54 protein-coding genes and 1 other annotated feature (1 of these 55 running past the window's edge) are annotated in these 57,671 nt (G+C 38.3%); of the genes, 47 read left to right on the forward strand and 7 right to left on the reverse strand.

What is annotated here, in order from left to right; genetic code table 11:
• Window positions 1–168 precede the first annotated feature (168 nt).
• Both AC6UDG_RS06415 and AC6UDG_RS06420 read left to right on the forward strand, forming a co-directional pair.
• Window positions 169–1,191, forward strand: a complete 1,023-nt coding sequence (locus AC6UDG_RS06415; RefSeq protein ID WP_500706828.1) for a linear amide C-N hydrolase — start codon at window positions 169–171, stop codon at window positions 1,189–1,191.
• Window positions 1,192–1,265: 74 nt separating this feature from the next.
• A complete protein-coding gene (locus AC6UDG_RS06420; RefSeq protein ID WP_500706829.1) occupies window positions 1,266–2,270 on the forward strand; it encodes a serine hydrolase domain-containing protein in 1,005 nt (334 codons plus the stop codon).
• Between the two features lie 43 nt (window positions 2,271–2,313).
• Here the strand turns inward: AC6UDG_RS06420 and AC6UDG_RS06425 are convergent, their stop codons facing one another.
• The gene (locus AC6UDG_RS06425) at window positions 2,314–4,704 is read right to left on the reverse strand and encodes a Xaa-Pro dipeptidyl-peptidase (protein WP_500706830.1); all 2,391 of its coding nucleotides are present in this window, start codon (window positions 4,702–4,704) and stop codon (window positions 2,314–2,316) included.
• Between the two features lie 123 nt (window positions 4,705–4,827).
• Between AC6UDG_RS06425 and AC6UDG_RS06430 the strand changes: the two genes are divergently transcribed.
• A complete protein-coding gene (locus tag AC6UDG_RS06430) occupies window positions 4,828–5,184 on the forward strand; it encodes a DUF1516 family protein (RefSeq protein WP_500694343.1) in 357 nt (118 codons plus the stop codon).
• Between the two features lie 39 nt (window positions 5,185–5,223).
• On the opposite strand, the gene AC6UDG_RS06435 is transcribed toward AC6UDG_RS06430, so the two are convergent.
• The gene (locus AC6UDG_RS06435) at window positions 5,224–5,928 is read right to left on the reverse strand and encodes a type 1 glutamine amidotransferase (RefSeq protein WP_500694344.1); all 705 of its coding nucleotides are present in this window, start codon (window positions 5,926–5,928) and stop codon (window positions 5,224–5,226) included.
• Complete coding sequence (locus AC6UDG_RS06440) at window positions 5,928–7,280, reverse strand: MurT ligase domain-containing protein (RefSeq protein WP_500706831.1); 1,353 nt, start codon at window positions 7,278–7,280, stop codon at window positions 5,928–5,930. The genes AC6UDG_RS06435 and AC6UDG_RS06440 overlap by 1 nt, the downstream gene beginning before the upstream one ends.
• A gap of 230 nt (window positions 7,281–7,510) precedes the next feature.
• Here AC6UDG_RS06440 and AC6UDG_RS06445 point away from each other — a divergent pair, with 230 nt between their 5' ends.
• The 23 genes from AC6UDG_RS06445 to AC6UDG_RS06555 all read left to right on the forward strand — a co-directional run bounded on the left by AC6UDG_RS06445 (window position 7,511) and on the right by AC6UDG_RS06555 (window position 27,152).
• Window positions 7,511–8,083 carry a thymidine kinase gene (locus tag AC6UDG_RS06445; protein ID WP_500701383.1) on the forward strand — a complete coding sequence of 191 codons (573 nt, stop codon included), beginning with the start codon at window positions 7,511–7,513 and terminating at the stop codon, window positions 8,081–8,083.
• Window positions 8,084–8,103: 20 nt separating this feature from the next.
• Window positions 8,104–9,192 (forward strand): peptide chain release factor 1, encoded by a 1,089-nt coding sequence (gene prfA, locus AC6UDG_RS06450; RefSeq protein ID WP_500694425.1) that lies wholly within the window; start codon window positions 8,104–8,106, stop codon window positions 9,190–9,192.
• Complete coding sequence (gene prmC / locus AC6UDG_RS06455; RefSeq protein ID WP_500706832.1) at window positions 9,176–10,027, forward strand: peptide chain release factor N(5)-glutamine methyltransferase; 852 nt, start codon at window positions 9,176–9,178, stop codon at window positions 10,025–10,027. Before prfA ends, prmC begins: the two co-directional genes overlap by 17 nt.
• A 15-nt stretch (window positions 10,028–10,042) precedes the next feature.
• Complete coding sequence (locus tag AC6UDG_RS06460; protein ID WP_500706833.1) at window positions 10,043–11,056, forward strand: L-threonylcarbamoyladenylate synthase; 1,014 nt, start codon at window positions 10,043–10,045, stop codon at window positions 11,054–11,056.
• A 36-nt stretch (window positions 11,057–11,092) separates the two neighbouring features.
• Window positions 11,093–12,337, forward strand: a complete 1,245-nt coding sequence (gene glyA / locus AC6UDG_RS06465) for a serine hydroxymethyltransferase (protein ID WP_500699807.1) — start codon at window positions 11,093–11,095, stop codon at window positions 12,335–12,337.
• 71 nt (window positions 12,338–12,408) lie between these two features.
• Entirely contained in the window at window positions 12,409–13,041 is a 633-nt protein-coding gene (gene upp, locus AC6UDG_RS06470; RefSeq protein ID WP_500694349.1) for a uracil phosphoribosyltransferase, read from the forward strand.
• 298 nt (window positions 13,042–13,339) lie between these two features.
• Window positions 13,340–14,050: a F0F1 ATP synthase subunit A gene (atpB, locus tag AC6UDG_RS06475; RefSeq protein WP_500694350.1), complete on the forward strand. Its 711-nt coding sequence runs from the start codon at window positions 13,340–13,342 to the stop codon at window positions 14,048–14,050.
• 20 nt (window positions 14,051–14,070) lie between these two features.
• Window positions 14,071–14,283, forward strand: coding sequence for a F0F1 ATP synthase subunit C (gene atpE, locus AC6UDG_RS06480; protein WP_010021947.1), 213 nt, complete (start codon window positions 14,071–14,073; stop codon window positions 14,281–14,283).
• 41 nt (window positions 14,284–14,324) lie between these two features.
• Window positions 14,325–14,843, forward strand: coding sequence for a F0F1 ATP synthase subunit B (atpF, locus tag AC6UDG_RS06485; protein ID WP_500694351.1), 519 nt, complete (start codon window positions 14,325–14,327; stop codon window positions 14,841–14,843).
• The gene (atpH, locus tag AC6UDG_RS06490; protein WP_500694352.1) at window positions 14,830–15,372 is read left to right on the forward strand and encodes an ATP synthase F1 subunit delta; all 543 of its coding nucleotides are present in this window, start codon (window positions 14,830–14,832) and stop codon (window positions 15,370–15,372) included. The genes atpF and atpH overlap by 14 nt, the downstream gene beginning before the upstream one ends.
• A gap of 36 nt (window positions 15,373–15,408) precedes the next feature.
• Window positions 15,409–16,944, forward strand: coding sequence for a F0F1 ATP synthase subunit alpha (gene atpA, locus AC6UDG_RS06495; RefSeq protein ID WP_500706834.1), 1,536 nt, complete (start codon window positions 15,409–15,411; stop codon window positions 16,942–16,944).
• Between the two features lie 22 nt (window positions 16,945–16,966).
• Window positions 16,967–17,893 carry a F0F1 ATP synthase subunit gamma gene (locus tag AC6UDG_RS06500; protein WP_500694354.1) on the forward strand — a complete coding sequence of 309 codons (927 nt, stop codon included), beginning with the start codon at window positions 16,967–16,969 and terminating at the stop codon, window positions 17,891–17,893.
• A gap of 23 nt (window positions 17,894–17,916) precedes the next feature.
• The gene (gene atpD, locus AC6UDG_RS06505) at window positions 17,917–19,341 is read left to right on the forward strand and encodes a F0F1 ATP synthase subunit beta (RefSeq protein ID WP_500694355.1); all 1,425 of its coding nucleotides are present in this window, start codon (window positions 17,917–17,919) and stop codon (window positions 19,339–19,341) included.
• Window positions 19,342–19,354: 13 nt separating this feature from the next.
• Window positions 19,355–19,783, forward strand: a complete 429-nt coding sequence (locus AC6UDG_RS06510) for a F0F1 ATP synthase subunit epsilon (RefSeq protein ID WP_500694356.1) — start codon at window positions 19,355–19,357, stop codon at window positions 19,781–19,783.
• Between the two features lie 125 nt (window positions 19,784–19,908).
• Window positions 19,909–20,139, forward strand: coding sequence for a DUF1146 family protein (locus AC6UDG_RS06515; RefSeq protein ID WP_500694357.1), 231 nt, complete (start codon window positions 19,909–19,911; stop codon window positions 20,137–20,139).
• A gap of 21 nt (window positions 20,140–20,160) precedes the next feature.
• Window positions 20,161–21,453 carry a UDP-N-acetylglucosamine 1-carboxyvinyltransferase gene (gene murA / locus AC6UDG_RS06520; RefSeq protein WP_500696060.1) on the forward strand — a complete coding sequence of 431 codons (1,293 nt, stop codon included), beginning with the start codon at window positions 20,161–20,163 and terminating at the stop codon, window positions 21,451–21,453.
• 106 nt (window positions 21,454–21,559) lie between these two features.
• Window positions 21,560–22,573 carry a rod shape-determining protein gene (locus AC6UDG_RS06525; protein WP_500694359.1) on the forward strand — a complete coding sequence of 338 codons (1,014 nt, stop codon included), beginning with the start codon at window positions 21,560–21,562 and terminating at the stop codon, window positions 22,571–22,573.
• A 13-nt stretch (window positions 22,574–22,586) separates the two neighbouring features.
• On the forward strand, window positions 22,587–22,862 hold the full coding sequence (gene yidD / locus AC6UDG_RS06530; RefSeq protein WP_500694360.1) for a membrane protein insertion efficiency factor YidD: 276 nt from the start codon (window positions 22,587–22,589) through the stop codon (window positions 22,860–22,862).
• A gap of 42 nt (window positions 22,863–22,904) precedes the next feature.
• Window positions 22,905–23,120, forward strand: a complete 216-nt coding sequence (locus AC6UDG_RS06535; RefSeq protein ID WP_500694361.1) for a DUF2969 family protein — start codon at window positions 22,905–22,907, stop codon at window positions 23,118–23,120.
• A gap of 9 nt (window positions 23,121–23,129) precedes the next feature.
• Window positions 23,130–24,347, forward strand: coding sequence for an FtsW/RodA/SpoVE family cell cycle protein (locus AC6UDG_RS06540; RefSeq protein WP_500706835.1), 1,218 nt, complete (start codon window positions 23,130–23,132; stop codon window positions 24,345–24,347).
• A gap of 102 nt (window positions 24,348–24,449) precedes the next feature.
• Window positions 24,450–25,586, forward strand: a complete 1,137-nt coding sequence (locus AC6UDG_RS06545) for a D-alanine--D-alanine ligase family protein (protein ID WP_500694363.1) — start codon at window positions 24,450–24,452, stop codon at window positions 25,584–25,586.
• Between the two features lie 80 nt (window positions 25,587–25,666).
• Window positions 25,667–26,245 (forward strand): DNA-3-methyladenine glycosylase I, encoded by a 579-nt coding sequence (locus AC6UDG_RS06550; protein WP_500706836.1) that lies wholly within the window; start codon window positions 25,667–25,669, stop codon window positions 26,243–26,245.
• Between the two features lie 19 nt (window positions 26,246–26,264).
• On the forward strand, window positions 26,265–27,152 hold the full coding sequence (locus AC6UDG_RS06555) for a helix-turn-helix domain-containing protein (RefSeq protein ID WP_500706837.1): 888 nt from the start codon (window positions 26,265–26,267) through the stop codon (window positions 27,150–27,152).
• Window positions 27,153–27,172: 20 nt separating this feature from the next.
• Here the strand turns inward: AC6UDG_RS06555 and AC6UDG_RS06560 are convergent, their stop codons facing one another.
• The 4 genes from AC6UDG_RS06560 to rpsD form a co-directional block, all read right to left on the reverse strand.
• Window positions 27,173–27,664 (reverse strand): universal stress protein, encoded by a 492-nt coding sequence (locus tag AC6UDG_RS06560; RefSeq protein WP_500694366.1) that lies wholly within the window; start codon window positions 27,662–27,664, stop codon window positions 27,173–27,175.
• Between the two features lie 359 nt (window positions 27,665–28,023).
• Window positions 28,024–29,307, reverse strand: a complete 1,284-nt coding sequence (locus tag AC6UDG_RS06565) for a replication-associated recombination protein A (protein WP_500706838.1) — start codon at window positions 29,305–29,307, stop codon at window positions 28,024–28,026.
• 14 nt (window positions 29,308–29,321) lie between these two features.
• The gene (locus tag AC6UDG_RS06570; RefSeq protein WP_500706839.1) at window positions 29,322–29,780 is read right to left on the reverse strand and encodes a YueI family protein; all 459 of its coding nucleotides are present in this window, start codon (window positions 29,778–29,780) and stop codon (window positions 29,322–29,324) included.
• A gap of 108 nt (window positions 29,781–29,888) precedes the next feature.
• A complete protein-coding gene (rpsD, locus tag AC6UDG_RS06575; RefSeq protein WP_039144319.1) occupies window positions 29,889–30,494 on the reverse strand; it encodes a 30S ribosomal protein S4 in 606 nt (201 codons plus the stop codon).
• 330 nt (window positions 30,495–30,824) lie between these two features.
• Between rpsD and ezrA the strand changes: the two genes are divergently transcribed.
• The 21 genes from ezrA to ruvB form a co-directional block, all read left to right on the forward strand.
• Entirely contained in the window at window positions 30,825–32,543 is a 1,719-nt protein-coding gene (gene ezrA / locus AC6UDG_RS06580; RefSeq protein WP_500706840.1) for a septation ring formation regulator EzrA, read from the forward strand.
• A gap of 113 nt (window positions 32,544–32,656) precedes the next feature.
• Complete coding sequence (locus AC6UDG_RS06585) at window positions 32,657–33,802, forward strand: cysteine desulfurase family protein (protein ID WP_500706841.1); 1,146 nt, start codon at window positions 32,657–32,659, stop codon at window positions 33,800–33,802.
• Window positions 33,803–33,835: 33 nt separating this feature from the next.
• Window positions 33,836–35,059, forward strand: coding sequence for a tRNA uracil 4-sulfurtransferase ThiI (gene thiI, locus AC6UDG_RS06590; RefSeq protein ID WP_500706842.1), 1,224 nt, complete (start codon window positions 33,836–33,838; stop codon window positions 35,057–35,059).
• Window positions 35,060–35,101: 42 nt separating this feature from the next.
• Window positions 35,102–35,305: a binding site (T-box leader), on the forward strand.
• A gap of 36 nt (window positions 35,306–35,341) precedes the next feature.
• Window positions 35,342–38,008, forward strand: coding sequence for a valine--tRNA ligase (locus AC6UDG_RS06595; RefSeq protein WP_500706843.1), 2,667 nt, complete (start codon window positions 35,342–35,344; stop codon window positions 38,006–38,008).
• Window positions 38,009–38,057: 49 nt separating this feature from the next.
• A complete protein-coding gene (locus AC6UDG_RS06600) occupies window positions 38,058–39,401 on the forward strand; it encodes a bifunctional folylpolyglutamate synthase/dihydrofolate synthase (RefSeq protein ID WP_500706844.1) in 1,344 nt (447 codons plus the stop codon).
• Window positions 39,402–39,508: 107 nt separating this feature from the next.
• Window positions 39,509–40,513 (forward strand): rod shape-determining protein, encoded by a 1,005-nt coding sequence (locus AC6UDG_RS06605; protein WP_500694426.1) that lies wholly within the window; start codon window positions 39,509–39,511, stop codon window positions 40,511–40,513.
• 59 nt (window positions 40,514–40,572) lie between these two features.
• Complete coding sequence (gene mreC / locus AC6UDG_RS06610; RefSeq protein WP_500694374.1) at window positions 40,573–41,421, forward strand: rod shape-determining protein MreC; 849 nt, start codon at window positions 40,573–40,575, stop codon at window positions 41,419–41,421.
• Window positions 41,405–41,953, forward strand: a complete 549-nt coding sequence (gene mreD, locus AC6UDG_RS06615; protein WP_500694375.1) for a rod shape-determining protein MreD — start codon at window positions 41,405–41,407, stop codon at window positions 41,951–41,953. Before mreC ends, mreD begins: the two co-directional genes overlap by 17 nt.
• 18 nt (window positions 41,954–41,971) lie before the next feature.
• Window positions 41,972–42,652, forward strand: a complete 681-nt coding sequence (locus AC6UDG_RS06620; protein WP_500694376.1) for a septum site-determining protein MinC — start codon at window positions 41,972–41,974, stop codon at window positions 42,650–42,652.
• Window positions 42,652–43,455, forward strand: coding sequence for a septum site-determining protein MinD (minD, locus tag AC6UDG_RS06625; protein WP_500694377.1), 804 nt, complete (start codon window positions 42,652–42,654; stop codon window positions 43,453–43,455). Before AC6UDG_RS06620 ends, minD begins: the two co-directional genes overlap by 1 nt.
• Before the next feature lie 67 nt (window positions 43,456–43,522).
• A complete protein-coding gene (gene yfmF / locus AC6UDG_RS06630) occupies window positions 43,523–44,785 on the forward strand; it encodes an EF-P 5-aminopentanol modification-associated protein YfmF (RefSeq protein ID WP_500706845.1) in 1,263 nt (420 codons plus the stop codon).
• Window positions 44,778–46,064 (forward strand): EF-P 5-aminopentanol modification-associated protein YfmH, encoded by a 1,287-nt coding sequence (gene yfmH / locus AC6UDG_RS06635; protein ID WP_500706846.1) that lies wholly within the window; start codon window positions 44,778–44,780, stop codon window positions 46,062–46,064. The genes yfmF and yfmH overlap by 8 nt, the downstream gene beginning before the upstream one ends.
• A gap of 71 nt (window positions 46,065–46,135) precedes the next feature.
• On the forward strand, window positions 46,136–47,101 hold the full coding sequence (locus AC6UDG_RS06640; protein WP_500694380.1) for a helix-turn-helix domain-containing protein: 966 nt from the start codon (window positions 46,136–46,138) through the stop codon (window positions 47,099–47,101).
• A gap of 73 nt (window positions 47,102–47,174) precedes the next feature.
• On the forward strand, window positions 47,175–47,756 hold the full coding sequence (gene pgsA, locus AC6UDG_RS06645) for a CDP-diacylglycerol--glycerol-3-phosphate 3-phosphatidyltransferase (protein ID WP_500694381.1): 582 nt from the start codon (window positions 47,175–47,177) through the stop codon (window positions 47,754–47,756).
• A 23-nt stretch (window positions 47,757–47,779) separates the two neighbouring features.
• Complete coding sequence (locus tag AC6UDG_RS06650) at window positions 47,780–49,018, forward strand: competence/damage-inducible protein A (protein ID WP_500696878.1); 1,239 nt, start codon at window positions 47,780–47,782, stop codon at window positions 49,016–49,018.
• Between the two features lie 139 nt (window positions 49,019–49,157).
• The gene (rny, locus tag AC6UDG_RS06655) at window positions 49,158–50,714 is read left to right on the forward strand and encodes a ribonuclease Y (RefSeq protein WP_500696083.1); all 1,557 of its coding nucleotides are present in this window, start codon (window positions 49,158–49,160) and stop codon (window positions 50,712–50,714) included.
• Between the two features lie 83 nt (window positions 50,715–50,797).
• Window positions 50,798–51,607: a TIGR00282 family metallophosphoesterase gene (locus tag AC6UDG_RS06660; protein ID WP_500696084.1), complete on the forward strand. Its 810-nt coding sequence runs from the start codon at window positions 50,798–50,800 to the stop codon at window positions 51,605–51,607.
• 15 nt (window positions 51,608–51,622) lie between these two features.
• The gene (gene mutS / locus AC6UDG_RS06665) at window positions 51,623–54,271 is read left to right on the forward strand and encodes a DNA mismatch repair protein MutS (protein WP_500706847.1); all 2,649 of its coding nucleotides are present in this window, start codon (window positions 51,623–51,625) and stop codon (window positions 54,269–54,271) included.
• Between the two features lie 12 nt (window positions 54,272–54,283).
• Window positions 54,284–56,200, forward strand: coding sequence for a DNA mismatch repair endonuclease MutL (gene mutL, locus AC6UDG_RS06670; RefSeq protein WP_500706848.1), 1,917 nt, complete (start codon window positions 54,284–54,286; stop codon window positions 56,198–56,200).
• Between the two features lie 24 nt (window positions 56,201–56,224).
• Window positions 56,225–56,821 (forward strand): Holliday junction branch migration protein RuvA, encoded by a 597-nt coding sequence (gene ruvA / locus AC6UDG_RS06675; RefSeq protein WP_500694387.1) that lies wholly within the window; start codon window positions 56,225–56,227, stop codon window positions 56,819–56,821.
• Window positions 56,822–56,836: 15 nt separating this feature from the next.
• A protein-coding gene (gene ruvB, locus AC6UDG_RS06680) for a Holliday junction branch migration DNA helicase RuvB (protein WP_500706849.1) crosses the window boundary here: on the forward strand, window positions 56,837–57,671 show its 5' portion. The gene runs 179 nt beyond the window's last position; the window shows 835 of its 1,014 coding nt (coding positions 1–835); the start codon lies at window positions 56,837–56,839; its stop codon lies off the right edge, out of view.

Here is a 57,671-nt window from a genome sequence, read left to right on the forward strand (position 1 = left end):
ACTTTTATTTAGATAATTAGCGTTTGAATAGTTATAAACAGTGAATAAATATGGTATTTATGCCCATACGGGTAATTCAAATATGATAATGCCCTCAAACATAATTATGTTTGAGGGCATTTTTTATAAATAAAATTTTTTATAAATAAATATGAGGAGGATTTGGATATGTGTACTTCAATTATTATTAAATCTACGGATGGTCATCCGTTTTGGGGCCGTACGATGGACTTTATGGTTCCACTTTTTGATTCTCATAACGAAAAAGCGGCTGTCTCAACTAAAATCGTAAATATTCCCGCAAATCAGATAATTCAGTCAGAATTAAAAAACTGGCGTAGCAAGTATGCAGTTATGGGGATTGGCCCTGACGAAGGAAGTCTTCTGTTTGATGGTATCAATGAAAAGGGAATCACCGGAGATCTTCAGGTTCTTCTGGAAACCACTCATGGAAGTGAAACAGATTTAAAAGCTCGTAATCTAACACCAGTTTTTGGTGAGGAATTTGGGACATATGTTTTAACTCAGTGTGCGACGCTTGATGACATCAGAAGACTCGCTAAGACCACAGGATTGATTGATAAAGCTTATGTTTTTCATGGAAAAGCTGGTAAGCTCCATCTTCATTACACCTTTTCTGATGAAAACGGGAATTCCATTGTGCTTGAAGCAACGGACAATGGTGGATTTAAAATATACGATAGTATTGGGGTGATGACCAATAGTCCACGATATTCATTTCATACTACTAACCTCAGAAATTATGTTTCGTTAAATGCTTATAATCAGAAGCCGACTAAGATTGGTGGAAAATTACCGGTTAATCCAATCGAAGGTGGTACTGGATATGGAATGTTTGGGATTCCAGGAGATTATTCTTCACCATCGCGGTTTATTCGCGCAACTTTTATCTCTAAAAACATTGATGAATTTTCAGATGCTGAAGGAATAAGCACTTTATACAATTGCTTTAAGCCATTCATCGTTCCAAAGGGTATCAGTCGAAATCCTGATTTGCCGCAACAGTGCGATTTTACTCAGTATTGGGTTGGTTATGACGTTAAAAACAGGACCTTGTATTTACAAACACCAAGTTGTCCGACGATGACTCGTGCTACTCTTGATCCTAACCGCACTGAAATTGAGAAATTTGACGTTGATCAGACATGGAAGGTTAATGAGCCTAAGTAAATTTAATCTGGAAGTAATTTACTCTCTTAATTTTTAGAGAAATTGGTATAATTGAGGTTATTAGGAGAATAAAAATGAATTTTTCAAAGACAAAAGCTAAGATTAAACAAATGATTGAAAACCAGAGTATCCCAGGTGCGGCATTTTCGTTTATCACTGGGATGAACGTTGAAAGCGATGAGATGGGATTAAAGCAAGTGGAGCCAACGAAAGAAGCCGTTGGACCAAACGACGTTTACGACATTGCTTCTTTGACCAAAGTGGTCGGGACCCTGCCAGTTATCATGCGATTACTTCAAGATGGACGGATTCACCTAGATGATTCTGTTTCTGACTATTTACCAGAATGGAAGTATCCGGAGGTTACAATTCGTCATTTGTTGACCCATACTTCTGGAATTGAAGGGTACATTCCCAATCGAAATCAGATGAATATCAATCAGCTTCGTGAGGCACTCTTAGGCCTTCATGTAGGTGATGATTTTAACAAGCAAATGAAATACGAAGACGTTAACTATATTTTCTTAGGATGGATTGCTGGGTTGGTAATGGGAATTCCCATTCAACCACTGATCACACAAATGGTTCTAAAACCACTTGGTTTAAATGACACGACTTTTCATCCTGAAGCGCAACGTTCTGTCCCAACCACATACAATGAAGAAACCCGTACTAATTTGCAGGGTGAAGTTCATGACCCGAAGGCGCAAATCTTGGGCGATGATTGTGGTTCAGCTGGGATGTTTAGTACTTTAAATGACTTGTCTCGTTTTGCCCAGTGGATGCTTCAGGTTAATAGTCGTAGTAGCATCTTTAATAATGAGACGTTTGATGAATTGTATACCGATCAGACGCCAATGGAAGATGGCACCCGGTCATTTGGATGGGCTTTAGCTGATTACGAAGGTCATCCGTACATTTGGCAGTCCGGTTACACAGGGGTGGTAATCGTACTCAATCGGGACCAAAAGAGTGGCTTTGTCTTTTTGTCTAATCGGGTTCACCCTCACTTAAGTGATCATTTCATGGAAGATCGAAATGACTTAATTAACACCTATCTTGATGAATTATTTAATTAGATTAAAAACACGTTTGCTTTAATTTAAGACAAACGTGTTTTTCTTATTTATAAGGAACTTTAAGATAACTGTTTTCCAAATCAATCGTGTACTCAATCTCTTGATTCCCGCGCTGAGTCATCTGAAAGTCAGTTCCGTATAGTACTAGTCCAAGCTTTCTGCCAGCTGGAAGGTGATAGAAGGTTGGTTGTAAAGTTAAGTCAACATCATAAAATTGGTTTGGGATCAATTGATCGTTTTGATAAGCGGAATGGCGATTCTGAAGGTTCATATGTCCAAACGAGATCATTTTGTTTGGTGTTGAATGCTTATTTAAGGTGAATTCCCGTAGATCATCCGTGTACCATCTGTGTCCTAGTAGAATTCCCTTGGGCTCAAGAATAGTAGGGGTAACATTCAATCTTTTAGCGTCCCCGTAATCGACCAATTGGGCTGACAAGAGTCCGACGTTCTTAGACGTGGCGATGCGTAGATGAAGAGTACTAAATCCCGAAATGATTTGCTCTTCACTAAGAGGTAAAGTCTTAAAGATCAAACGGTGTCCCTTTAATGAACTGTTTGAATCAAGTAAATCTTTTTCCCACCGTGTTGGATGAGAACAGTATGCCTTAAATTGCGACGAATCCAACTGATCTTGGTATTTAAGTTGGCTTTTGTTTGAAGTTTTGCTTAGTTTTTCATCATTTAAATAGTATTTTTTACTATGATTATCAAGCCAGTTATTCTTTTTGTTCCACGTTTCCGGCTTGACGTTGTCTTGCACAATCACATTGGGGATTTGGTTCATTACGTTATTCTCAATCCCATATAACTCATGTGAAATCCACATGTTGACGATATCGTTGAAATCAAACGAACGAAAGGCGTTGATGTAAATGTGTTGACCTTGGTGAAGGATAATCTTTTGATTAATTGGAAGAGACTTGATTCCCTGCCATAGTTTGGCTGCGTTGACTGGTTTAACGTTCCAATCGTTCAGGCCTTGCACGATTAAGACATCAGCTTTAATGTTTTTAACGTTGTTTCGATAGTTTCTTTCGTCCCAAAATTCGTTGTAATTTCCGGTAGTACGGTCCATCTGTTTTTGCATAATTGATAAGTAGCGATCAAAGAAGGGCCGGATCTGGAAATTATCACCAGGATTGAGACTTCTACTGAATGTCTCAGCCGCTAAAACGTCAGCGTCTTCTCCCTGAAATCCGCCGGGAGCCATTACCAGACCATTTTCACGATAATAATCGTACCAAGAAGAGATGGCAGCTTCTGAAATAATGGTTTTAAGGCCATCCACTCCAGTGGTTGCTGCAGCATTGGCAAGGGTTCCTAGGTAGGATCGTCCGGTCATTGCTACGTTACCATTGGACCAGTCAGCTTTGATCTCGATATTGTCCGTTCGGTTGGTGAATGCTCGCCGTTTATGATTAAGCCATTCAATTACTGCAACTGTTGAATCGGTTTGTTCGGGAGAACCGCACGTCTGAATTCCGTCAGAATCTTTGGTTCCAATACCAGCTGAATAAACCACTGCATATCCCCGCATTAAGAAGTAGTCATTTAAGGTATAACCCGGCTTTGCAACGTGTCCCTCAATGGCTTCATCGGAAAAACCTTTTGGCGTTCTAGTACTAAACTTTTGGGGTTGTTCTTCATACATAATGTCAGAATAAATGGTATCATCTGGTTCTTTTCGAATAATTGGTTTGTTTACATCATGAGTGATTTGGTCTCCAAACGCATCGTTTGTCCCTTGGTCGTACGGACTAGCCGTATAAAGAGTTCCTAGCTTGAAACTAGTTTTGGGACGGGTGATCTCAGCTTTGATTAGATCAGCTTTTCCGTCCTTATCAGAATCAGTGTCGGTTTCAACGTAGACTGTCTCATAAATGAGGTCTTCTGGTTCAAAAATAGCCTGCGCTTTGCCATTAAAGAAGAGGGGCTTATCTTTTGGAAATCCCTTAAAGAATCCCTGGTTTGCTAAGTGATCAAGGTAGGTTTGACCAGTCTTGTTATGGGTGGTTAGTAGAAGGTACCAAGCTTGAAGTAAGTTGTCTATGTCCCACTGACCAGGTTTATTAAAGTACTTCAAATGAATTTTTTTCATCGCTTTTAGTGGTTCATCAACCTGAAAGTCGACGTCTGCTTGAAATTCAAGCAGTTGGAGGGCAACTAGGTAGAAAACCCGTTGGTTGACTTCACCATTATTTTGCAAATAATCGCCAAGTCGTTTATCTGGAATCGCTAGTCGATTATTCAATTGCTCCATTTGACCACTTTTATTGTTTACGTTAATAAGCGTTTTACTAAGTAATTTCAAAAATGCTTCTGAAACGGTTTTAGAATTTTCGATTTCGGTTGGATTAAAGCCAACTTGGGCTAACTCCCGTTTAGCGGTGTTAAGGTTAACTGGTATTTGTGCGAACTGATTATTTTTCATGTCATCCACCACTCCCTCTTTTCAGTAATTATGCCATAACCAAAGAACGGTGTTAACGAATTATGACTAAAAGTCCTTATGGATTGTGTATAATGGAGTTAATCTAAATGGGGAAGTGTTATTATGCTAATTTGGATTCATTTATTAACGTGGTTGGTTCTTTTTATTGTGGTTTGTATTGCTCTTTTTTCGAACTGGCATTTTAAAGTCATGACGATGATTGCCAGACTCTGTTATGTGATTTTAATTATTTCAGGAATTTTTCTGATCCCATTTGCATGGGGACGTGATCCAGTCTTGACGATTATCAAGGTTGTTTGCGCGTTACTATTGATTGGTCTGATTGAGATGGCGTTTGCCTTTAAATCACAACAGAAACTTTCAGGATGGTTTTTGTGGATGACCGTGATTGCAATTATAGTGGTGGCGATTCTTGGATTGCTTCTAGCAGGCGGTCGACCGTTTATTCATTTTATGTAAAAAAAGAAGCACTACCAATTAATCGGTAGTGCTTTAATTTTAGAATGATTCAACTTTTACTTTTTTCGTATCACCCGAAAAATCAGTATCGGGATACTTCTTTTCAAGGGCATTAAACATCATACGCTTAGCCAAGTTACCGTTTCGGGCTAAAATAGGGCCATGAAAGTAGGTACAGACGGTATTTTTGTAAATGGCACCCTCAGTTCCATCTTTTCCGTTGTTCCCATGTCCCTTAATGACTTTTCCCAGTGCTCGTTCACTTGGTCCTAAGTAGGTCACTCCAGCGTGGTTTTCAAAACCATGGTATTTTTCCTTGGTTTGTTCGTTTTGAATTTCAATGTTTCCAATGAAACGATTGTCTTTCATTGCATCCGTGTAGTGATCAAGAGCACCAATGCCAGGAAGCTTTTCGCCATTAGCTGCAACGTAGTAGTTTCCAAGTAACTGGAAGCCACCACAGATTGCGATGACTGGTTTACCTTGTTCAATGAAACGTTTAATTTCATCTTTCTTGGTTTGAATGTCTTTTGAAACAATGGTTTGTTCAAAGTCTTGTCCACCACCGAAAACCATGAAATCATAATCGTCAGCGTTGAACCCTTCTTCTAAACTAACAACGTTTGAGGTGACCTCAACGCCAATCTGTTTAGCGTAATATCGTAACGACAAAATGTTCCCAATATCACCGTAAGTATTCATTAAGTCACCGTATAAGTGAGCCACTCGAATGGTTTTTGTCATTAGTCCATTCCTCCTTTAATGAATCCCTTTTGTGCTAGTAAGTGTCTGAATTGAAGCATAGCCGTGTAAGTGGCCAGAACGTAAACCTTTTTAGTGGGGAGCTGTTTAATTTGTTCTAAGACTTTTTCAATGTTTGGTTCAATGATGTGATTGTCGTCATGAACCCCAGCAACCTTAAGGCGGAAGGTAATGTCTTTGTATCGTTCACCACCGGAAATGAATTTTTTAATGTTCATCTTTGGCAGACGTTCAAAGTCGCCATCCCAGATCCAACTCGTGTCAATGCCGTCAGCATAGTTAGCATTTTCAAGAAAGACAAACGAAAATGGTTCTTTTTCATGAGAAATCATATCAATGACTTGGTTAAGTCCAACTGGATTTTTAACTAGCACAATGGTTACTTCCTTGTCACCAACTTTGATTTCTTCCTGTCTTCCAAAGAGTCGCTTGTTGGTTTCAAAAGCGTGTTTAATTTGATCAGGACGAACTCCCATTTGCCGACCGGCCGCGTAAGCAGCGAGGGCGTTGTAAATATTGTATGTTCCACCAACATCAATTGAATACTGGTTTCCATCAATGTCAAAGGTTGAACTAGTTGGGGTTTCGTCCACCACTTTAGTGACTTTGTAATCTAGTTCTGGACGATGGAAACCACAGTTAGGACAGAAGTAGTCACCTAAATTTCCGTAAGTGATGTAATGGTAGTGCATAATGTGCGAACAAACGGGACAAAGGACCCCATCCGTGTTGGGAGCTGCCTTGATATCTTTATCAGCTGGTTGATCTTGAAAGCCATAGAACACTTGTTGATTTGGCATTTTTTTAGAGTTAAAAATGGCGGAATCACCGTTTGCAACCACTAGGGCATTTGGAGCTAGTAAGATCCCATTTAAGATTTTTTGGTAGGTAGTGTAAATCTCACCATAACGATCCAGTTGGTCACGGAAAATATTGGTCAAAACAAACATCTTTGGTTTGATAGCCTGAACAATCGGTTTTACGTTGGCTTCGTCAACTTCTAAGACTGCAATTGGATTTTCACCATATTTGGGATGCTTTGCTTGTAAAAAGGTTGAGACAATTCCCTGAGTCATGTTAGATCCAGTTGGATTAGTCAGAATTTGATCATATTCTTCCTTTAAGACTTGAACGATCAGTGCGGTAGTCAAAGTTTTACCGTTCGTTCCTGACACAATAATCACATCGTAATTTTTACCCAGCGTCTTTAAAATATTGGGATCAATTGCAGTGGTTATTTTTCCTGGTAATGAGCTACCACGGTGCAAAAAATTATGCAGGAACCAGTAAGATGACTTACCAGCCATGGTGGCAATTCTACTCTGAAATGACATAATGAGTTCTCCCTTAGAAATGATTAGTTTTGCACAATTAAAATAATTCTATCATAAAACTACGCTTATAAGTAAGAATAGTAACTAATTTAAGAAAAAGCAATTATTCAAATGGTAGAACAAATTTTGAATTTGGATGCGAAAAAGTGGTAAATTCGATATAATGAAAAAGTTAGTGAAAATAGAGAAAAGGTGATAACTTGGCACAATTATTCTTTCGTTACGGAGCCATGAATAGCGGAAAATCAATCGAAATTATCAAAGTCGCTCATAACTATGAGGAACAGGGTAAATCAGTTATTTTGATGACAAGTGGCCTTGATACCAGGGAAAAGAAGGGAACCATCGCTTCTCGGATTGGGTTGACTCGTAAAGCCCTTTCAATTAATTCCGATTCAAACGCATTTAAAATGGTAAAAGATGAAATTGAAAAACGCGATGAACCCATTAGTTGTGTGTTAGTTGATGAAGCCCAGTTTTTAAATAAGCATCACATCTTCGAATTAACCGAAGTGGTTGATCAATTACATATTCCGGTCATGGCATTTGGACTTAAAAATGATTTTCAAAATAAATTGTTTGAGGGATCGAAGTATTTACTATTGTATGCGGATAAGATTGAAGAAATGAAAACGATTTGTTGGTTTTGTGAAAAGAAAGCAATTATGAACTTAAGAGTCCATGATGGAAAGCCCGTTTACGAGGGCGAGCAGATCTTTATGGGTGGTAACGAGTCATATTATCCTGTTTGTCGTTATCATTATTTCAATCCTCCGATTGAAGCACAAAAGAATAAGGAGTAATAAGAATGGCTGAAGCCGATATGGATAAAATTTTTGATAAATTACAATCCGTTTCTGACAGATATGATGAATTAAACGAACTAATCAGTGATCCAGAAGTGATTGCTGACACCCAAAAATTCATGAAACTCTCAAAAGAAGAGGGCAGTCTCAGAGAAACGGTTGAAACTTACAATAAGTATAAAAAGATTAGTAAACAATTAGATGATGATGAGACCATGTTAAGAGAAAAACTTGATAGCGAAATGGAAGACATGGTCAAATCCGAGATTAGTGATTTAAAGGATCAGAAAACGCAACTTGAAGATCAAATGAAGTTGTTGTTGATTCCAAAGGATCCTAATGACGAGAAAAATATTATCATGGAAATTCGTGGAGCAGCTGGTGGAGATGAAGCCAGTTTGTTTGCGGCTGACTTATATAACATGTACACCAAGTATGCCGAACGTCAGGGATGGAAGATTGAAGTGATCGATGAAACTGATACTGAAGTTGGTGGTTTTAAAGAGATTGTTTTAATGATCACTGGTGATAAAGTCTATTCCAAGTTAAAGTACGAAAATGGTGCTCACCGAGTACAACGAATTCCTTCGACAGAATCGGCTGGACGAGTTCACACTTCAACAGCTACCGTTGGTGTAATGCCTGAGGAAGAAGATGTGGACATTGACATTGATCCAGGCGATATTCGAACGGATGTCTATCGCTCCTCTGGTGCTGGTGGTCAACATATTAACAAAACTTCATCAGCCGTCCGAATGACCCACCTTCCAACTGGGATTGTGGTTGCAATGCAAGATGAACGTTCTCAACAACAGAACCGTGCTAAGGCAATGCGGGTTTTAAAAGCTCGTGTTTATGACTACTACAAACAAAAAGAACAGAATGAGTACGATGAGAAACGGAAAGATGCCATTGGAACGGGTGACCGTTCTGAACGAATCCGGACTTATAACTATCCTCAAAATCGAGTTACTGACCATCGAATTGGATTAACCTTGAACAAGTTAGACAAAATCATGGATGGTGACTTAGATGACATCATTGATGCATTAATTGTTTCTGATCAAGCTAAAAAGTTGGAGAAATTGAATGACTCAGAAGCTTAGAAATAATGCAACTGTTTTTGAAGCCCTTAAATGGGCTTCTTTGCGTCTGGAGCAAGAAAATTTGGATCCTGATCAAGGACGCCAGGTGATGAGGTCTTTGATGGGATGGAATTTGACGGATTTGCTGATGAATTATCGGTTTAATTTGTCTGATGATCAGGAAGCTAAGTTTATTGAAATGATAGAACGGGTTCTAAATCATGAGCCACTGCAATATGTAATTGGAACTGCCAATTTTTATGGATACACTTTTCAAGTTAATCCCAGTGTTTTGATTCCAAGACCTGAAACGGAAGAATTAGTGGAGTGGATCTTAAATGATTACGATGATCATCCTATTAACGTATTGGATGTTGGAACTGGTAGTGGTGCCATTGCGGTTTCATTAAAAAAGCAACGCTCAAGTTGGAAAATAACTGGTTCTGATATTTCACTTAATGCATTAAAAATTGCTCAAAAAAATGCAACGTCAAATCACACCGAAATTAATTTTGTTCAGAGTGACCTATTTGGCGCTTTTAGTGAACAAAAATTTGACCTGATTGTCTCTAATCCACCATATGTGGGTCAAAATGAGATTAAGTATATGGATGAAAGTGTCTTAAAATATGAACCACGTCAGGCTTTATTTGCTGATAATGATGGGCTTTCAATCTATCAGAGAATTTCGCGTGATGTTGATGCTCATTTAGAGAGGGATGGCTCTCTTTATTTAGAAATTGGCTTTAGACAGGGAGATCCGGTTCAAAAGATTTTGATGAATGATAATAAAAGGCGGTCGGTTCGTCTCCGAAAGGACATGGCAATGCGTGATCGAATGATTAAAATGAAATAAAGGAGAATTTTTAAAATGGATACAAAGATATTTACGCCGGATCAGATTGATGCGGCCGCAGAAGAACTTAAGAAGGGGAACCTCGTTTCTTTTCCCACCGAAACAGTTTACGGACTAGGGGCCGATGCTACTAATGTCTCAGCGGTTAAAAAGGTTTATAAAGCTAAGGGACGTCCAAGTGATAACCCATTAATCGTTCACGTTGCTGATGTTGAGACGGTTGAGAAGTATGCTCAACCGTTAGACGAAGAAGTAAAAAGATTAATGAAAACGTTTTGGCCAGGTCCATTGACAATCATCTTAAAGTTAAAAAGGGGTGCACTTGCTAAAGAAGTTACTGGTGGACTTGATACCGCTGCTTTTCGAAATCCTGATAAACAGTCAACTCTAAATTTGATTAAGGCTGCTGGTGTTCCATTAGTAGGTCCATCAGCAAATACGTCTGGCAAACCCAGTCCTACCCTTGCAAAGCACGTTTATCATGATTTAAATGGTAAAATTGCGGGGATTTTAGACGACGGTGCTACTGACTTTGGGGTTGAATCGACAGTTATTGATATGTCAACTGGGAAGCCAGCAATCTTGCGTCCTGGTGCAGTTACCGTTGACCAGATTGAAAAAGTCGTAGGCCCAGTTGACGATGCCGTTCATCATGTTAGTGCGGATCAGGTTCCAAAGGCTCCTGGAATGAAGTACCGTCATTATGCCCCAGATGCTCAGGTTCAAATTGTTGACCATAAAGATGACTGGAAGCGAGCGGCTGATTGGATTAAAAAACAAGATGGGACTGTGGGAGTTATGGCAACTGACGATGTAATTGATGCAGTTGACTGGCCAAACAATGCAGAAATTTACAGTCTTGGAAGTGATATTAATACGGCCAGTCATTTACTATTTGCCGGACTTCGTCAATTTGATTTAGAAGATGGCGTTGACAATATTTTGACACAGGGATTTACCCCAACTGAATTAGGGGAGGCTTACATGAACCGCTTAAACAAATCCGCAGGACAAAAGCACTTTGAATAGTATACTTAATTCAAATAGTGAAATGAGGTAGATATCATGTCAGACAAAGAGTATGAAAAGATGGATCCTGAACTTTGGGATGCCATTCACGGTGAAAAAAAGCGTCAAGAGGACACAATTGAGTTGATTGCATCCGAGAACATTGCCTCAAAGGGTGTCCGAGCCGCCCAGGGCTCCGTTTTAACCAATAAATATGCGGAAGGCTATCCTGGTCATCGTTATTACGGTGGCTGTGAGTATGTTGATAAAGTGGAGACGCTGGCCATTGAACGAGCAAAAAAGTTATTTGGTGCTGAGTATGTAAACGTGCAACCTCATTCCGGCTCTCAAGCTAATCAGGCTTCATATGCCGCTTTCTTAAAGCCGGGAGATAAGATCCTTGGAATGGACCTAAATGCCGGTGGACACTTGTCACATGGTGCTAAGGTCAACTTTTCTGGTAAGATTTATCAGTCGTTCACTTATGGCGTTAATCCAGAGACTGAGCAACTTGATTACGATCATATTCAAACAATTGCAGAGGAAGTAAAACCGCAAATTATCGTAGCTGGTGCATCTGCCTATAGTCGAATCATTGATTGGCAGAAATTTAGAGAGATTGCTGATAGTGTGGGAGCCTACTTAATGGTAGATATGGCTCACATTGCTGGTCTGGTTGCAACCGGATTACATCCTAGTCCAGTAGGAATTGCCGATGTAGTGACAACTACGACTCATAAAACCTTGCGTGGTCCTCGTGGTGGAATGATTTTAAGCCAAAATAAGTACGCCAAAAAGATTAAATCAGCCGTTTTTCCTGGTACCCAAGGTGGTCCTTTAGAACAAGTAATTGCTGCTAAAGCGGTTGCCTTTCATGAAGATTTACAACCCGATTTTGTTACTTATTCCAAGCAAATTCTTAAAAATGCGAATGCCATGGCTGACGAGTTCAATAATTCCGAACATTTACGAGTAGTTTCTGGTGGAACTGATAATCATTTAATGACCGTTGATCTGACCGATACCGGTTTAAATGGTAAACAAGCTCAAGACATGTTGGATTCATTAATGATTACCACTAACAAGGAAGCAATTCCAAATGAAAAGTTGAAACCAACTTTAACTAGTGGACTACGAATTGGGACTCCCGCGATCACTTCAAGAGGGTTTGATGAGAATGATTCAAAGAAAGTTGCTGATTTAATTATTAAAGCCATTGACAATTACGATCAACCCGATGTTTTGGCTCAAATCAAGAGTGACGTATCCAAATTGTGTAAAGAAAACCCAATTACACGATAAGGAGCTAGAAATTTTTTGGTATTCCTTGTGTTATAATAGGTATAAATATAATACGAAGAGGAGAGTGCGTTATGGGCGAGTTTCACGTAATGGATCATCCGTTGATCCAACATAAATTAAGCATTATTAGAGATAAGAATTGTGGGACACGTGAGTTTAGAGAAGTCGTTAATGAAATTGCTAGTTTGATGGTTTTTGAAGTTGCTCGTGATATGCCACTTAAAGACGTTGAAGTTGAGACACCTGAAGGAACTGCGCACGCTAAGAAATTAGCTGGTAAAAAAGTTGCTGTTGTGCCAATTCTGAGGGCTGGAATTGGAATGGTAGATGGGGTACTTGATCTAATTCCGACAGCCAAAGTTGGTCATATCGGGATGTATCGTGATGAAAAAACCTTTCAGCCCCACGAATACTTTTTAAAGTTGCCAAGTGATATTGGTGAGAGGCAGATCTTCGTTGTTGATCCAATGCTTGCTACGGGTGGATCGGCAATTATGGCGCTTGATGCATTAAAGAAGCACGGCGCTAATCCCAAAAACATTAAGTTTGTTTGTCTAGTTGCTGCTCCTGAAGGAGTTAAAGCGGTTCAAAAAGCTGAACCAGAAGTTGACATTTATGCCGCTGCACTTGACGATCATCTTGATCATGGTTACATCGTTCCTGGGTTGGGAGATGCTGGTGACCGTTTGTTTGGAACAAAATAAAAATAATAATTTTAAGTGAGAGTTAATGTACTCCCACTTTTTTGTTAGATTGCTTTACGTAAAGGCCGGGTTTAAGTTTTGTCAATTTCGGTTGTGAAGTAATTGTTATAAAGACTATAAAATTAGAATTTTTGGTGCTTTATAGCTTTGAAATTTGCCTGAAATGGTGGTATTATTTCATCAGATTTGAATAAGTGAGCTTTTGACTTGTTTGAATATAGAATCGCAATTATTCAACTACTTTTTATGGCACGTTTTTTATTGCGAGTGATAATAGTTGCGAAAAGAGGTGATATCTGTGGAGCCAACTCGTACTTTTCAATTTTTAGGTCTTACTTTCAACGTCAGCAATATGATTTCTGGTGTGATTGTGGCTGTTGTTTTGTTCGCTTTTATATTCGTCTGCTCGAGAAACCTGCAGTTGAAACCAAAGGGGAAACAGAATTTATTGGAGTACATGATTGATTTTACAAATGGAATTATAAAGTCAACGATTGGTAATGATGCGCCTAAGAATTATGGACTATGGGCATTTACGCTATTCTATTTCATCTTAATAGCTAACTTACTTGGTTTGTTCTTGCATATTCAGGTAGGTAATATTGTCTACGTCAAGAGTCCTACGGCCGATCCAATCGTCGCTTTGACGTTCTCATTAATGTCTCTGACATTTGCTATGTATTGTGGTGTTGAGAAACTAGGTTATAAGGGACACTTTAAGGGATTCTTACAACCTGTCTTCTTGTTCCTACCAATCAACCTACTTGAGGAGCTTACGAACTTCTTAACACTTGGAATTCGTGTTTATGGGAATATCTTTGCTGGTGAATTGTTGGCCGGGATAATTGCTAATTTAGCATTTTCAAATGGATTGTGGCTGATTCCAGTCGCTGCCCCACTTGAGTTAGCATGGCAAGGATTCTCAGTGTTTATTGGCTGTATTCAAGCCTATGTATTTGTAACATTATCATCTGTATATGTTTCTCAAAAATTATCAATTGAGGAATAAGAAAATAGGAGGATTATATTATGGGAGCTATTGCTGCTGGAATCGCAATGTGTGGTGCCGCTATTGGTGCCGGAATTGGTGACGGTTTAATTATTTCCAAGATGCTTGAAGGTATGGCACGCCAACCAGAATTATCAGGAACACTTAGAACTAATATGTTCATTGGTGTTGCCTTAGTTGAAGTTATGCCCATCTTGGCCTTTGTTGTTGCCTTCTTGGTTATGAACAAATAGAGAAAACATTTTCTTAGTTTAGAAAAAGGAGGTGTCAATAGATGTATACACATTTAGTTATTGCGGCTGGATTCAATGTTGGTGATATGCTGTTTTATGCCATCTTGTTCTTACTCTTGATGTGGATTGTTAAGATTTTCGCATGGAAACCCGTCACAAAGATGATGCAAGATCGTGCAACTAAAATTGCCAACGATATTGATTCTGCTGAACAATCACGTAACGATGCTGCTAAGTTAGCCAAAGAACGTGCCGATGCATTACAAAACTCGCATGACGAAGCAACTAAAATCGTTAGTGATGCTGAACAAGCTGGTCAAAAACGTCGCGACACAATTATTTCCGATGCTCAAGATGATGCTAAAACCTTAAAGGATAAAGCTCATAAAGATATCGAACAAGAACGTGAAGACGCTTTAGCAAGTACTAAAGATGATGTGGCAGATTTATCTATTGAGATTGCTTCCAAAATCATTAAAAAGAACTTAAATGCTGATGATCAAAAAGCATTAATCGATTCTTATATTGAAGGGCTAGGTAATCCAAATGAGTCTAGATAAGGTTACGCTTGCCAAAAGATATTCTAATGCGCTCTTTCAAGTACTAGAAGAACATGATGAGTTAGAAACTGGGAATGCTGATTTAATGGCGATTAAAGACATTTTTCAAAGTGACCCTGGTTTATCTATCGCATTAGCAGGGCCAGTGCTTGATCTTAAGCAAAAAGATTCGATCATTAATTCTTTGATTGATGGCGCAACTTCTCAGTACGTCAAGAATTTTGTAAAGATGGTCTATGACTATGGGCGTATTAATGATATGGTCGCGATTATTGATGAATTTGGCAAATTATATGATAAGAAGCAAGGAATCGTGCGTGCTAGCGTAGTTACAGCAGTTCCAATGAATGACGAAGAGAAAGACAAGTTAACCAAGACATTTGCCAAAAGGGTTGGTGCTAAAACAGTTGACTTATCTGCGAAAGTAGACAGTAGTATTATTGGCGGTGCGATTTTGTCGTCAGATAACGTTGTTTACGACGGAAGTGTTCGTACTAAAATTAAAGAAGTACGTAATTTGCTCTCTTAGTCGATAAGATATCTATATTGAAGAGGTGAAACTTTTATGAGCATTAAGGCTGAAGAAATTAGTGCCCTAATTAAAAAACAATTAGATGGCTACAAAGACGAACTTAACGTCGACGAGACTGGTGTCGTTACCTATGTTGGTGACGGTGTTGCTCGTGCATATGGTCTAGATAATGCTTTATCCGGTGAATTACTGGAGTTCCAAAATGGTGTTTATGGAATGGTGCAAAACCTCGAAAGCAACGAAGTTGGTATCGTTGTTTTAGGTGACTTTACAGGTATTCGTGAAGGTGACAGTGTTAAAAGAACCGGAAGAATCATGGAAGTTCCTGTTGGAGACAATATGGTTGGACGAGTTGTGAACTCATTAGGCCAACCAATTGATGGTAAAGGTGAGGTCAAGACCGATCAAACTGCTCCAATTGAGAAAAAAGCACCTGGAATCATGCAACGTCAAAGTGTTAAACAACCACTACAAACTGGTATCAAATCAATTGATGCTTTGGTTCCAATTGGTAGAGGTCAACGTGAGTTGATCATTGGTGATCGAAAGACTGGTAAGACTTCAATTGCGATTGATACAATCTTGAACCAAAAAGATCAAGATATGATTTGTATCTACGTTTCAATTGGACAAAAAGATTCAACTGTTAGACAACAAGTAAACACCCTCCAAAAGTACGGTGCGATGGATTACACAATCGTCATGTCAGCTGGTCCATCTGAACCTGCTCCCTTGCTTTACATTGCACCATATGCTGGTGCAACCATGGGTGAGTATTTCATGGACAAGGGTAAAGATGTTTTGATTGTTTTCGATGACTTAACGAAACAAGCTAATGCTTATCGTGAACTTTCCTTAATTTTGAGACGTCCACCTGGTCGTGAAGCTTATCCTGGTGATATTTTCTACACCCACTCACGTTTACTTGAACGTGCTGCTAAGTTGAGTGACAAGATGGGTGGCGGTTCGATGACCGCTCTTCCAATTGTTGAGACGCAAGCAGGGGATGTTTCCGCTTATATTCCAACCAACGTAATTTCAATTACTGATGGTCAGATCTTCTTAAACTCTGACATGTTCTATTCTGGAGACCGTCCAGCCGTTGATGCTGGTACTTCAGTTTCTCGTGTTGGTGGAGATGCCCAAATTAAGGCAATGAAAAAGGTTGCTGGTACATTACGTTTGGATCTTGCTTCATATCATGAACTTGAATCGTTTGCTCAATTCGGTTCTGATCTTGATGAAGCTACTAAAGCTAAGCTGGATCGTGGATCTAGAACGGTGGAAGTCTTAAAGCAACCACTTCATTCACCACTACCAGTTGAAAAACAAGTTTTGATCTTGTATTGCTTAACTCATGGCTACCTAGATAAAATTGCCGTTGATGATGTTTTAAGATTCCAGGATGAGATCTTCAAATTCTTTGATACAAATTATCCTGACCTACTTGAAAGCATTAAGAAAACTGGTGATCTTCCAGATGAAAAGAAGCTAAACAGTGCAATCCAAGAGTTTGCAAGCACCTTTAAGCCTTCAGCTAAAGGTGACAGTATAGTTAATAGTAATTAACTTGAAGGGAGGATAACAACTAATGGCTGAATCGATGAATGATGTAAAGCACAGAATCGCATCGACCAAGAGTACACGTCAGATTACCGAGGCGATGCAGATGGTTTCAACGGTTAAGTTGAACAGAATTCAGGCACATACAGAGAACTATAATCAGTATGTATCTAAGGTTAAGTCTGTAATCGCTCATCTGGCTCAGTCCGATTTGTTAGAGGATAATAAACCTTCAAGTCAAGATTCAAAAAATGCTAAGAAAAAGACCGCCTATATTGTAATTTCATCTGATCGTGGAATGGTTGGAAGCTACAATAGTAATGTAATCAGAGGTGCCAATGAGTTTATTGAAAAGCACACTCCAAATACTGATGATTATATGATTTTAGCAATTGGTGGTAATGGTGCAGACTTCTATAAGAAGCGTGGAGCAAACGTTGCATACGAAAATCGCACCGTTTCAGATGTTCCTACTTATACCGAAGTTCAAGGGATCGTTAAGACCATTACCTCCATGTATAATGATGGAATTTATACTGATTTGTACATTTGTTATAATCACTTCGTTAACCGAATTTCCTCTGATTTTAGGGCTGAAAAGCTTCTTCCCATGGATAAAGAGTCAATTCAATCATCTATGGATGATAAGAATAGTGGTCAAGCTGGATCTGATGTCAAAGTTAAAAACTTGATTGAAGATTATGATATTGAGCCATCCGCTAAGGCTGTGCTTGGTGTTGTAATTCCTCAATATGCTGAAAGTTTAATGTATGGAGCAATCTTGGATGCCAAGACAGCTGAACATGCTTCCAGTTCAACTGCAATGAAATCAGCCACTGATAATGCCGATGATTTGATTTCATCACTTGAACTCAAGTATAACCGGGCACGACAGGCAGCTATCACTACTGAAATTACAGAAATTACTGGTGGTCAAGAAGCATTGAACCATTAATAGATGGGAGGAATTAAAGCATAATGAATACTACTGGTAAAGTACAACAAGTTATCGGGCCAGTTGTTGATGTTAAATTTCCCCTAGACGGTGATTTACCAGAAATTAATACTGCTTTGAACGTTAAAAAGGGTGACAACAAGCAATTAGTTGTTGAAGTTGCTCTTGAGTTAGGTGACGGAGTGGTACGTACCATCGCTATGGACGGAACCGATGGTTTACGTCGTGGGATGGATGTTGAAAATACTGGTGCTCCAATTGAAGTGCCAGTAGGTAATGATACTCTAGGTCGAGTATTTAATGTTTTAGGTCAGCCAATTGATGGTGGACCAGAATTTGGTCCTGATCAAACGAGATGGGCCATTCACAGACAACCACCTAAGTACGATGAGTTAAACCCATCGACTGAAGTTCTTGAAACTGGAATTAAAGTTATTGATTTATTAGCTCCATATATTCGTGGAGGTAAAGTTGGATTATTCGGTGGTGCCGGTGTTGGTAAGACCGTTTTGATTCAAGAATTAATTCATAACATTGCTCAGGGTCATAACGGTATTTCCGTTTTCACTGGTGTTGGTGAAAGAACCCGTGAAGGTAATGATATGTACTTTGAAATGAAAGGATCGGGTGTGTTAAAGCATACTGCCATGGTGTATGGTCAGATGAATGAGCCACCTGGTGCTCGTATGCGTGTGGCATTGACGGGTCTTACACTTGCTGAGTACTTTAGAGATGCTGAAGGTGATGATGTTCTTTTATTCATTGATAACATCTTTAGATTTACCCAAGCTGGTACGGAAGTTTCAGCTCTGTTAGGACGTATTCCATCAGCCGTAGGTTATCAGCCTACTCTAGCTACTGAAATGGGACAACTTCAAGAACGAATCACATCAACTAAAAAGGGTGCGATCACTTCAATTCAAGCTGTTTACGTTCCAGCCGATGATTATACCGATCCTGCTCCTGCAACAACGTTTGCCCATTTGGATGCTACCACTAACCTTGAGCGTTCATTAACGCAACAAGGTATTTATCCTGCCGTTGATCCATTGGCATCAACATCATCTGCCCTTTCTCCAGAAATCGTTGGACAAGAACACTTTGACGTTGCAAGTCAAGTTCAACACGTTCTTCAGCGATATCGTGAATTACAAGATATCATTTCAATTCTAGGAATGGATGAATTATCCGACGAAGAAAAGACGATTGTTGGTCGTGCTCGTCGTATTCAATTCTTCTTATCACAAAGTTTCACCGTTGCCGAACAGTTTACGGGTCTTCCAGGTAAGTATGTATCCGTTAAGGATACTATCGCCGGCTTCAAGGGAATTCTCGAAGGTAAGTACGATGATATTCCTGAAGACTGTTTCAGAAACTGTGGTGGAATTGATGATGTCGTTGCAAACTACAACAAACTGAAAGAACAAAAAGCAAGTCAAAGCAAATAGGAGGCTGATCTAATTGGCTGATAATAAATCGTCAGTATTAACCGTTAGTATCGTTACTCCTGATGGCGAGGTTTATTCCAATGATCAAGTCACCATGGCTATCATTGAAACAATGATGGGTGACCTTGGAATTTTAGCTAACCATGTTCCAGTGATTGCTTCTTTAAAAATTGGTGAAACGAGGTTTAAGTTTAATGGAAATGACATGGATACCGTTGCGGTCAATGGTGGATTTGCCGAATTTTCCAATAATACTTTAACCATCGTTGCTGATAGTGCTGAACGTAAAGGTGACATTGATGTATCGAGAGCTACTCATGCCCGAGAGCGTGCAGAACAGAAGATTAAAGATGCTCAATCTAAGAACGATACGGATGCATTGAAACGTGCACAAGTTGCTTTACAAAGAGCTGTTAATAGAATTAATGTTGCACAACATTAATTAAAAAAGAGGAATTTTTTAGTTCCTCTTTTTTGTTACAATTTTTTACATGGACCTCCGATTTACGACAATTGAATGATTTTATGATAGTATATAGTAAGAATGAATATTAGGAGTATCGCGTAATGAATCCATTTGGAGTTGAATCTTTAATAACAATAATTAGTCAGCTATTCTTTATTGCATTAGCTTTTTGGTCTATACAAGGAATTCACTTTGAACGGTTTTTACCAATTCAAGAACGACAGGGGAAGGTCTTGATTGTCCTCCTTTCGATCGTAATTGGTTTTATATGCAGTTCGTTCTTTATGTCATTCATTGATAACTTAAAAAATTTAACAGTACTATTTAAATAATACGTAATAGGAGAGAGTACCATGGAAAAAATTGTTGTGCATGGCGGAAACAAACTTAATGGTCGAGTTCACATTGAGGGTGCAAAAAATGCCGTTTTACCGATTCTAGCTGCTACTATTCTTGCAAGTGATGGCGAGACTGTTTTAACCAACTGTCCCATGTTGTCCGATGTGTTTACTATGAATGAAGTTTTAAAACATTTGGGCATTCGAGTTGATTTTGATAAAAGTAAAAATAAAATTACAGTGGATGCTTCTGGGCAAATTTCACCAGAAGCTCCGTACGAATATGTTTCAAAAATGAGAGCCTCAATTGTTGTGATGGGTCCACTTTTAGCTCGCTTAGGTCAAGCAAAAGTTGCTTTACCAGGAGGATGTGCAATTGGAAGTCGTCCCATTGACTTACATTTGCGTGGCTTTGAAGCCTTAGGTGCTCACATTGAACAACATGATGGTTACGTAGAAGCATCTGCTCCTAACGGACTTACTGGAACCGATATTTATTTCGATTTTCCAAGTGTTGGTGCTACTCAAAATGTAATGATGGCCGCTACCCTTGCAAAGGGAACTACCAAGATTCAAAACGTTGCCCGTGAACCTGAGATTGTTGACTTACAAAAAGTATTGAACAAAATGGGAGCAAAAGTTTCTGGAGCAGGCACTGATACGATTACAATTACCGGAGTATCAAGTGTTCATGGTGCTAGTCATGAAGTGGTTCAAGATCGAATTGAAGCTGGGACTTTTATGGTTGCCGCAGCGCTTACTGAAGGAAATCTTTTAATTGAAAACGGGATTACCGAACATAACTTACCATTAATTTCCAAAATGAAACAGATGGGGGTTAAAGTTGAACAAGAACGCGATGGTGTTCGTGTCATTGGACCCGCAAAATTAAAACCAGTTAACGTTAAGACTGCCCCATATCCAGGCTTTCCTACTGACATGCAGCCTCAAATGACAGTACTTCAGTTAAGGGCCGATGGTGTCAGCAAGCTAACGGAAACTGTTTTTGAAAATCGGTTTATGCACATGGAAGAATTACGCAGAATGGGTGCTAAGTTCGACATTAATGGCGAAACGGTCACCATGTATGGACCAACCCATTTTGAGGGTGCTAAAGTTGCTGCGACTGATCTTAGAGCTGCAGCTGCCTTGATTTTAGCTGGTCTAGTTGCTGATGGTTATACGGAAGTTACTAATCTGAAGTATCTTGATCGTGGCTACTACGAATTTCACAAGAAACTGCAAAAACTTGGCGCAGAAGTTGAGCGAATCCCAATTAAAGAAAGCGACGCAATTGCTAATGACTAACTTGATCGTTAGAAAAATTTAGATAATTTCGTATGTGATAATTCTCTTTTGCTATTCTGGATATGCTATAATTTAGTTAAACGATGTTACGGAAGGAAGTATTTTTATGGCACAAGATATTGGGATTGACTTAGGAACTGCTAACGTTCTTATATACGTTACGGGGAAGGGTATTGTTCTTAATGAACCATCTGTAGTTGCCGTTGATACTAAAACAAATAAGGTATTGGCGGTCGGTTCTGAAGCTTACCAAATGGTAGGTAGAACTCCTGGAAACATTAAAGCCATTAGACCTTTAAAAGACGGAGTTATTTCTGATTTTGATATTACTCAAGAAATGCTTTCGTATTTTATCAGTAAATTAAGCGTTAAGGGCGTTGTTTCTAAACCACAGACGATGATCTGTGCTCCTACAAACATCACTAACATTGAACGAAAAGCAATTATCCAAGCAGCGGAACGCGCAGCTGGTGGCGAAGTTTTCATTGAAGAAGAGCCTAAAGTAGCTGCCGTAGGTGCTGGTATGGATATCTACCAGCCTCATGGTAGCATGGTAATCGATATGGGTGGTGGAACCTCAGACATTGCGGTTCTTTCACTCGGTGATATCGTAGCCAGTAAATCACTTAAAATTGCTGGAGATGTGATGAACGTTGATATCGTTAACTTCTTGAAACAAGAACATAACCTTATTATCGGTGAACACACCGCTGAACGAATTAAAATGCAGATTGGAACGGCAGACGTTTCCACCCAAGATGTTAAAGAGATGGAGGTTAGAGGTCGTGACTCAGTTAGTGGGATGCCTAAATCGGTAACCATTACTAGTCAGGAAGTTGCGAGAGCTATTAGTGGTTCAATTAACTCCATTGTGTCAGGTGCAAAGGCAGTCTTAGAGACAATTCCACCAGAAATTTCAGCTGATATTATTGATCGAGGAGTAATGTTAACCGGTGGTGGTGCACTTCTTAAAGACATTGATACTGTAATTTCAAATGCATTAACGGTTCCGGTTTATATTTCTGAAGATCCTTTAGATAACGTTGCAAAGGGTGCTGGTGAAATGCTTGAGCACATGAGTAGCAATAAAAAGAGTCGTGGATTTTTCAGTAGAAAATAATTGAGAGAAAAAATTGAAACGAGTATTTATATCTTTAATTAAGTTTTACCAGCGCTTTATTTCACCATTGTTTCCGCCTAGTTGTCGGTACTCACCAACCTGTTCGCATTATACGCTCGAAGCGATCAATCGCTTTGGAGCATTGAAAGGGACACTGATGGGGTTTACACGAATTTTGAGGTGTAATCCACTGGTTAAGGGTGGATACGATCCAGTTCCCAAGAAGTTTTCATTGGGAAGAAATAAAAAAGCTGAGGAAGATTATCGTCGCTCGATGAAGCTAAAATAGTTGATTTTATCAACTATTTTTTATTCTAGGAGGTTTTTAAGCGTGAATCGAAAGGAAAAACGAATCGGTGTTAATATTATTGATGATCCAGAAGAAAACGCGTTGAAATTGGTGCAAATTGGCGGTCATACCGTGGGCACCATTGAAGAAAAGAACGGGAAGTCAATTTGTGTGGTTGGTGACAAAACTTTCCATGAAAACAGCGAAGAAGATGCTGTTGCTGAGGTAATAAGAGAGTATAATTTGCACCAAAGATAAGTATGATTTATGAAAAAAGGAGTTCTAATCGTGTTTAATAGGTCGGAAAGTACAGACGAGAATCGAATCGATTGGGGAATCATCTTTTGTGTACTGATGCTTGCTTTGGTGGGCATAGGGTCGATCTTTGTAGCTGCCAGTCATGATACAAGTCAAACAAGTGTCGTAAAGGCGGTTGTTTCGCAATTAGTGTGGTACGCAATTGGTGCAATTGCCATCGTTGTGATTATGCAATTTGATTCCGAACAGTTATGGAAATTAGCACCTTATGCGTATTGGTTTGGGATCTTTCTTTTAGTTGCTGTTTTGTTCTTGTATAGTCGTTCCTATGCGGCACAAACTGGTGCTAAAAGTTGGTTTCAGTTAGGGCCACTGACATTTCAACCATCTGAAATCATGAAACCTGCGTATATTTTGATGTTGGCTAAAGTCATTGCTTCTCACAATAATGAACATCCAATTCATGAAACTCGAAGTGATTGGGCGTTACTTGGTAAAATGATTCTATGGACGATTCCAATTGTGATTTTACTAAAGTTGCAAAATGACTTTGGAACTACCATTGTGTTCATTGCCATCCTGGCCGGGATGATGATTGTATCCGGGGTTACGTGGAAAATACTGGCGCCAATCTTTGGTGTTACAGGTGGTCTTGGTGCCATTGCACTGACACTTGCCATTACTAAAGAGGGTCGAATGTTACTTGGTCATTTTGGCTTTAAGTCTTATCAATTCGCTCGAATTGATACTTGGTTGCATCCTGAGTCAGATACGAGTAACCAAGGATTTCAACTATGGCAAAGTATGAAAGCAGTTGGATCAGGAGGTCTTACTGGAACGGGATTCAATGTTTCAAAAGTTTACGTTCCTGTTCGTGAGTCTGATATGATCTTTTCCGTGATGGGAGAGAACTTTGGATTCATTGGTGGGGTATTATTGATTCTTCTTTATTTCTTATTGATTTATGAAATGATCAAGGTTACTTTTGAGACTAAAAATGTTTTCTATGCCTATATTTCTAGTGGAGTTATTATGATGATTTTATTCCATGTTTTTGAAAACATTGGAATGAGCATTGGGTTGCTGCCAATGACTGGAATTCCGCTCCCATTTGTGAGCCAGGGAGGTTCTGCCTTAATTGGTAACATGATAGGGATTGGGTTGATAATGTCAATGCAATACCATAACAAGAGTTCAATGTTTAGTACAGATAAGAATTTCTCATAAAGCATGAAAGCATGTTCATTCATGCTTTTTTATTTGGGATTATTTACCGGTTAATTTTTGTGTTATAATTAAGGTTCTATTATGAACGACAGAGGTGCGAATATGACTAAAAATAAGAAGCACGTCGCGTTATTATTTGGTGGTAATTCATCAGAACACGACGTCTCAAAAAGATCCGCGCATAATATTTATGATGCGATGGACAAGGATAAGTATGAAGTCAGCTTATTCCTAATTACTAAGGATGGAATCGTCTTGAGCGATGATGCTTCACATCGTGTATTTGATGGTGAAGATGAAACGGATGTGGAAAAAGATGAGATTTTAAATCTCGATATGAATAATCCGCTAGCTCCCATTATTAATTTCGATAGCGCTAAAGATATTGACGTTTTCTTTCCCATTATTCACGGAAACTTAGGGGAAGATGGAACCATTCAAGGGCTATTACGTCTAATGAATAAGCCCTACGTTGGAAGTGGAATCTTAGCTTCTGCAATGTCTTATGATAAGGATATTACTAAGAAAATCCTAGATGAAGCAGGCATTAACAATACCAAATACGTCTTATTGACTCCAGATAATCGTAAAGATTGGAATTATGCTAAATTATCTAAAAAGCTCGGTTCATTAATGTTTATCAAACCAGCCAATCAAGGTTCTTCCATCGGTATTCATCAGGTGCATAATCAAGAGGAATTGGATAGCGGACTAGAAGATGCTTTTCGTTATGACAACAAAATTTTGATTGAGGAAGCAATTGAGGGACCAGAAGAAGTCGAAATTTCTATTTTAGGAAATGAAAATCCCAAAGCATCAAAACTAGGGGCAATTAAAGTTCCAGCAGATGACAAATTCTATACCTATGACAACAAGTTCGTGGATGCCAGTCAGGTCCAATTTACCATTCCAGTTGAATTGCCAGATGGTGTCGATGATCAAATCACGAACATGGCATTAGACGCTTATAAGGCCCTTGGATTAAAGGGAATGGCACGAATTGATTTTCTTGTTTCAAAAGATTTTAAGCCATATTTGAGTGAAGTTAACACATTACCGGGCTTTACAAATATTTCTTTGTATCCGCAACTTTGGGAAGCTTCTGGAATTAGTTATACCGAATTAATCGATAAATTGATTGAACTAGCTTATGCTGAATTTGACCGTCAATCCAAAATTTTGCATGACTTTAAGCCGCTTCAAAAGGGCGATCAGAAAAAAGTATATAAGGATAAATAATAAAAAAAGATTATGACATAGTCATAATCTTTTTTTATTTGAAGATTGTTCTTCGTATATACTTATAAGAGGTGATAATAATGGAAAGATGTAACTGGGCAACTAAGAGTCCACGATTAATGAATTACCATGATACGGTGTGGGGTGTTCCAGATTATGACGAAAAAGCATTATTTAGAGAACTGTCACTAGAAATAATGCAGGCAGGACTTCAGTGGAATTTAATTTTGAAGAAGTTAGATGGACTGGATAGCATTTATCATAATTTTGATTTTAACTATTTGTCTACTCACGCAGAAACCATCAAAGACACTGCAATGAGTGACAAACGTGGAATTAGAAATCGATCGAAACTTGATGCCATTTTAACCAATGCCAAGATTGTTTTTGAGTTAGAAGGAAAGGGGATTCATTTTTTTGACCAATTATGGCAGCAGGTGAATTATACTCCCGTTGATCATTTAATTATTGATGATCAAATCGATATTTCGGAAATGAGACCAATGATTAAAAAATTTAATCAGGTTTTTCAAATGTATCATTTTAAAAGAGTTGGGCCCACAACACTCTATTCGTTTTTACAAGCTTCGGGGATCATTAATGATCATAACGTTAATTGTTTTAGACACGATGAAATTTTGAATCGTCAAGGGAGATGACGTGCAATTGGAAGTCATAATGCCCTCAAAAGCGCTATTGAAAAAGATTGGAGCGAGAATTAAAAAACGCCGAATTGATATTCATATGACGCAGTCGGAGCTTGCCAAAGGACTATGTACTCAGTCAACCATCAGTGCGCTTGAAAATGATGGGTGTTTTAATCAATGGGTGATTATTCCAGAAATTGTGTCCCGATTGGGATTGAACTTAGACGAAGTTTGTTCTGATGAAAAGTATTGCTATGCTAAAAAAATACTGAAGAAAGTTGAATGCATTCTACTTCATTATCATTTCAAGAAAGCTAATACGATTATTGAAACAATTAAAGTTGAGAATATTGATTCAAGAGAAATCAAAGGAAGATATTATTGTGAACGTGGTTTTGCGGAACTATTTTGTGGTTTTTCTTTAGATGAAATAATCCTATGCTTTCATACTATGATTGACTCGTGTTCCGTCAAAACAAATTTTATTTGTACTGCATGGAGTTATTTGGGCATTGCAATCTCATATCGGAGATTGGGATGTCAAAAATTGGCTCGTAAGTATTTGGATGATGCTTTGGTGAGGATGGGGCAATTGCTACATCGAAGAGAAATGAATACAATTGATCGATATGTTGTCATTAAGTTAGGACTTGCCATTGTCACTTTCGCATTTGTAGCTAACGATAATCAACTAGTCATTTCTGAATCCAATGTTATGATATCTTACCTAAAACGCAAGTATTCCTTCTATTGTTTGAAATCATTTTATAATTTGAAATATTTGAGTTATAAACGAGAAAAACTGTTTGAAAAGGCAGAAAGCACCCAAATTAAAATCAATCTTTTGAAAGGAGTAAGAGATAGCGGGCGGATTGATAAATTATTAAAAATTGCCAAAACAAAAAATCATTCGAAATAATCATCGAATGATTTTTTGTTTTACTTAGAAACTTTTTGTTTTCCTTTTTTAGGATCAACTTTTTGATTATTTAGATTTGTTCTTACAACTAATACATCACAGACCGCCATCCTAGTGACATATTCAGTTACTGAACCAATTAGTAACCGTTCAACACCATTTAACCCGGTTGCACCGATCATGATTAAATCAATATCGAGTTTGTCGGGAATTTCCTTTGAGATGATTGTTTTCGGTGCGCCATATTCGATTGAATAATCGACTTTGTTAACGCCATCATCCTTAGCCTCTCTGGCGTACTGTTCGAGTGTTTTTTTAGCGTTTTGAGTTACTTCTTCAACTACTGATGTATCAAAACTAGAGATATTTTGAAATGCTCGTGTGTCTACAACGTGGACAATGTGTAAATGAGCATCATTACGTTTGGCAACGGCAACGGCCTTTTTAAAAGCCAACTCGGATTCGTATGAACCATCAACGGGAACTAAAATATTATTGTATTCTTGTAGCATAAAAACCACCTCGATGTTTTATTTAACTTAATTCTAGTATTTTTTAATTGAAAAGTCAGATATAAAGGCTATTTATCCATGTATTGAATGATGAATAGTTCTGGAATCACAGCACACAAACACCCCGCACATAAGACTAGCAGAGTAAAAACAGTGTTATTGAAGAATATTGAAATAATTCCAAAAATTGCTACCACAATTAGAATGACACCACTAATGAGTAAGATGATGCTTAATGAGGTAAACTTTTCGGGATGAAACAGTAGGAAACTTTTATGAGCATGGGTTAAAAAATAAATTCCGTTAATAATTAAAATTACGGAGAAAAATAACATTAAAACTTTGATGAGCATCGACAATTATTCCTTTCCGACATGCCTTTCAGCCTCGTTGATTTTTTCATATTGATCAGCTAGAGCTCTTTCGTATTTACCGTTCAGCTTTGGTTGGTAGTACTTGGCATTCTTAATTTTGTCAGGAAGATACTGCTGTTTAACCCAATCATTGGGATAATTATGTGGGTATTTATAACCGACGTGTCCTAGTTTTTTGGCACCCTTGAAATGGGCATCTTTTAAGTGATCAGGAATGTCTCCGTAATTGCCAGTTTTTACGTCAGATAAAGCCTTATCAATCGCTGTAATTCCTGAATTTGATTTTGGTGAAAGACAAAGATCAATGATGGCATCAGATAGCGGAATCCGTCCTTCAGGGAGACCGAGTTTATCAGCAGCTTGCACTGCCGATACTGTTCTGGAAGCAGCAGCCGGATTAGCTAACCCAATGTCTTCATACGCAATTACCATTAATCTTCTGGTTAGGGAGTTTAAATCCCCTGATTCAATTAACCTCGAGGCATAGTGTAGGGCTGCGTTAACATCGGAGCCACGAATTGATTTTTGAAGTGCTGACATCACGTTGTAGTGAGCGTCGCCATTTTTATCTTGACTCAATGCTTTCTTTTGTAAACAAGCTTCAATATCAGCCAGAGTAATGTGAATGACGCCATCTTGGTCAGGTGTGGTGGACTTGGCAGATAATTCTAGAGCGTTTAAAGCGCTTCTTAAATCGCCATTGGTGCTGTGAACTAAAAAGCTCATGGCGTTATGGTCAAGTTTGATCTTTAGATTACCTAAGCCATTTTGCTTGTCCGCTAGTGCCCGCTTAACGGCTTTGGTTATGTCATCACTGGTTAATGGATGAACTTGAAAAATTTCTGTTCTAGAACGAATGGCCGGACTGATATTGATGTAAGGATTTTCTGTCGTTGCCCCAATTAAGATAATTTGCCCACTTTCTAGTAGTGGTAACAAAAAATCCTGCTTGGTCTTATCTAACCGATGGATTTCATCTAGTAATAACACTACCGTTCCACTCATTTTAGCTTCTTCAGCTACCGCCTGGAGGTCCTTTTTGGTATCAGTTGCTGCATTTAACATCCGAAAAGCATATTTAGTCGAACCCGCAATTGCACTTGCAATGCTGGTTTTTCCGGTGCCGGGCGGTCCATATAAAATCATTGACGAAAGCATTTTAGCTTTTACCATGCGATCAATAATCTTGCCCTTGCCAACCAAATCCTGTTGGCCAACAATATCTTCAATTTTAGTGGGCCTCATTCTGTAGGCGAGGGGCTTTTGCATTCTATAGCTTCTTTCTACTTAAATAACCGTGAAAACCATGATTGGTGTTTTTTAGGTTGATCGTCGTCATGTTTGGCGTTAACCTTACTAGGATCAAAATCAATATGGTCTTTATTAATTGCATCAGGGGCAACTAAGACTACCGCATATTGATCGGGCCTCGTACCGTAAGCGCTGTTATTTTTTAAAGTGAACTTAGTGTTATTTTGGCTAGCCAACTTCATGTACGGTTGTTGCTGTTCTTCAGCTATATTGCCGTTAATGAAGAGTTGATAAGTGGGATGTTGTTTCATTTCTTTACTTAACTGATCGATTGCATCCTGGTTTTTATCTTCAGAAACCGTAATGGCGAAGTCGACCCGTTCTCGAAAAGTTCCCAAGTATTTTCGTTGCTCATCTGGGTTAATTTGAGGGGAGTTTCCACTCATTGCTTGATCAAGTCGATTTTGAACTGATCCTTTGTCATCTGTCATAATATTTGCTCCTTATTGAGTATTTACTACATTTTAACATTAAAGAAATTGGAGATACAAAAAGGCGGTCTCAATCGAGATCGCCTTTTCTTTAACAGACACAATATTTTAACGGTTGTAGTATTCAACAACTAATGAAGTATCGATGTCTGCATTTAATTCATCTGGTTGTGGATATCTAGTCAATGAACCCTCAAGCTTATCAGCATCAAATGATACATAAGCAGGGCGGCTCACAACTGATTCGACAGCTTCTTTGATGATGCCCATGTCCTTATCCTTTTCACGAACACCGATCACTTGACCGGGCTTTACTTCGTAAGAAGGGATATCAACCCGCTTGCCATCAACGGTAATATGACCGTGGTTAACTAATTGTCTAGCTTGTCGTCTAGTGGTAGCTAAGCCTAAACGGTAAACCATATTATCTAAACGGCTTTCAAGCATAATTTCAAAGTTATCACCATGCTTACCCTCACGGATTTTACCAGAGCGGTTAAACAATGAGTAAAATTGACGTTCAGTTAAACCATACATGTAACGTAATTTTTGCTTTTCACGTAATTGAACACCATATTCTGAAAGTTTTTGACGACGACCTTGGCCGTGAACACCTGGAGCATATGGACGACGTTGTAATTCCTTACCAGTACCTGATAAAGAAACTCCAAGACGACGAGAAATTCTCCAACTTGGACCTGTATATCTTGACATAAATGAATCCTCCAATAAAATATTTGGAGTAAAATAACGATGTACGCTTAGTATTCGTGCATATCCCTCTGAACTTTCGCCTCAGCAGCCAGTGGGTTACTAATTAAACTACAAGTAGCAAGGACATGTTGACGAGCTTACCGCATACTGCTGCATTATTTTACACAAGCCCAATTATATGAAATTAGCACCTAAAAGTCAATGCAACGTTGCAGTCGATGATCTTAAAAACTCAGAATGCTATCATAAATTTTTCTCATTTATGATATAATTACTTTAATAACGAGGAAAAGTTTATACATAATTAATTTGTTGAAGGACGGGTATTTAATGGTTAACGTCATTATTGGAATTTTAGTTGTAGTAGCTGTAATTTATTGTGCCGTGGTCATGTATCAGCACCATTTATTAAAAATTGCTGAAACAATTGAAAAACGCGTTAAGCGCCTAAATGATTTGAATCTGCAAGATGAGATTAATAAGGTGAAAGATATCGGCCTCACCGGTGATTCATTAAGTAGCGTTAATAGTGCTCAAGCTGATTTTGATAACGTTACTAATAACCTACTTCCTTCCGTCAAAAATAACGTTGAAGCGGTAAAAAGTGACGCAAAGGGAATTAACTTTGTTAAGACACGGGAAGTTTGCTCAGATGCGGAACAACAAATTAAAACTTCAGAAGATGATGTAAGGGTAATTCGTCAGTTTTTAGCTAAAATGAATCAGCTGAATTCTGAACATAAGAAGGCCATTACTGATTTAGAAGGTCGTTATAAAGAACTTCGAAAAGAATTGCTTACTAAGAATGCTTCCTTTGGGCCCGCAATTGATGCGCTTGAAAATCAGTTGTCGACGATTGAAGGGACCTTTGATGATTTTTCTAATCTATCAAAAAATGGTGATCACGAAAAGGCTGATAAAATTCTTGGTGATTTAAATAAGTCAACTAATCAGTTAGAAGCTGATGTGCAACAAATTCCTCATTTATATGCTACTAATAATGTAGAATTTAAAAATCAAATTGATGAGATTAGCTCAACTCATTCTAAAATGAATGCAAGTGGGTATGAATTTGATGATGATGAATTTGACGTCTCTTTAGAGGAATTAAGAACAGCCGTTTCCGATAACCTTGAAAATATTGCTCACCTTGATTTAAAATTGGCCAAGGATTCTGATAGTGAGATTGAGACCAAGATTGATCGTCTTTACGATTTAATGGAAAAGCAATTAATTGCTAAGAAAAAAGTTGATAAAGGATTTAAGATCACCGGAGAATATATCCAACACGCCAAAAAACAAAATCAGGTTTTAATCGATGAATTAGATCGACTCAGTCATAATTACTCACTAGAACATGGTGAGATTGATAAGGCCAATGCTTTAGGAAAACAAATTGATGAGATTGAAGCTACCTATAAAAAAGATCGTGAGGCAATTGACAACAAGAAAGCCATTTATACTCACATCCTTGACAACGTTACTAGTAGCGATAGTCAATTAACGGAGATTGAAAAGAAACAACGGGCCATTAATGATTCGGTTGCTGACTTTAAGGATGAAGAGCAGAAGGCCCATCAGGTCTTAGATGATCTTGATTTGGAACTTCATGGGATTCAGCGTAAGATTGATGAGCTGAATTTACCGGGTATATCACAGGATTACATTGACTACTTTGGCATCGTGGCTGACGAGATTAAGGATCTTAATCGGACGATGGATAAGGTCAAGATTAGTATGGATGATGTTCAAAAACAGTTAAGCGTGATTAAATCAGATCGGGATACTCTTGAAGAGAAGACTGATGATTTGATTGATAGCTCATCGCTTGCTGAGCAAGTGATGCAATATGCCAATCGTTATCGAAATTCTGATCCAGAGATTAACAGAGCACTGGTAAAAGCTAAGCATCTGTTTGACGATGAATATAAGTATCCTGAAAGCTTAGAAACCATTGCCACTGCGATTGATAAAGCCAATCCTGGATCCTACAAGCGAATTGAAAATACTTATTACAAAAATAAGCAAGATTCACAAAATCAAAAGTAAGCACGAACAAGCTGAATTAGAGTTGGAACAATTCAGCTTGTTTTTATTATGTTTCAATGCTGGTATAATAAATCTTGTTGTAATTTGGACGAATTAGAAAGAGAGGGTACCAAATGATTTACTTTGATAATAGTGCGACGACTAAAGTAGATAGTCAGGTTTTGGATACCTATAATCAGGTAAGTGAAAAGATCTGGGGAAATCCTTCCAGTCTTCATAACTTTGGTCAACAATCGTTTAATTTATTGAATCAATCAAGAAATCAAATTGCGAGAATTTTAGGAGTAGAACCTAACGAAATCTACTTTACTAGTGGAGGAACTGAAGGTGACAATTGGGTTATAAAGGGGACCGCCAAAGAGAAACATCAATTTGGTAAGCATATCATCACTTCTTCTGTTGAACATGCAGCGGTGAAAAATTCAATGCACGCTTTAGAAGATTTGGGATTTGACGTTACTTATTTACCAGTTGATAAAGAGGGACGAGTTTCAGCAAAAGATTTAGAATCCGCTATTAGACCAGATACTATCTTGGTGTCAATCATGGCGGTTAATAATGAGATGGGCGCCATTGAACCCATCAATGAAATTAGTGATGTCTTAAAACAATATCCCAAAATTCATTTTCATGTTGACGCCGTCCAGGCTGTTGGCAAAGGCCTACACGATTTGGTTTTCAATGATCGAGTTGATTTTGTCACATTTTCTGGGCATAAATTTCATGCTCCCAGAGGAATTGGTTTGATCTATGGGAAAAATGGTCGTAAGATTGCCCCATTAATGGATGGTGGTGGCCAAGAACGAGGACAACGGAGCGGGACTGAGAATTTGCCTGCGATAGCAGGGATGGCTAAGGCACTCAGAATCATTTCGGATCATGAATCTGAAAGCATTGCACGTGAACAAAAGATCAGAGAACGAATTTATGCTCATATTACTAAGTTCAACAAGGTTCATCCTTTCTCCGGTTTATCAGACCACTTTGCTCCACACATTCTTTGCTTTGCAATTGAGGGAGTGAAAGGTGAAACGATCGTGCATGCCTTTGAAGAACATGGGATTTACATTTCTACTACGAGTGCTTGTTCATCCAAAAAAGAGGAAACGGCAGGAACTTTAGATGCTATGGGAGTAGACCCAAGCATCGCTCGCAGTGCCGTTCGAATCTCCTTAGGAGACAAAAATACTTTAGATGAGGCTGATCAGTTTAATCAAGTATTTGATGAGTTGTACGAAGAATTCAAAAAGTTAAGTTAGATAATCATTAAAGAATAGTAAAGGAGTGAGAGTGTGAAGTATAGTGAGATTATGGTTCGTTACGGCGAATTGTCCACAAAGGGAAAAAATCGCAAGGTCTTTATTGGGCAGTTGGGACATAACGTTAGGCAAGTTTTAAAACAGTTTGATGGAGTTACCGTTGACGCCCAGCGGGATCGGTTACATGTCAGTTTGCATGGTCAAGATGCAGCCCCAGTGATGGCGGCCCTAAAAAAAGTCTTTGGAATTGAGACTTTTTCACCAGTTGTTAAGTTGGAAAAAAATACCCCAATTGAAGACATTCAGAAAAAGGCACTCGCAATGATTTCGAATCAATTCCAGAGTGGTCAAACATTTAAGATCTCAACTAACCGTCAAAATAAAGATTATCCACTAAACACTTATCAAGTGAATGATGAGGTTGGCGGGTATGTCTTAGATCATTTAGATGGAATTAAAGCTCAAATGAAAAGACCTGACATCAACTTACAGATTGATGTCAGAATGTCTGGCATCTATTTATCAAGTGAGACGATTCAGGGAGCATTAGGACTACCAGTTGGAACTGGAGGACGTGGTACCATGATGCTTTCAGGAGGCATTGATTCACCCGTTGCGGCTTACATGGCCATGAAGCGTGGGGTAAAGTTAGATATGATTCATTTCTACAGTCCTCCATACACTAGTGAGCAAGCGCTAGCAAAAGCTAAGGATTTGACGGCTAAGCTTTCGGGATTGGGTGGAACCGTTGATTTTATCCAGGTCCCATTTGCTAAGATTCAAGAAGAGATTAAAGAAAAAGTTCCAGAGGGTTACTTGATGACGGTTCAGCGCCGGATGATGTTGAGAATTGCCGCAGCAATTACCATTGCACGTCATTGTGATGGAGTATTTACCGGTGAGTCGTTAGGACAAGTTGCTTCACAGACGTTAGAAAGTATGCGCGCCATTAATGATGTGACTAATTTGCCAGTTCTACGTCCGTTGCTTTCTTTGGATAAGACTGAGATTATTAAGATTGCTGAACGAATTGACACCTATGATTTATCAATTCTTCCTTATGAGGACTGCTGTACGATCTTTACTCCACCAGCACCGAAAACAAAGCCGGACGTGGAGAAAGCCAGAAAGTTTGAAAAAAACATTGACGTGGATGGTTTAATGAAAGAAGCCATTGAGGGTATTACGATCAGTAAGATTCACCCAAATGATGATTATTTGAACGCTAATGAAGATGTTTTTTCAGAATTACTTTAATGTGATTGACTAAAGATTGTAAATTGAGTAATATTTATTATGTTAAATGCTTTGATCAAGAGGTTGGTTGTTATGACGCACAGAGAGTGGACATGTGCTGGAAAGTCCATGCGTTCAAACGATCATGGTTGCTTGTGAGCAGTTATGTTGAATGAATTAAGATGTAATCGGTACTAGCCGTTATCTAGTTAAGTTGGAATTAGCAATAATTCAATTTAGGTGGTACCGCGAGCATTCGTCCTATTCTGGACGGATGCTTTTTATTTTAAATGAGGTGAAAAAATGGCAAAAGAAGTAGATATGTCAACGAAATACGATCCCAACTCAGTTGAAGCTGGGATGTATAAGAAATGGCTTGATGAGGATGTTTTCAAGCCAAATGGTGATAAAAAGGCAAAACCATATTCAATTGTTTTACCTCCGCCAAATGTGACCGGTAAACTTCACTTGGGTCACGCCTGGAATACCACTCTTCAAGACATGTTGATTAGACAGAAACGGATGCAAGGTTATGATACCGTTTGGATTCCTGGCATGGATCATGCGGGGATTGCAACTCAGGCAAAGGTTGAAGCAATGCTTAACGAGAAGGGGATCTCGCGGTACGATTTAGGTCGTGAAAAATTTGTCAATAAAGTTTGGGAATGGAAAGACGACTTTGCTGATACGATCCATAAACAGTGGGCCAAACTGGGGTTATCACTTGATTACAGTCGTGAACGCTTTACGTTGGATGATGGTTTGTCAAAAGCCGTCAGGAAAGTATTTGTTGACTTGTATAATCAAGGGTTAATTTACCGTGGTGAATACATTATTAATTGGGATCCAAAGGCTCGGACTGCTTTATCTGATATTGAAGTTATTCACAAAGATGATAAAGGCGCTTTCTATCACGTTAAGTATCCGTTTGCTGATGATACTAAATTTAATGGAAAGAATTACATTGAAATCGCTACAACTCGTCCTGAGACTATGATGGGTGATACTGCTATCGCAGTGAACCCAAGTGATGATCGTTATAAAGATTTAGTAGGTAAAGAGGTCGTTGTTCCACTCGTAAATCGGACGATTCCGATTATTGCCGATCAGTACGTTGATCCTGAATTTGGGACTGGAATGGTTAAGATTACCCCAGCCCACGATCCTAATGATTTTAAAGTTGGGAACAGACATGATTTAAAACGGATTAATACCATGAATGAAGACGCTACGATGAACGAAAATGCTGGGAAGTATGAAAGCATGGATCGTTTTGATGCTCGAAAGGCAATGGTCAAGGACCTTGAGGATCAAGGCTTGATGATTAAAGTTGATCCCATTGTTCACTCGGTTGGTCATTCTGAAAGAACCGGAGTTCAGGTTGAAGCTCGTCTTTCGACTCAATGGTTTGTAAAAATGAAACCATTGGCCAAAAAGGCAATGGAGAATCAAAAGACCAATGATGCGGTTAGTTTCATTCCAGAACGATTTGAGCATACCTTTATGCAATGGATGGAAAACGTTCATGATTGGGTTATTTCAAGGCAACTATGGTGGGGACATCGGATTCCTGCCTGGTACAATAATGAGACTGGCAAGATTTACGTTGGCGAAAACGCTCCTAAGGATCCCAAAAACTGGACGCAAGATCCAGACGTGTTGGATACCTGGTTTTCATCAGCTTTATGGCCATTTACAACCCTTGGTTGGCCTGATACTGACTCAAAAGATTATCAACGCTATTTTCCTACCAACACGCTTGTAACTGGTTATGATCTGGTGTTCTTCTGGATCTCAAGAATGATTTTTCAAAGTTTACATTTTACCGGTAAGCGTCCATTTAAAAACGTGCTGTTACATGGTTTAATCCGTGATGAACATGGGGTTAAGATGAGTAAGTCTTTAGGTAACGGGATTGATCCAATGGATGTTATTGATCAGTACGGAGCCGATGCCTTGAGATGGTGTCTATCAACTGGAACAACGCCTGGACAGGACATGAAGTTTAGTTATAGTAAGGTCGAATCAGCCTGGAATTTTGTCAATAAGATTTGGAATGCCAGTCGTTATGTCATCATGAATTTAGGTGACATGTCTAAACCAGAGTTACCAGCTCAATCAGAATGGAATTTATCCGATCGATGGATTCTTTCGAAATTAAACTCTGTTGTTAAGCACGTTACCGAAGAATATGACAAGTTTAACTTTGGTGAAGCCAATCGTTCACTTTATGATTTTATTTGGAATGATTTTTGTGATTGGTACATTGAAATGAGTAAGGAAATTTTGACTGGCTCAGATGAAAAAGCCAAACAAAACACGCGAAATATCCTAGCGTACGTTTTGGATCAAATTTTGCGATTACTCCAACCAGTTATGCCATTTGTTACTGAAAAGATTTGGCTTTCAATGCCGCACGTTGGTGAATCATTGGTGGTAGCTGAGTATCCAGTAACTCATGATGAATTTGATGATAAAAAAGCAGAATCAAATATGAATCGTCTGATTGACGTTATTAAAGCGGTCAGAAATATCCGTTCGGAGGTTAATGCACCACTATCTAGTCCAGTTGACATTTTGGTTAAAACTAAGAATTCCGATTTGAAAAAGGTACTAGAAGATAACAGTGACTACATTGAACGATTTGGTCACCCTGATAAGTTAGAGATTGGTTCTGACATTAATATTCCTAAATTGGCTATGACATCGGTAATTACTGATGCTGAGATCAGCATCCCACTGGATGAACTGGTTGACCTAAATGATGAAAAAGAACGGCTACAAAAAGAAGTCCAAAAATTTGAATCGGAAGTCAAACGAGCACAGAAAAAGCTAGCTAATAAAAAGTTTGTAGACAATGCTCCAGAGACAGTTGTCAATGAGCAAAAAGAAAAACAAACCGACAATGAGGCTAAACTTAAAGCCGTTAAAATCCGACTTAAAGATGTAATCGATGCTTTAAATAAATAAAAGACGAGGCTCAGCTAAACGGCTGAGCTTTCTTTTTAGAGGAGTGGCAATGGTGATTGATAGTTACAGTGCAGCATTAAAGTATATCCATGGTAGACCACGAATTAAAAAAGAACCACCTACAAAGCGGATGGATCACTTTATGAAGAAATTAGGCTGTCCAGAAAAAACGTTAAACTGCATTCATGTGGCAGGGACTAATGGAAAAGGATCGTGTGTTGCCTATTTGAGTAACATGTTAATGGCTTCTGGACTCTCAGTTGGAACCTTTACTTCACCATTTATGATTAAGTTCAACGAGCGGATCAGTGTGAATAATCAACCAATTTCAGATGATGAAATTTTAGAGTTAGTGCGTGAAATTAAACCGGTTGTCGATGAAATTGATAAAAATGATCCTGATTTAGGTCCCTCTGAGTTTGAAATCATTTGCGCTATGATGTTCATCTATTTCCGTAAGCATCCGGTTGACATTGTGATTGTAGAGGCCGGAATTGGAGGAAGGTCCGATTCCACCAACGTGGTTAATTCGAAAATGTCAATTATTACTACCATTGGGATGGATCACATGGCACTGCTTGGTGATTCGGAAGAAAAAATTGCGGATAATAAGGCTGGAATTATTCGCCAAAACCGTCCATGTGTGATTGGAGGGATCAAAGAAGGTCCGAGAAAGGTGATTGAACGAGCAGCTATAAAATTAGATAGTCCGATTTGGGAATTAAAGCGTGATTATCAATTCGCGCAGGTTAATCCAAATCATTTTAATTTTTCAAATAATTATTTGAACATTGATAACATTTCAATGAAACAAATTGGAAGCTTTGAAATGGAAGATGCTGCAATTGCGATTGAAGCTTTCTTGGTTTATGCGTTTAATTATTTAAACATGACAGAACCATCCATGATTTCTTCGGTCAAAGCGGGAATTAGTTCAACAAAATGGATTGGAAGGATGGAAGTAATTAATAATGATCCCACGATTATGATTGATGGGGCACATAATGTCCCAGCAATTCAGAGCCTTTTGTCGTCGCTTCGTTTTAGAAGTAGTAAGTGGAGAAATTCTCATCTTACAATTGTGATGGGGGTTTTCGCTGACAAACAGTATCCAGAAATGCTAAAAATTGTTAAGTCTTTGTCTAATAGTGACGTTATTTTGACACGGTTTTCTGCGGGAGAAAAGCGAGCAAGTGCTGACTTTTCTAAACTTGATATCAATAACTTTCCCAATGTTTCATTAGTTAGCGATTGGCATAAAGCACTGAACAAATCGGTAAAAAAGGTCCGTGACAGTAAAAATGATAATCAGTTAATTTTGGTTACTGGATCGCTGTTATTTATCTCGGAAGTTAGAAAATATATTAAAGAAAATGAAGAAAAACTTAAGTAACTAATTTTGGCCTTATATTTCTGACTGATATAAATGCAGTATGATATACTAGTCTTATCAAAGTAATTACTTAAAAATTAAAACTTAAAATTGAAGGGATGAATAAATTGTTCGGATTAGGTACAAAAAACATCGGAATCGATTTAGGAACCGCTAATACCATTGTTTATGTTGATGGAAAAGGAATCGTTTTACGAGAACCCTCTGTGGTTGCTAAAAATACAAAAACTGGCGAGATTGTTGCTGTTGGTCAACAAGCCGAATCTATGATTGGTAGAACGCCTGCCAGCATTGAAGCTATTCGTCCAATGAAAGACGGTGTAATTGCTGATTATGATACTACTGTGACCATGATGAAATATTATATCGATAAAGCATTGGGAAGCCACGGTGGTAAGCCTTATGTAATGGTTTGTGTTCCAAGTGGTATCACTGCTGTAGAAAAGCGTGCCGTAATTGATGCTACTCGAGTTGCTGGAGCAAAGGATGCTTATGTAATCGAAGAACCATTTGCTGCTGCAATTGGTGCCGGTCTACCAGTTATGGATCCAACTGGAAGCATGGTTGTTGACATTGGTGGTGGAACTACCGACGTCGCTACTATTTCTCTTGGTGGGATCGTATCATCACGTTCGGTGAGAATGGCTGGTGATAAGTTGAACGAAGTGATCGTTACCTTTATCAGAAAAAATTATAATGTGCTAATTGGTGAACCAACTGCAGAACATTTGAAATGCACCATTGGTTCTGCATCAATTGGTGCCGCAAAGGACATGAATGATGAAACCGTTCGTGGAAGAGACTTATTGACCGGCCTTCCTAAGTCAGTTGAAGTAACTGCGGAGGATGTGGCTTCTGCAATGCACGAAGACATTCTTGAGATTATCACTACGATTAAAGAAACTCTAGAAGAGACATCTCCTGAAATTTCTGCTGATGTGATTGATCATGGAATTGTTCTTACCGGTGGCGGTGCTCTACTCAAAAATCTCCCAGAAGTAGTATCAGATGCCACTCAAGTTCCTGTGACAATTGCCAAAGATCCGATGGATTGTGTAGCAATTGGAACCGGTGAATCGCTTAAAAGTATTGAGGCAATGAATAGAAAATAAATTGGATAAGCGGGGATGAATTCCCGCTTATTTATTTTAAGCACGTACGGAGGATTATTATGCACAAGTTTTTTTCAAGTCGAAAGCTAGTAATCATTGTCGTTTGCTTAATTATTGGCTTAGGTTTGATTAGTGGGTCAGTGGCAGTGCGAAAAAATCGTGCTACTCCTCCATTGATTCAACAAGTTGGAAATGATGTTGTTGGATTTGGCGATCGAATTGTTAGTATTCCTGCCAATGGCGTTGGCTCATTGTTTGGTGCCACTGATAATTTGTTAAATACTTATCAGGAAAATAATCATTTAAAGGGTCAGGTTGAACAATTAGCTCAAACTCAAGTTAAAAATCAAGCACTGGAAAATGAAAATGAAAAATTAAGACAACAGTTAAATATCAAGGGGACTCCCACGGACTACAAGGCGATTAATGCTAGCGTAATTACTAGGACGCCATCCTCATGGCAAAATCAACTGATCATTAATAAGGGATCGGCTGCAGGAGTTCAAAAGAACATGTCTGTAATTGTTAATTCTGGATTAGTTGGTCGGGTTGCTGAAGTTAATAAGACCAACAGTAAAGTCGAACTAATCACCGACAAAAGTGATACTGCTAGTCGTTTTGCGGTTCAGGTTCAAGGAGAAAAGAAAGTCGTTAATGGATTAATTGACGGTTATAATCGTGATACTAATGAGTTGGTAATGGGAAGTGTTACTAATCAAGACAAGATCAAGACTGGGACGAAAGTTATGACTAATGGTCTTGGTGGCGTGACTCCTAAGGGACTTTATGTCGGAAAAGTTGCTGGAACTAAACAAAATAGTGATGGTATTTCTGAAAAAGTCAACATTAAACCAGCTGCAAACATGGATGATATTGAGGCGGTGACCGTAATTGGCAAGAAGGATTAGAAGAGGAAGTCCAATGAGACGTCCTTCCCGGTTAAAATTCTTATATCCAATTGGGTTGGTCATTTCATTTCTACTGGAAGGAACGATTTCTAAACTTTTTTCACCAGTACTTTTTGGCAAATTTTCAATGGTACCTTACTTAACCTTATTGTGGTTGGTAATGGCCACTCTTTTTGCGCGCCATGAGAAATTACACATGGGCTGGTGGGCCTTAGGAATTGGAATCGTTTATGATATTTATTACGTTGGAATTATTGGGATCTTTACGTTTGCATTTCCGCTGGTGGTTTATATTAATCGAATGGTTTTAAAATTTGTGCGTGAAAACATGGTCACTTCATCTCTACTTTATGTTGGGGATGTTTTGGTGGTATTTATTTTGAGCTACTTAGGTGACCGAATTGCACATATTGCCTCTCTTAGTGGTGTACAGTTATTGATTTATACTTTAGGGCCAACGTTAGTGTTGAACCTGATCTTATTTGTAATTCTGTATCTCCCAATCAGGGCACTTTTCAATTATTTTAGTTAAACTAGGAGCATTGACTGTATGGAAAATGTAGTTTTAAAGGGTACTCAAAATGGTTATGAAATTAATATTTCTGATACCAGTAGTTTTGATAGTGACATTAATGAATTCAAGAACTTGATGGAACAACTTAGTAGTGGAAAAGAATTAGGGAATGCTAAACAATTTTCTTTTGATGTTTTTACCGGGAATCGGATTCTCACTGGAGCGCAAAAGCAAACGTTAAGGGAGATTGTTTCTAAATATCCAAGGATGAGTATCAGGCGATTTATGGCTGATGTAGTTACTACATCAGAAGCATACCGAATCCGGGACTTAAATAAGGTTTCCGTTATTGGGAGAACCATCAGAAATGGTGAAGAGATTACAGCCAAGGGCGACGTCCTTTTTTTTGGTGCCATTCATGAGGGAGGTAAATTACTTGCGGGCGGTAACGTTTATAATTTAGGATATGTGAGAGGAATTGTGCACGCTGGATTTCCGAACGATGAAGAGGCCATTGTAATTGGCAACTTAAACGATGCCCAGCAGGTTCGGATCGGAGAACAGTTTGATATCGTCAGCGATAATAAGAATAGAATTTCTGAAAACAGCCGTACTGTTATTTACATTAATGACTTACATACTATCGAGTATGGCAATTTAGATCAGATTAAAGACATTAGTCCGAAGTTTTATAATCGAATAGGAGGAACCGAATAATGGGAAAAGCAATCGTTATTACCTCTGGAAAGGGTGGAGTTGGTAAGACAACTACCTCAGCTAACATCGGGACTGCTTTAGCCTTAATGGGGAAGCGCGTCTGTTTGATGGATTTGGATATCGGCCTTAGAAACCTTGACGTCGTTCTTGGACTAGATAATCGAATTATGTATGACATCGTTGACGTTGCAAATGGACGGGTTCCACTGCAAAAAGCATTGGTAAAGGATAAACGCTTTGACGATAATTTATACTTATTACCAGCCGCTCAGAATACAGATAAATCGGCCTTAAAAGAGGACCAAGTTAAAGATATTGTTGATGAATTAAAGCCACAATTTGATTTCGTGTTGATTGATTGTCCGGCAGGAATTGAACAAGGGTTTCTCAATTCTGTTGCTGGGGCAGATAGTGCCATTGTGGTTACCACACCGGAAATTTCTGCAGTTCGAGATGCAGATCGAATTGTAGGGCTATTAGGGAAGCATCCTTTAAAAGAAGCTCCAAGGTTAGTCATTAACCGGGTTCGTCCAAGTATGATGGACAATGGCGATGTGATGGATGTTGATGAAATTACCCATCACCTGGGAATTAGTTTACTTGGAGTTGTAGTTGATGATGATAAGGTGATTACTACTTCAAATCACGGTGAACCAGTGGTTTTAGACACTGATGATCCTGCATCAACGGCTTATCGTAACATCGCACGACGCTTGCTTGGAGAAACCGTTCCATTGATGAAAATTAAGCCACAAAAAAAAGGTTTTTGGTCTAAATTCAAACACGTATTTACAAAGAATTAGTTATACTAATTGATAAAGTTCTCTTAGAATTCTTTCTATGGGAACTTTTTATTTTGGAGGAATTAGTTTGAAAAAAACAATCACAGATGGGGTTCATTTAAATGTTCATGAGAGTAATAAATTCAAAACAACAGCGATTACAATTGACTTTGTTGCCCCGTTAAACTATGCAGATTATTCTGCTAGAACCATGGTCTCGGAAATGATGGAAAATTATAGTCACAAGTACGATTCAAAATTAAAGTTGGCTAGAAGACTTTCCGAACTATTTGGTGCCAGCTTTGGAACAAATGTGTTTAAAGTTGGCAATCGTAGTGTGTTGAGAGTGGTTATGAGCTTTGTTAATGATGAATTTACGTTGGATAATTCTGACGTTTTTGACGATGCGTTGACTTTTCTTTCAGAAGTTATTTTTCATCCCAACCTTGATGGTGAACATTACGTCAATGAACAATTTGAAATTCAACGAAAAAATTTAATTCAATATTTAGATTCTCTTAATGATGACCATCGTTATTATGCAGCGAAGAGAGCTCGAGAGCTTTACTTTTCCGACCACCCCAATTATGCCAATTCAATCATTGGAAATCAGGAACAAATTAAAAACTTAGAAAATGCAGCCGTTGTGAAAGAGTGGGAAAACCTTCTTAAAAACGACGAGATTTATATTTCGATTTTAGGCGATCTTTCGGAGAAACAAACTCAGATGATTGAGACGCATCTACCGTTTTTACCCAGAAGGGAATTTAATGAGCCAATGAATCGCAATTTTAGCCCCTTACCGATCAGGACTCAGGTTGAAAAAATTAATGGAGAACAATCCAAGTTTGATTTAGCTTTTGATTTTCCTATTTTCGTAAATGATGATGACTATTACGCAGCAATTGTTTTTAATGCTTTGCTTGGGGGAGCCCAACAATCATTAATGTTTCACAATATTCGTGAAAAACATAGCTTAGCATATTACATTTCGAGTAATTATAATTCTACTTTGGGGTATGTGTTAATTGAAAGTGGCATTAACGCGGGGGACGTGGATCAAGTTAGCCAGTTAATTGATGAGCAAGTTAGTTTAATTCAGAAACAAGAGTATTCGGATCAGCGATTTTTAGACATTAAATCAGCATTGATTGATGGATATTATTCTAAATTTGATAGCCAACGCCGAACGCTTAATGGTGATTTTATTAATGAACTATATGGGATCGATTTGAGCTCCAGTCAATGGATTAATAGAGCTAGAGGGGTTACCAGTGACGATGTAAGTCAAGTAGCTTCGAAGTTTAAATTGCGGGCTAAATTTTTATTGGAAGGAATTAATAATGGTTGAAATTAAGTATGACAAGCTAAATGAAACGGTTTACCGCTATCAATTAGATAACGGAATGAAAGTATTTATTGACTCTAAGCCAGGCTTTCATTCAACCTACGGCATTTTAAACGTTCATTTTGGTGCAATTAATAATTTGATTTTGGAAAATAAACGATCCCGAAAGATGCCGCTCGGAATTGCTCATTTTTTGGAACATAAAATGTTTGATAAACAAAATTATGATTCAAGTGATCAGTTTGGAAAATTTGGATCGGATTCAAATGCGTTTACGAGTTTTGATCAAACCAGTTATCTTTTCAATACAACTAATCATGTTGGTGATAATTTAGATGTTTTAGTTGATTTGGTTCAGCATCCGTATTTTGACGAAAAAAAAGTTCAAAAAGAGCAGGGCATCATTGGACAGGAAATTATGATGTATCAAGATGATCCCGGTTCTAGAATTTATTTTGATACGATCGGAAATATGTATCATAACTCTCCACTTGATCATGATATTGCGGGCACAATTGATTCAATTGCCAAAATTACGACAGAAGACTTGTATGCAATGTATAACCAGTATTATGTTCCAAACAATATGGATTTAATGCTCGTTGGAAATGTCAACGAGAGTGATGCGATTGAAAGAATTGAAAGACTTGAAAGAACCATTCCCTCAATTAGTCAATCTGAGATTTTAACCTTGAAGCGGCAAACGAACGATGCCATTAAGAAAAGCTCGATTATATCAGATGAGCATACTACTATGAATTTGACAACAGGGAAAGTTGCGGTTGGATTTAGAGGACCTGACGGGATTAGTAGTGGGGTCCAATTCACTAAAAACGAATTATCACTGGGATTGTTTTTGTCGATGATTTTTTCTGAAGATGCTGAGCCATATCAAAAACTCTATTCCAAGGAGATCATAAATGATTCGTTTGGTTATGACTTTGATCTAGAAGATGGTTATCAATTTGTGATCTTTGTAGAGGATTCAAATCGTCCAGAAGAGTTTCGAAAAGCCGTTGAACGTGAAATTAAGAATGGATTAAATGACGACGCAAAATTGTCTAAGATTTTTAACCTAATTAAACGAGAAGAAATTGGACAGTATATTTCACTTATGAATTCCAACTCGGCTATTGCGAATCAAATGGGAGATCCACTAAATGGATATATCAATCTTTTTGATGAAGTTCAAATCTTAAACCAACTTTCCGTTCATGAGGTAATTGATTTTGCTAGTAAGTTCTTTGACTTTAATAAAACAACTTTGAAGGTTATTTCCTAATGTATATCTTTTTTTAAGGTAACGCGTTGTGATATACTGACAATGAAATCTAAAACGATGGGGTTTTACATATGGATAAAGAAGAAAAAAATCAAAAAAGTGTAAACATTGGTCAATTATTGCGTAAGGCTAGAGTTGACTCAGGAATTTCAATTGATGACGTTCAAAAGAAAACTAAAATTCAAAAACGTTATTTAGAAGCAATTGAACAAGATGACTTTAAGGCACTGCCTGGTGATTTTTACGTTCGTGCTTTTGTTAAACAGTTTGCAGATGCAGTTGGTTTAAACGGAAGCGAGTTTATTCAAAAATATGACTCCGAGCTTCCTGGTGGAGAAAAGTTTGGCTCTTCTGAGGACGATAACGGTGAGGGTCAAAATAACATTAAGGAAAATCCTCAACCAGTTCAGTCTGAGATGCCCAAACAACGTTCTGTTAGACATCACTCAACGAGTCCAGAATCAGGCCCTTCAGGATCTGGTGTGAAGAAACTAATTCCGATTGTTGGAATTGTGGTCATTGTGATTATTATCATTGGCGTCATCTGGGTTGGAGCCGGAAAGTTAGCTCATCACAATTCAGATACTACTTCAAGTACAACGTCTGTTTCCGTATCTTCGGATAGTTCAAGTTCGATGGCCAGCTCGCGTTCGAAGAAGGCCGCTCAGGATAAGGCCAAAGAGGCCAAAACAAAGAATCAGAATAATCAAGGAACCCAGATTGCTAAGGGTGCTAATGAGAACGAGTACAATGTTAAAACCAATGAAAAAGAAACAAAGGTCACTTTAAAGGGAAATGCTAAGTCTTGGTCAGCTGTTTCGGTTAATGGATCACAGGTTTGGCAGGGAACTTTAAATCCCAACCAGACTCATGATGTCACCATTCCTGCTAACACGAAAGAATTTAACGTTAACCTCGGCAATGCCCCCGCTACTGACATCACGATTAACGGTCAAAAAGCTAATTTAGAGAAGCCCGCTAACAATGGGAATGCTCAAGTTAGAAATGTCACTTTTAAAATTACAAATAAACTTTAACCCAAACCTAAATAACGATCTGTTAAAGATAGCAGGTCGTTATTTTAGCGTTTAACCTCAGGAGGATAAACTTTTGAACTTACCAAATAAATTAACTTTATTTAGAATAATTTTAATACCAATATTTTTAATTTTACTGGTTGTGCCAATGGATCTTGGCAGCGTGATGATCGTGGGAACCATGATTCCAGTTACACAGGTTTTAGCTACCGTGGTATTCATTGTGGCAGCGTTAACGGACTTTTTGGATGGTCAAATTGCGAGAAGACAACACCTAGTGACTAATTTTGGGAAATTCGCTGACCCGTTAGCGGATAAGATGTTGGTAATGTGTGCCTTCATTGTCTTAGTTGGTCTTGGCAGTGTTGCTAGTTGGATTGCGGCTATCATTGTTTGTCGTGAATTAGCCGTGACTGGTTTACGTTTAATTGTTGTTGAAAATGATGGTGAAGTTGTTGCGGCTGCGTGGCCAGGCAAGATTAAAACCTTTTTCCAGATGATTGCGATTATTATTCTGTTATTAAATAATGCATTATTTAATAACATTAATCTTCCGATGGGCCAAATCTGTTTATACATCTGCTTATTCTTTACCATTTACTCTGGTATTGAGTACTTTTACAAGAACCGAAAAGTTTTTTCTGATTCATTTTAATTAATACAGTTAGGAGTGGTTTGATGAATGCTGAAATAATATCAGTTGGGACGGAAATTCTCCTTGGTGAAATTACTGACACCAGTGCGCCCTTTATTGCGCGTCATCTGGCAAATTTAGGAATTGATGTTTACTTTCAAGACACCGTTGGAGATAATTACAAACGGTTAGAAGCTGTTATAAAGCTTGCTGAAAGTCGAAGCAACTTAGTGGTTTTAACAGGTGGGTTAGGTCCTACCGAAGATGACATTACTAAGATTGTGCTAGCTAAGCATTTGGGTCTTGGGTTAGATACTAATCAAAAAGCACTGGAAAAAATTAATCATTTTCATAAAAATTATCCAATGGAAAAGCCTCAAAATGCTGATATTCAAGCTGAATATATCCACGGTGCGACTGTATTACCAAACGATAATGGCTTTGCCGTTGGCATGTTTTTTACGACTAAGAACTGTGATTACTTGGTTTTACCTGGACCACCAGTTGAGATGCAACACATGTTTACTAAATATGCACTTCCAATTTTGACTAAATTAGCTAGTGGTAATCCCGTTATTGCTTCCAAAGTAATGCGTTTCTTTGGAATTGGTGAAACAGAACTTGAGGATCAATTAAAGCCCTTGATTTCTCATCAAACGAATCCAACTTTAGCAACGTACGCCAAGCGAAATGAAGTTACCCTAAGAATTACTGCGAGTGGAAAGAAAAAATCAGATGTCGATCATTTAATTGATGAAATGATCTTTAAAGTAAACTCAATTGTAGGGAAATATTTCTATGGTTTTGGTGATGATAACTCATTGGCTAAAGTAGCTGTTAATATCCTTAAAAAGAAAGCATTGTCGATCACTGCGGCAGAATCACTTACTGCTGGGATGTTTCAGAGTCGGCTTGGTGATGTCTCAGGTGTCTCTGAGGTTTTCCCAGGTGGATTTGTGACTTATTCGGTTAAAGTGAAAGAGGATGTCTTGCACATTCCAAGCGAAGTGATTGATAAGCATGGAGTGGTTTCATCTGAGACGGCTGTTTGGATGGCTAAAAATTCGAAAGCAATTCTCAATACTGACGTTTCGGTTTCTTTTACTGGAGTTGCTGGACCTGATGAATTGGAAGGACATCCTGCTGGGAATTTCTGGGTAGGAATTTCATTACCTGATGGTGAGGTTAAGACCCGTGAATTTAATTTTGGCAAGGATCGAAATGAAATTCGTGATTACGCTACAAAATGCGGTCTTAAAATGATTTATGATAATTTAAAGTGAAAATAGGAGGATATTGGTTCTCCTATTTTGTACATACTAGTTGACACTAATTTTTCTAAACTTTAGAATTAAGAAGTGAATAACGTTTATGCTAGTTATTTAAATAAATTTTTTATTAGTGATACGGAGGCATATGTAAATGATAGTTACAGTTGTTTCCGCTGTTATCGCTGTCGTTGTTGGTTTTTTGATTGGTCAGTTCACCTATAAGCAGGTATCTGAGAAGAAGTTAGATGCTGCTCATGAAAGTGCAAAAGATATCCTTTCTGATGCTGAAAAGCAAGCTGAAAACTCGCTTAAAGAAGCTAGTTTAGAGGCAAAAGAGAAGGGGAATGCTTATCGACTTCAAGTAGAAAAAGAGTTGAAAAAGCGTCGTCTTGAAGTTCAAAAACAAGAAGATCGTTTGTTGAAACGTGAAGAAACGCTTGATCGAAAGGATAGTGCGTTTGAGAAACGTGATAATTCTTTGGAACGGCAAGAAGAAAAACTTGAAAAAGAAAAGCAAGAACTGACAAAGAAACAACAAAAAGCAGATTCACTTATTGAAAAACGGCAACAGGAAGTTGCCAGAGTTTCTAATTTAACTAAAGAGGAAGCTCGTACGATGGTAATTGATGAGACTAAGCAAGAATTGGCTGATACCCGTGCTCAAATGATTAAAGAGAGTTACGATGCTGCTAAAGAAGCTTCTGCTAAGGATGCTAAAAACTTGATTGTTGAAGCACTTCAACAGAGTTCTGCTGATATTGTCTCAGAGACTACTGTGTCTGTAGTAACTTTACCCAATGATGATATGAAAGGTAGAATCATTGGACGTGAGGGTCGAAACATTAGAACCTTTGAATCATTGACTGGAATTGATCTAATTATTGATGATACTCCCAATGCGGTGGTTTTAAGTGGTTTTAATCCAGTTCGACGTGAAGTCGCCAAAATGGCACTTGAAAAGTTGATTAAAGACGGAAGGATTCATCCAGCACGTATTGAAGAAATGGTTGAGAAGAGTAAAAAAGAACTCGATGCTCAAATTCAAGAGACTGGGGAAAACGTTGTCTTTGATTTAGGGATTCATTCAATGAACCCTGATTTGATTAAATTAATTGGTCAATTGAAATATAAAATTTCATATGGACAAAATGTTTTATCACGCTCCATTCAAGTAGCAAAATTGGCGGGAGTGTTTGCTGCTGAGTTAGGTGAAGATGTTACATTAGCGAAAAGAGCGGGATTGTTGCGTGAGATTGGTCTGTCGTCAAATAGTGGAACTGATGTTTCATATGTTGATGCTGGGATTGATATTGCAAAGAAATATGGTGAGAGCCCAGAAGTAATTGATACAATTCAATTAGGTGGTCAAAAAAGTGAGCCACATTATATGATTTCAGAATTAGTTGATGTTGCCGATAAGATTTCAATGGCACGACCTGGTGCAAAGAGTGATTCACTTGAAAGCTTCGTTCATCGTTTAGATAAACTTGAAAAAATTAGTAATAGTTTTGACGAGGTTTCCAAGAGTTATGCAGTTCAGGCGGGTCGCGAAATTAGAGTGATTGCCAAACCCGAAAAGATTTCTGACACAGAAGCAATTGTACTTGCCAGAGATATTAAAGATAAGATTGAAAAGGAAATGAATCATCCTGGTCATGTCAAGGTAGATGTGATTCGGGAAGTCCGCTCAGTTGAATATGCCAAGTAAAAGATCAGAGATTATCCTGGTCTTTTTTATTTTGATTTATCAGTGTAAAATAAGGGTATTACAGTAGAAGATGGAGAGCGGATATGCGATTTTTATTTTTAGGTGACACGGTTGGCAATATTGGGGTGGCGACGGTAGAAAAATATCTACCCTTGCTAAAACATGACTTAAAACCACAGGTAACCATTGTGAATGGCGAAAATGCAACAAAGGTGGGACGTGGGATTAATCATGATCTTTATTTAAAAATTATGCATGCCGGAGCAGACGTGATTACTTTGGGGAATCATGCCTGGAATAATCCAGAAATTTTTGATTTTATTAATCAAACCCAAAATTTAATTCGTCCCCTTAACTATCCTGGAAAAGATGTCCCAGGAAAGGGCTACATAGAAATGAACGTTAATGGTAGTAAGGTAGCTGTGATTAATCTTCAAGGTCGCGTGTTTATGGATGAAATTGATGATCCATTTAGTAAAGTGGATGCGCTTCTTGATAAGCTACATACCAATGGGTTTAATATCGTCTTTGTGGATTTTCATGCCGAAACTACTAGTGAAAAGAAGGCCATGGCGCTTCATTTGGATGGGAAAATCTCCGCATTAGTGGGTACCCATACCCACGTGCAGACTAGTGATGGGCAAATCTTACCAAGTGGGACGGCCTTTTTAACTGATGCAGGGATGACTGGACCAGATGATGGAGTGATTGGGATGAAGTTTGAACCCGTTATTAATAAGTTTATGACGGCACGTCCTAATCGGTTTGAGGTTCAAGAGACTGGCGCAGCAGTGTTGTCAGGTTGCTACATTGATGTCGATAACAAGTCTGGCAAAGCTAAAAAAATTAAGAATATTTTAATCAACAAGGATCACCCATATCAAGAATTTTAAAGAGGAGCGATGTTAATGGCAAAATCAAAACAAACTACGCCAATGATGCAACAATATCAAAAAGTTAAGGATCAATATCCTGATGCTTTTTTGTTTTATCGAATTGGCGATTTTTATGAATTGTTTAACGAGGATGCTATTAAAGGTGCGCAATTGTTGGAGTTAACTTTAACCAAACGAAGTAGGAAGTCAGATAATCCCATTCCGATGTGTGGCGTTCCTCATCAATCCGTTCAAAATTACATTGATACCTTAGTAGATAAGGGATACAAGGTAGCAATTTGTGAACAGATGGAAGACCCTCGGACTGCTAAGGGAATGGTAGATCGGGATGTTATTCAGCTAATTACGCCTGGAACTCAAACTGATGCCAATGCCGAAAATGCCAAGGTCAACAACTACTTAACCGCGGTTACTTATAATAAAGATGAGCATTCTTTTGGATTTTCTTACATTGATCTTTCTACAGGTGAGTTAAAGGTTAGCTTGTTAGCAAGCGATGAAGCTGTCTTAAACGAAGTGATTAATCTTAATTCAAAAGAGATTGTAGTTAACGACTCGATCGATGATAATTTGATTCATCAACTAAAGGGAATCGGTGTTCTTATTTCAAAAGAGAATCAAACTTCTGAGGTGGGGTCAAATGTCATTACTAATATTGATGATCCAACGCTAATTGACTCCCTTAAAATGTTATTAACTTATATTTCGGACACACAAAAGCGTAGTTTATCTCATATTCAACCAGCAGTTAGATATGAGCCAAGTTCTTTTTTGAAAATTGATCATAATTCGCAATACAACCTTGAACTAACTAAAAACATTAGAACTGGCAAAAAGAGTGGCACGTTGCTATGGATCGTTGACGATACTAAAACGGCAATGGGTGGCAGAAAACTCAAGCAATGGTTAGAACGGCCGCTAATTAATCGGAAAGAGATTGAGCAACGCCAGAATCTAGTTGGGACGCTCTTAGATAATTATTATGAGCGGAGTGAGCTTTCCGACAATTTGATTAAAGTTTATGATTTAGAGCGACTTTCTGGACGAATTTCATTTGGCGGAGTAAACGGTAGAGACTTGATTCAGCTGGAGACTTCACTTGAACAAATTCCCAAAATTAAGCATGTTTTAAATGACCTAGATACTCCAGAGTTTGATGAAATTTATCAAAAACTCGATGATGTTAATGATGTGTATGAATTAATAAAAGACGCCATCGTTTCAGAACCCCCAATTTCTGTCACGGATGGTGGAGTCATTAGAAATGGTTATAATAAACAACTTGATCGGTATCGGGATGCCATGAAAAATGGTAAAAAATGGTTAGCTGATATGGAAGCTAAAGAGCGTCAGGAAACTGGGATCCATAACCTCAAGATTGGTTATAATCGAGTATTTGGCTACTATATTGAGGTATCGAAAGGTAATCTTGGTAAACTTGATGATAGTAGGTATGAACGTCTTCAGACACTTACCAATGCGGAACGTTTTTCAACACCAGAACTAAAAGAAAAAGAATCGATTATTTTAGAAGCAGAAGAGAAATCTAAAAGTTTAGAATATGAAATTTTTGCACAGGTCAGAGATAAGATTAAAAAGCAGATTCCGCGAATTCAGAAGTTAGCGAGTGGGATTTCACGTTTAGACGTTTTGCAGAGCTTTGCGACTATTTCTGAGAAGTATCAATTTGTAAAGCCCAAGTTTAATAATGGTCATGATTTGAACATTAAAGCAGGACGTCATCCCGTTGTGGAGCGTGTGATGGGGGCTCAAAGTTATGTTCCAAATGATGTGATAATGAATCCAGATATTTCTGAATTATTAATTACTGGTCCGAACATGTCCGGTAAAAGCACATACATGAGACAGCTAGCTCTAATTGTAATCCTGGCACAAATGGGGTGTTTTGTTCCAGCTGATGCAGCCGAGATGCCCATATTCGATCAAATTTTCACTCGGATTGGTGCTGCCGATGACCTTATTTCGGGTAAAAGTACGTTTATGGTGGAGATGAGGGAAGCCAATGAAGCCTTGAAACATGCCTCCGCTAATTCATTGATTTTGTTTGACGAAATTGGACGAGGAACTTCCACATATGATGGCATGGCACTTGCACAATCTATCATTGAGTATATTCATGATAATATTGGTGCTAAAACACTATTTTCGACTCATTACCATGAATTAACCGAATTAGATCAAGAGTTAAAACATTTAAAGAACGTTCACGTTGGGGCAGTCGAAAAAGATGGCAACCTGGTTTTTCTTCATAAAATTATGAATGGACCAGCCGATCGTTCCTATGGGATTAATGTTGCTAAGTTAGCTGGCCTTCCTGATCAGTTGTTGAAGCGCGCTAGCACGGTTCTTTTAAAGTTAGAAGATGATGAGCAACAAAAAAGTAGTGATAATCATGTTACTCAGGATCAAGGTTCCGTTCATAAAGATAAACCAGCATCTACTACGCCTTCTAATTCAATTGATTTAAATGATTCAGAACAAATGGCATTGTTTAAAGTGGATGACCCCAAAAATGATAAGTCATTAGATAAAAACAAAAGTAAGATTATTGAGGACATTGAGAATACAGATCTTATGAGTAAGACTCCGATTCAGATCATGAATTTGGTGTATAAATGGAAGACTAAGTTAGAAAATTAAGGCGGTGATATTGTGTCCGAAATTCATCAATTACCGACAATCCTTTCCGATCAAATTTCAGCTGGAGAAGTTGTTGAGAGGCCAGCATCGGTAGTAAAAGAATTAGTTGAAAATTCAATTGATGCCAGTAGTAGTAAGATTGACATTGAAGTGGTTGATTATGGCCTTAAAAAGATTAAGGTGATTGATAATGGATCTGGAATTGCTCCTGATCAAGTTGAGTTGGCGTTTCGACGTTTTGCTACGAGTAAAATTAATAATAAACGTGATTTGTTTCGAGTTAAATCATTAGGATTTCGTGGCGAAGCGTTGCCTAGTATTGCCTCTGTCTCTGATGTGGAAATGAGGACTTCGGATGGTAGAGAACAGGGGTCTGAAATTAAAATTCATGGTGGCAAGGTTGTAAAGGTGGAGCCATCACAGGCACGAAGAGGAACATCGGTCGTCGTTTCTGATCTGTTCTTTAATACCCCTAACCGGCTAAAATATTTAAAGGCACCATCTACGGAACTATCTAAGATATCTGATATTGTCAATCGATTGGCTCTTAGCCATCCTGAAATTGCTTTTTCTTTGACTCATAATGGTCGCGAACTCCTACGGACTTCGGGTCGAAACAACATGCAACAAGTCATTGCTGGAATCTATGGCAATCGAAGTATGAAGCAAATGATTCCGATTAGTGCTGAAAATCCGGACTTTAAATTAAGTGGGTACGTCAGCTTGCCAGAATTAACTAGAGCAAGCCGTAAATATACATCTGTGATCGTTAATGGGCGATTTATTCGTGACTTTGGCATTGATCACGCGATTATTGATGGGTACGGATCAAAACTGATGGTTGGAAGATATCCGATTGTCGTTTTAAGTATCGAGATGGATCCAACTTTAGTTGATGTTAATGTACATCCTTCAAAAGAGGAAATCAGAATCTCCAAAAAGAAGGAATTAAGTTCATTCGTCTCACAAACAATTTATGATGCTTTAGCAAAACAAAATCTGATTCCGGATGCTATGAATAACCAGACTTTAAAAAATGGGGTTGCACGTCATAACTCTACGGAAATTTCACTTAATTTAAATCAACTCTATGAAGATCAAAATACACAAAAAAGTTCGATTCCACAGGTTAGTAAGTCAGACTCGATGAAGTCAGTGGCTAATCACAATGCTTATCCAGCTCATCATCAGCCGATTATGATTTATCGAAAAAATGATTTAGATTCGAATTCCGCTCGTAAATTTAAAGCAAAGTACGAAAATGAAGTGGTCGACTTACCGTTTGGTGATAATCAGCAAAGTCTAAATTCGTCTCATGATTTTCCACAATTACGGTATGTTGGTCAAGTTCATGGTACGTACCTAATTGCTGAAAGTTCAGATGGGATGTATGTTGTTGATCAGCACGCTGCTCAAGAACGGATTAATTATGAATACTATCGAAGACAAGTTGGCAATGTGAGTGAAGACGAGCAGAAATTATTGGTTCCAATTGTTCTTGATTACACTTCCAGTGATGCTTTAATTATTTCAAATCATTTGGATCTTTTAGAGCAGAATGGAATCCATTTAGAGTCATTTGGGAAAAATAGTTTTGTCATTAGGCAGCATCCGGTTTGGTTTAAAGCTGGTCAGGAAGAAGATACCATTAAAGAAATGATTGACTGGGTTTTGAGTAACCAACAGCTTTCAATTGCACAGTTTAGAGAAAAAGCTGCCATCATGATGAGTTGTAAACGAGCAATTAAAGCTAATCATCATCTGGATAAGCGCCAGGCTCAGGCCTTGTTAGATAAATTACCACAGTGTGAGAATCCTTTTAATTGTCCCCATGGCCGCCCTGTTTTAGTTCATTTTTCTAATTCAGATCTGGAGACCATGTTTAAGCGAATTCAGGACCCGCATCAAAGTAGAGATGTGAATTTTTAATCCAATAGGAAATGAGTTGATTGTATGTATGAATACTTGTATGGGATGATTACGGATGTGACCCCCAAGTACATTGTTTTAGACGTTGATGGAGTTGGTTACTTAGTTTATGTAGCTAATCCCTATCACTATAGTACTGACCAACAGGTGCGAGTTTATATCCACCAGTCGGTTTCAGACAATGGGATTGCATTATATGGATTTATTTCGTTAGCGGATAAACAACTTTTTGAACAATTACTGAATGTTTCTGGAATTGGATCAAAAAGTGCCTTGGCAATTATGGCTGGTAATGACAGTAATGGTTTAATTAGTGCCATTAATGCTGGAAACATTAAGTATTTAACTAAATTTCCCGGAATTGGGAAAAAGACTGCCCAACAAATTGTGTTGGACCTAAAGGATAAGATTACATCTAATGACGTATTTGTTGGTAGTGTTTCGGTAAATGACGTTGAAGACACTGGAAATAAGCAGTTAGACGATGCATTGAGTGCATTACAAGCTCTTGGCTTTAAGCAACGTGAGGTTGATAAAGTTAAAACAAAACTACAGAAAATAGAAGCAGACTATACAACTGATCAATATATTAGTTCAGGTCTCAAACTATTGACTAAGTAGATTAGGAGGAAGTTAATGGCAGATGATCGAATAGTTTCTGGATCAAGTGATGATGAAAACGATGATTCTTTTGAAATGTCACTTCGCCCCCAAAGTTTTGATCAGTATATCGGTCAAGATGACTTAAAAAAGAAACTTAAGATTTACATTCAAGCTGCTAGGCAGCGAGAAGAATCACTTGATCATGTCTTATTGTATGGACCACCTGGTCTTGGGAAGACGACACTAGCAAACGTGATTGCAAATGAGATGGGCGTTGATATGAAGACAACCACTGGTCCCGCCATTGAAAAAAAAGGTGACTTGGTGGCTCTTTTAAACGAATTAAAACCCGGTGATATTCTTTTTATTGATGAAATTCATCGTCTACCTAAAGAAGTTGAAGAGATGTTATATTCCGCGATGGAAGACTACTATGTTGATATTATCATTGGAAATGACGATTCAACCAAGCATCCCGTTCACTTTGAATTACCACCGTTTACGCTGATCGGAGCTACCACAAGGGCTGGGTTGCTTGATTCACCATTTAGAGATCGGTTTGGTATTGTTGAACGGATGAATTACTATAACGATCGTGATTTAGAAAAGATTGTGAAACGTTCAGCTAAAATCTTTCATAGTAAGATTAAAGAAGATGGTGCTCACGAAATTGCGCTGCGCTCCAGAGGAACTCCTCGAGTTGCTAATCGATTGTTAAAACGGGTGAGAGATTTTGCACAGGTGGCCAATCATGATGAGATTGATGTTAATAGCGTTGATACCGCACTTAATGCTTTAGGCGTTGATAAGAACGGATTAGATCGAACTGATCTCAATTTGCTTTCAACGATGATCGACTTTTACGATG

Source organism: Fructilactobacillus sp. X2R1C1 (assembly GCF_059901435.1).

What these genes read in the sequence shown, in the direction of transcription:
- AC6UDG_RS06415 (WP_500706828.1), top strand. Translation starts at nt 169, where the DNA reads ATGTGTACTTCAATTATTATTAAATCTACGGATGGTCATCCGTTTTGG.
- AC6UDG_RS06420 (WP_500706829.1), top strand. Translation starts at nt 1,266, where the DNA reads ATGAATTTTTCAAAGACAAAAGCTAAGATTAAACAAATGATTGAAAAC.
- AC6UDG_RS06425 (WP_500706830.1), bottom strand. Translation starts at nt 4,704, where the DNA reads ATGAAAAATAATCAGTTCGCACAAATACCAGTTAACCTTAACACCGCT.
- AC6UDG_RS06430 (WP_500694343.1), top strand. Translation starts at nt 4,828, where the DNA reads ATGCTAATTTGGATTCATTTATTAACGTGGTTGGTTCTTTTTATTGTG.
- AC6UDG_RS06435 (WP_500694344.1), bottom strand. Translation starts at nt 5,928, where the DNA reads ATGACAAAAACCATTCGAGTGGCTCACTTATACGGTGACTTAATGAAT.
- AC6UDG_RS06440 (WP_500706831.1), bottom strand. Translation starts at nt 7,280, where the DNA reads ATGTCATTTCAGAGTAGAATTGCCACCATGGCTGGTAAGTCATCTTAC.
- AC6UDG_RS06445 (WP_500701383.1), top strand. Translation starts at nt 7,511, where the DNA reads ATGAATAGCGGAAAATCAATCGAAATTATCAAAGTCGCTCATAACTAT.
- prfA (WP_500694425.1), top strand. Translation starts at nt 8,104, where the DNA reads ATGGATAAAATTTTTGATAAATTACAATCCGTTTCTGACAGATATGAT.
- prmC (WP_500706832.1), top strand. Translation starts at nt 9,176, where the DNA reads ATGACTCAGAAGCTTAGAAATAATGCAACTGTTTTTGAAGCCCTTAAA.
- AC6UDG_RS06460 (WP_500706833.1), top strand. Translation starts at nt 10,043, where the DNA reads ATGGATACAAAGATATTTACGCCGGATCAGATTGATGCGGCCGCAGAA.
- glyA (WP_500699807.1), top strand. Translation starts at nt 11,093, where the DNA reads ATGTCAGACAAAGAGTATGAAAAGATGGATCCTGAACTTTGGGATGCC.
- upp (WP_500694349.1), top strand. Translation starts at nt 12,409, where the DNA reads ATGGGCGAGTTTCACGTAATGGATCATCCGTTGATCCAACATAAATTA.
- atpE (WP_010021947.1), top strand. Translation starts at nt 14,071, where the DNA reads ATGGGAGCTATTGCTGCTGGAATCGCAATGTGTGGTGCCGCTATTGGT.
- atpF (WP_500694351.1), top strand. Translation starts at nt 14,325, where the DNA reads ATGTATACACATTTAGTTATTGCGGCTGGATTCAATGTTGGTGATATG.
- atpH (WP_500694352.1), top strand. Translation starts at nt 14,830, where the DNA reads ATGAGTCTAGATAAGGTTACGCTTGCCAAAAGATATTCTAATGCGCTC.
- atpA (WP_500706834.1), top strand. Translation starts at nt 15,409, where the DNA reads ATGAGCATTAAGGCTGAAGAAATTAGTGCCCTAATTAAAAAACAATTA.
- AC6UDG_RS06500 (WP_500694354.1), top strand. Translation starts at nt 16,967, where the DNA reads ATGGCTGAATCGATGAATGATGTAAAGCACAGAATCGCATCGACCAAG.
- atpD (WP_500694355.1), top strand. Translation starts at nt 17,917, where the DNA reads ATGAATACTACTGGTAAAGTACAACAAGTTATCGGGCCAGTTGTTGAT.
- AC6UDG_RS06515 (WP_500694357.1), top strand. Translation starts at nt 19,909, where the DNA reads ATGAATCCATTTGGAGTTGAATCTTTAATAACAATAATTAGTCAGCTA.
- murA (WP_500696060.1), top strand. Translation starts at nt 20,161, where the DNA reads ATGGAAAAAATTGTTGTGCATGGCGGAAACAAACTTAATGGTCGAGTT.
- AC6UDG_RS06525 (WP_500694359.1), top strand. Translation starts at nt 21,560, where the DNA reads ATGGCACAAGATATTGGGATTGACTTAGGAACTGCTAACGTTCTTATA.
- AC6UDG_RS06540 (WP_500706835.1), top strand. Translation starts at nt 23,130, where the DNA reads ATGAAAAAAGGAGTTCTAATCGTGTTTAATAGGTCGGAAAGTACAGAC.
- AC6UDG_RS06545 (WP_500694363.1), top strand. Translation starts at nt 24,450, where the DNA reads ATGACTAAAAATAAGAAGCACGTCGCGTTATTATTTGGTGGTAATTCA.
- AC6UDG_RS06550 (WP_500706836.1), top strand. Translation starts at nt 25,667, where the DNA reads ATGGAAAGATGTAACTGGGCAACTAAGAGTCCACGATTAATGAATTAC.
- AC6UDG_RS06555 (WP_500706837.1), top strand. Translation starts at nt 26,265, where the DNA reads ATGCCCTCAAAAGCGCTATTGAAAAAGATTGGAGCGAGAATTAAAAAA.
- AC6UDG_RS06560 (WP_500694366.1), bottom strand. Translation starts at nt 27,664, where the DNA reads ATGCTACAAGAATACAATAATATTTTAGTTCCCGTTGATGGTTCATAC.
- AC6UDG_RS06565 (WP_500706838.1), bottom strand. Translation starts at nt 29,307, where the DNA reads ATGCAAAAGCCCCTCGCCTACAGAATGAGGCCCACTAAAATTGAAGAT.
- AC6UDG_RS06570 (WP_500706839.1), bottom strand. Translation starts at nt 29,780, where the DNA reads ATGACAGATGACAAAGGATCAGTTCAAAATCGACTTGATCAAGCAATG.
- rpsD (WP_039144319.1), bottom strand. Translation starts at nt 30,494, where the DNA reads ATGTCAAGATATACAGGTCCAAGTTGGAGAATTTCTCGTCGTCTTGGA.
- ezrA (WP_500706840.1), top strand. Translation starts at nt 30,825, where the DNA reads ATGGTTAACGTCATTATTGGAATTTTAGTTGTAGTAGCTGTAATTTAT.
- AC6UDG_RS06585 (WP_500706841.1), top strand. Translation starts at nt 32,657, where the DNA reads ATGATTTACTTTGATAATAGTGCGACGACTAAAGTAGATAGTCAGGTT.
- AC6UDG_RS06595 (WP_500706843.1), top strand. Translation starts at nt 35,342, where the DNA reads ATGGCAAAAGAAGTAGATATGTCAACGAAATACGATCCCAACTCAGTT.
- AC6UDG_RS06600 (WP_500706844.1), top strand. Translation starts at nt 38,058, where the DNA reads ATGGTGATTGATAGTTACAGTGCAGCATTAAAGTATATCCATGGTAGA.
- mreC (WP_500694374.1), top strand. Translation starts at nt 40,573, where the DNA reads ATGCACAAGTTTTTTTCAAGTCGAAAGCTAGTAATCATTGTCGTTTGC.
- AC6UDG_RS06620 (WP_500694376.1), top strand. Translation starts at nt 41,972, where the DNA reads ATGGAAAATGTAGTTTTAAAGGGTACTCAAAATGGTTATGAAATTAAT.
- minD (WP_500694377.1), top strand. Translation starts at nt 42,652, where the DNA reads ATGGGAAAAGCAATCGTTATTACCTCTGGAAAGGGTGGAGTTGGTAAG.
- yfmH (WP_500706846.1), top strand. Translation starts at nt 44,778, where the DNA reads ATGGTTGAAATTAAGTATGACAAGCTAAATGAAACGGTTTACCGCTAT.
- AC6UDG_RS06640 (WP_500694380.1), top strand. Translation starts at nt 46,136, where the DNA reads ATGGATAAAGAAGAAAAAAATCAAAAAAGTGTAAACATTGGTCAATTA.
- AC6UDG_RS06650 (WP_500696878.1), top strand. Translation starts at nt 47,780, where the DNA reads ATGAATGCTGAAATAATATCAGTTGGGACGGAAATTCTCCTTGGTGAA.
- rny (WP_500696083.1), top strand. Translation starts at nt 49,158, where the DNA reads ATGATAGTTACAGTTGTTTCCGCTGTTATCGCTGTCGTTGTTGGTTTT.
- AC6UDG_RS06660 (WP_500696084.1), top strand. Translation starts at nt 50,798, where the DNA reads ATGCGATTTTTATTTTTAGGTGACACGGTTGGCAATATTGGGGTGGCG.
- mutS (WP_500706847.1), top strand. Translation starts at nt 51,623, where the DNA reads ATGGCAAAATCAAAACAAACTACGCCAATGATGCAACAATATCAAAAA.
- ruvA (WP_500694387.1), top strand. Translation starts at nt 56,225, where the DNA reads ATGTATGAATACTTGTATGGGATGATTACGGATGTGACCCCCAAGTAC.